The sequence below is a fragment of the Algoriphagus aurantiacus genome, from assembly GCF_035156405.1.
GTDB lineage: Bacteria > Bacteroidota > Bacteroidia > Cytophagales > Cyclobacteriaceae > Algoriphagus > Algoriphagus aurantiacus.
In genome coordinates, this window is record NZ_JAXRUT010000021.1 from 1 (window position 1) to 57,671 (window position 57,671).

A 57,671-nucleotide genomic window follows, 5' to 3' on the forward strand; every position below is an offset into this window, starting at 1 on the left:
TAGCCTGTAGATGGTTTTCCGAATATGATCCGTCAGGCTTTCATACGCCATGATCTTGGCAAGCTTGCTGCTGTTGATTGTCGAAAAAACCGGGTCAAAATCAAAGGAATAGTCCGGGATCAGAGATACAGGCTTGGAATTCCTCAAAAACAGTGTTTCATCCTGATCACTTTTTCCCAGCTGGTAATAGATGTAGAGTTGGTGATTCCTCGCGAAAAACTCCTGTATCTGATCCATCACATGGGGATAAAAACTTTTGATCTGTTCTTTTTGCCCAATCGGCTTTTTGGCTTCTATGTAAGTGAGTTCTGAATAAAAAATCAATTCCTTAAAGAGCATGGGCTTGTATTCTTTGAAGAACAGAATTTCCTCTTCAGTATCAGGGAATGTATATCCTGTCATAAATTCCTTCAACCGAATCAAAATCTCATTGATCACCTGGCAACATCTCTCAGCTTTTTGTAATCCGTTGGAAGTCTCCCTTGAAACAATTTTTAAAGATTGCTCCATCTCCACAAAAAGCGTTTCAACCCGGACTATGCATTAGGCTTAGTAGCAGCCTGTCCCGTCCGCCGCGGCGGATCGGGAAGGGTTCAAACTGCAAGGAAATCAGTCACTTTGGAGATCGAGTCGCCCCGTACGTACGGGACGGTGAGCCTGCCTGCCGGCAAAGGCAGGAGCGAAAAGTGAAGCATAGCGACTGATTTTGAGGCGGTTTGAAGCCGTAGTAGATTTGCTAATACATAATGCGGGTTCAACAAATGCTTCATCCATAAGATCCAGCAGGTCATCCAAGATGAAAAGGCAAAAGAATAATTTACCGATGATTTCAATCCTTTTCTTCTCCATTTGTGGAAAGAGGTAGCATTCAAACCAATTCAGTTTTTGAACTGAGCATCGCTATAAAATCACCCAATCTACTTCATTATCACTGTTGTTTCACCATGTCTCTGCCCAGCCTAATACCACCTCATCTATCATTTGCGAATCTGTATAAACAGCGACGGGAAAATCTGGAAGTTTCATCGTTTTTTATTTTTAAGATCATGCTTAAAACGCTCCACTGTTCGTCGGCTTACCCGGAAGAATGCTCCCAGATCATCATTGGTGATAGCTGGCTCCAGCCCGGGAAAAAGCATCATTAATTCTTCGTACCCTTTTTCAAGGCCTTTTTTACTTAATTCAAATACAATAGCATTCCGCTCATTTATGCGTAAGCTGATCTTGTGGGCCAATTCAACAAACCGGGGGTACCTTTCCAAAACATCCCGTTCTGAATCGAGACTGAACTCATAAAAAACGACATCCGAAATGCATTTGAGTATGGTGTCACTGGGAATCCCGGTACGGAAAGAACGATCATCAAAAACAGTGTCTGTAGGCCGGTAAATCACAGATAACAAATGTTGCGTTTCATTGAATCTGTAAGACCCGATAAATCCTTCGCAGAGATACCTGCTGACAGTATCGGAATCTCCCTGTGCTTTCAATATTTTACCTCTCTTTATACTCTTTAATTCCAGCTCGGAAAACACTAACCTGTAAGCTTCCTCAGGAAATGCCATAAGCCGGCCGATATCATCAATCAACAGTTTCTTGTACTTATCCTCCATGGCCAAAATCGATTAAATAAAACAATCTATCCGGATTAGGAAAAAAGTGAAGCAATTAAAATTCAATCACTTTTGAACCAAATCCTGACTATTAATCTAATTATCAGAGTGGTTTGAACCAAGGGATTAAGTCAGAGAATTAAATATTTAGCTGAAAAAACCGACATATGTCGGAGATATGGGCAACATTTCTCATTTCCGACATCCGTCGGAGGCACATGAGGTAATCATGGTTTAATTTTAACTAGGATACAATTACATCCTGTATCTGAAGACTAAAGCTAGAAGAAATGAAAGGTTATGTCAAAAAACTGAGAAACAAACCGATAGACTTAACTGCTCTAATGATCCATCTGTGCAGTTTTTTACTGATTGTAATTTTGGTCTATTCCGGTCTGGATAAACTCATCAGCTGGGATGAAAGCAGAAATGCTTTCCACAATCAGACTTTTCCAGATGAATTGGCAGAAGTACTGGCTTATGCGGTACCTATTGTAGAGTTGCTGATCGCCTCACTCCTTCTCTTTTCAGTCACCAGATGGTGGGGATTTCTCTCAAGTATCCTCCTCCTCACTGTCTTCACCACCTATGTGGGGTTGATCTGGGTGGGAGCTTTTCCCAGAGTTCCCTGTAATTGCGCTGGGATTATGGAAAGCCTAGGATGGGCAGAGCACTTCTGGATGAATCTGGGATTGATTGGATTAGCGGTGTGGGGGTTGCGGCACAGAGAGGCACTGAGAAAATGTGAGATACACGGAGAGTAGAGAGGTTATTGGTTAAAAGTTTAAAGGTTAACAGGTTATGGAGCAAAGAGGTGGTACGGAGAGATTGATGAGAATTTAAAGATTGAGGAATTACCCTGAAGGGGTAAAACTTTGAATGACTTGGCCGTGGCGGAGCCATGGGTGAAACCCATGGAAAAAAGATCAAAGGCCGTTTCCCTACTGCCTACAGGTTCTGTGGGACATGACAGTAACTACAGGAGGATGCCTGCCTACCGTGGCGAGGGAAAGGACAATATTTTAACCAAAACCCTCTTCAATTATATGATGAATGTTGAATTGTAGAGTTTGAATAATGAAGTTTGAAGGCAGTCCGGAGAATGCAATATTCACAGCACCAGTAAGGAGACTCTTGCGCTAAGTTAGGGCCGAAGGGTCAATTGTCGGAGTAGAAATCCTACAATAGCTATTCGAATAGCGGAGTTAAAGGTTAACCTCTAGTCCCGACAAAAAAGCCCGAGGAAAATACCTCAGGCTCTCAGGGTGTTAAGCTTTAATTAGCATAGAAGCGTACTGTCTCTATGAACCAAATTTAACTAATAAACTTGATAAAGTATTACATATTAATAAAAATCCCAGTGTAAAAACGGGGCAGGAAAAGGCATTATCCCACCCCAAAAAAATAGCTAAATGAGAATCTAACCAATAACCACATCACCTGTCTCCGAGTCTGGAAGTGGAGACTCCAAACTACACTGGGTGATGTATGAAGGGAGAAGCCGAAAACCCTTAATCAGAGTAGGCATTTTAACCACGTACCGAATGGAAAGAATAAGCTTCCACTCGATACCCAAACGGTTTCCCTGTTTTTGATCTGTTAAAAAACAGGACATAACGATGAATAAATTAATCAAATCGCTGCCTGCACTCGCTTTGGTGCTGGCGGCAACTTTTGCCTTTGCGTTTGGTCCAAAGGATTTAGCCATGAACCAATACGGTGAGGCTACGGGTCAATGGTACAATGTCACAGGAATAACTCCTGGACCCAGTACCTATACCTGTGATCAATTGACAGATGCAGAATGTCTTCATGATGCAGTGAATGGAAATCCCATCAACCCTGATGAAGACAAGGTGTTTGTAAAAAGAGGCACACTGCCTCCTGCTGACTAAGTAGTTTAACTTGTAAAGCCCGGGATTCATGAGCCCGGGCTTTTTTAGTTATTCTCCAGTTCCAATTCATAACTAGGTAGGATCAGATACAGTTTATCTGATCCTGTCAATTGATAATTCTGGTCTGCAATTTCTCTGGTAGGAACATCATCCAATTCCCCTAATGCATGCAGCCGCTTCATATCCATCCACCTAGTACCCCGAAATACCAACTCTTTTTGTCTTTCTTCCAGAACCAAATCCAAGGGATTTTTGGAGAGGTTCCCCTCCCAAAAATCCATGGACTGATATCTCTTCTCTGCCAAAATAGCCATCAAATCCAGGCCCTCCCGGACTCTATCCATTCGGACCAACGCTTCTGCACCACTCAGGTACATCTCCGGTAGGCTAATCCCTGTGAATAGATTATAATCTCCATTGTAGGAACCTTTGAAAAGGAATTTTTCTCCTGATTCCGTAAAGAAAAGCGATCTTCTCAAATCACCTTGCTCATACTTCCCCATCAAGTCCGGATTGATGTAGGTGGCCGAACTCGCTGTCACCGAAAAGCTACTGGTAATCCCATAATACATTACCTCTGAGTTAAACAAGCTAAAAGGATAAGCTGCCGTGCTGTCCATTTCATGGTAATCCAGTAAGGATACGGTTCCCTGCTCCAGTACATAGTTAGCTGCATTCAAGGCATCTTCCCACCGTTCTTCGTATAAATAGAGCCGAGCCAAAACTGCTTTTACCACCTGCTTATCGGGTCTGTTTTTAAATTGGGAACTTGAGCCCACTAACTCAAAAGCCTCTGCCAAATCCTGCTCTACTTGCATCACTACTTTTGAGACAGGCCACCATTGGGAAGGCTCGTTGACATTCGGATTGAGCTTGACCGGCAATTTAATCTCTTCTCCTCCAAGCATCGGAGAAGGCAAAAACAGCTGGGCCAATTGGAAATAAGCCAAAGCACGAATAAATAAAGCCTCTCCCCGTAAGTTTCTGACCTCGGTCCCTGTCCCCAAACCTTCCAAAACTTCCAGAGAAACATTGGCCGTAAAGATTTTACGATAGAGTTTGGTGTAATCTGTGGAGCGTTCCGAAGGTTCAAACACCTGCTGCTTCCAGAGGTAGGCATTTTGTTCCCATGGACTCAGGCTTTCCCAGTTTGCATCCTCGGTTACCCAATCATCTGCCATAATAAAATCGGCCAGGGCATTGTCATTCAAGTTGGTATAATAATCCAATAAGGCCCGTACATCTTCTACTGTCTGGGGAACCAAGATGGATTTTTCCGGTTTTTCATCCAGAAAACCCTCACAGGAAATCAACCCTAATGCGGCTATCAGTAGCAGGAATTTATTTTTTATTGCTTTCATATTCTTTAATTTTTAGGAATGAAAAAGGGTGGTCAGATATTCTGACCGGGAGGCATTTGGGTTTAATTCAACTAACCTTATTAAGAAAATTCATTTCCTCCTTTTACCCAGTATTGATTGTTAAAAGTCCAGTTTTAAACCAAGCGCAAAGGATCGTAAAGGCCTTGCCAGTTGGTAGTCGGGATCCAGCGCATCATTGGATGCCTTCCATATAATTCCCAAGTTATTGGCATAGGTATACAGTTGGGCAGTGCGGAAGGGCAACCAAGGCATATTCACCTTTGAAAATGAATAGGAAAACCTGACATCATTCAATCGGATATGATCCCCCTTTTCGACCAATGCACCCGAATTTGAATAGAAGGAATTTCTTCTGCTATCTGCAGAAGCTGGAAGTGAAGGGATTTGCGTAAATTCCTCATCACCTGGCTGCTGCCATCGATTATCAAAATCCCCATGGCCGATCTCGCCTCTTAACAAGGTGTAGTAATCGATAGATCTCCTTTTATAGTAATACCCCAGTCGATAGGATATATTGACAGAAAGGCTAAATCCCTTGAAGGAAAAATCATTCCGTATCGCTCCAAAAGCTGTAGGTCTGGCCGAACCATGATACTGTAAGTTCTCGATGGTAGCTGCTCTGCTGATGTTTCGGTAATCCTCACTGGCTTCTCCGTCCAGAAAACCTCTGGGATTTCCGGTATCAGGAGAAAGGCCTGCCCATTCATAGGTATAGATCCCATACAATGGTCTTCCCACCACAGGATATGGCGCTGCCAGGAAGGCAGATCCTAAGAGGTTATTCACAGTAGGCTCTTTCTCAAAATCCAGCACTTCTTCCTTCAAATGGCTGTACAATACATTGGTACTCCACTGAAAGGAATTCCGTAACCACTTTACCTGCATGCTGAGATCTACCCCACGGGTCTGGGTCTCGGCAAAATTCCCGGTAAAACTGCTCTTACCCGAAGAGGAAGGAACTGAATATTCCCCCAACAAATCGCTGGCATGTTTGGAATAATACTCCAGACTGCCTGCAAAAAAGCCATTCTGGGTTTCCCAGTCCAGGGCCAGATTGGTCATTTGAACCTTCTCCCATCTCAAATCAGGATTGGGTGGATTGACCAAGACCGCTGCACGCATCTGAGGAAGCACATCGTAAAACTGAAAATTGACAAATTGGGCGGTCACCTCAGAGGAAAGACTTTTGTCCACATTACCACTGTAGCCATAGGTAGCGCGTAATTTCAGGAAGGGCATGTTGGCTCCAGACGCAAACTTCTCCTCCGAAACAATCCATCCTCCTCCCACAGACCATAGAGGAACTCCCCGTTGGTTGCTCTCTACCCCGAAAATATTGGACTGATCCTTCCTGGCACTTAAGGACAGGAAATAGCGGTGAGCATAATCATACCCAATATTTGCATAATAAGATATAAACCTGTCAGTCAATCCCGAGTGGGACTGAGCAGAAAGAATACTCACCTGTGAACCAGGATTATAATACATGGGAAAGCGCGAGATCCAATCCACCGGCACACTGCTTCCCAGATCATCCCGATAGCCATAAAAGCGATCCGAAAACCCCAAGCCCTGACGGTCCTTTATTTCTGCTCCTGCCAGGACATTCAGAAAGTTAACTCCACTAAATACCTTAGCGTATGTCATTTGGGGTCTGAAAGTATGGGAAAAGGAGTTGTTTTCGCTGACATCCAACACATCTCCTATGGGAACCGGATAACTCAGGTTTCCTTGCTCATCTTTCTGTGTATATTTATTGATCAGGTCACGGGTGTAGAAGAGCTCCTGGCTGTTTCGGGTTCTCCCTGAAGCCTTATTGGACCAATATTGATAATAGACTCCCAGATTCAGGTCAGGGGTAATATTCCATTTCAGATAGGGAGATACCCTGAAGTCATAGGCTTCTGTGCTGTAGTCCAGCTTCCCGATTTCATTCAGCGGAACGTAGTTCCAATCCAACAAGCCTAGCCCCTCTACTGATTCGATGTAGCGGGTATTGTAATTCTGGATGATCGCAGTAGGATTACCCGCCTCATCAGTCAGGGATTCATAGGCATAGCCATTGGGAAGAGCCGTTCTGCTATTGGATTGCTGTCGGGCAAAATTCAGGTCCAGCCCTGCTTCCAATTTTCCTTCCAATAATTTCCATTGATTTCCTCCAGCCAAGGTCCAGCGGTTAGAAGGATTTACTACTATATCGGCATCAGACCGGTCATAGCCCAGGGATAAATGATAGCTATGGACCTTTCCTCCTCCCCTCAGCGATAGTGCGTATTGCTGTGCGACGGAAGGCCTGAGGTAATGGGATTCCATATCCCTGCGGATATCCGACTGTGCATAGCCATTCAGCCTTGCATCTGCTCCTGCTTGGGTGATCTTCCCATCTCTCAGTGCAATAAGCGTTTCCACGACGGGGGAAAGCTTGGGTTTGTTGGCATTGTTTTCAGTAGATCGGTAAAAATTCTTTTCAAACAATTGCTTTTCAATCCCTATAAAATCCGGAATGGACATCTGGGGCATATAAAACAAATCCCTTGCCTGGCTAATCGTGACATTGGAGTTGAAGCTTACCTGCAGAGGCTGGCTTTCACCTCCTCGATGGGTAGTGATTACAATCACACCGTTTCCGGCACGGGCACCCCAGATGGAAGCTGCAGCCGCATCTTTAAGTACTGTGATGCTTGCCACATCATTGGGGTTGATATTTTCCATAGGTCCATCGTAAGGAAGATTATCCACGATGATCAACGGTTGGGTATTGGAGAAAATGGTACTCCGCCCACGGATGGAAATGGGGTCATTGGCAGCCTGTGGACCTTGGTTGAAAATCAAACCGGAAGTCACATCCCCCAATCTTTCCAACACATTGGCTCCTACTTTTCTTTGCACCAGCTCTTCGTCCAAAAATGCAAAGGAACCTGTGGCCCTTTCCTTAGGGATCTGCTGATAACCGGTGGAAACTACTTCCACAGATGCAAGATCCAGTGATTGAGGGATCAGTTGGACATCCAAGCGTTCTTCCATGGGCAGGGTGATTTCAATTTCCTGGGATTCCATTCCGATGTAGGAAACCAGCAATGTGTAGGTACCTGCCGGAGCCTGTAAGGAGAATTCACCTGACTCATTACAGATGGCAGAATAGGTCGAATCTGCAAGCTTGACAAAGGCGCCTGGCAAGGGAATGTCGGCATCATCAGATACCCTGCCTTTCAGTTCGGTAGTCTGGGAAAATCCCGATTGGCAAATGCTGAACATCAGCAATAAATAGATTATATATCGTTTCATAAATTTACTGATTAGTTGATGAAAGGACGTCTGTTGTATACTCCGAAGCATGTTCCAGACGGTTGATCAGATCCTGCAATTCCATCCGCACAATGGACTGTAGCTGGATGGCACCGTCCTTGGAAATGATCATTTTTTGAGGGTAAGAATAAACTGAATAGGACTGTAAGATTCCGGTATTCAGGGGCACCCAGGTATTCAGGGAACTTTCCGAGGCATATTTTCCTGTGGCCAGGCTCCTTTTCCAATTTTCCTTATTGGCATCCCCGTTCACTGTCATGATCAGGACATCTTCAGATCCTTGGTATCGTTCGCTGAGATCAGCCATAACCCGTTGATGTTCTTCCAGGCAAAACTTACAACCGGAAATCCAGAAATGGATCAATACGGTCTTTCCCTGGATGATAGCAGGATCTAGCTGGCTTCCATCGGGTAAATAAATGCCCCCGGCAGAAAATGGATCCCTGACATTCGCCAATAGGTTTTCAAATCTGGATTTTATCCATTCGGATTGCAGCAAGGGAAGGTTTTTTGAAATGATTCCCGGCAACCTGTTTTCCATTCTGTTAAAATTATCCAGGACGTAAAAGGCAATTACTTCCTCCCTCAGAGGATTGGGTAACTCTCGGTAAACCTGCTCAATGGGCGTTTGGGTAGCCTGGGCTTCCATCAGAGAAAACTGGAAGACCGCCTGTGCCAGTAGCGGATGGGAATATTCCTGATCCTGTAAATAAAAGCCATCCACCCATTCCTTGAGTTTTGCCATTTTTTCGGAATCCTGTTGAATGGCAGGCCATGCCAGATCCGCTTTATTGATGGCCGTAAAAAGAAACTGTCCCTTGATAGCAGCTTCTACCAGATTTAAGCGTTCGGCAGAAAGCAGCGTGCTGTACCGATCCAGAATCCCAGTAGCCGGATGTTCCAGCCAGTTGGAGGAAATATACTTTTCCAATTCATCCCATCCCTCCTCGGCATTGCTGATCAGTTGCATCTGCACGTAGAGGTCTTCCCGTCTGGTTCGGGATTGCTGCCATAGTGTTTCAGACAGGGAATCCGAACGGTAAAACTCCCTGTTTGATGAAAACAGAATGGGATTGGCATTGAACTGATCTTCTTTGAACGCCCTGTCCACCTCATATTGAAGCCGATAAAAAGCAGCATCGGGACCTCCAAAGAGGAGCACTCCTGCTGCAAGGTCTGCCCGAATCCTTACCCTGTCTTCCGGGAAATAGATCCACTGCCTGATCAGCTTATCCCTACCGGAATTGACAGAAAAATACCCATGGGTATCTGTTTTGGGAAAGGGCGAAGTGAAGACCTGAAACTTCATACTTCCTTCAAACATATTCCCCTCGGCACCCGGAACCATTTTCTTGGTTCCCGGGGTCACGTTCATTCTTTCGCTGATCAGGTGATCCCAAAACCTCAGTGTGAGGGAATCCAGATCCTGACTTTTGGAAAGCTCAAAGTAAAGCGTTCCCTCTCCCAAGCGAGCAGAAGGACTCCCGTCCTCCTGCCCTGGGAAACCAGGCTGATAAACCAAATCAGTGCCTGGAGGTGACTCCGCAACTTTACTTTGTGCTTTTAGTGTGCTTCCGACAAGACATAGCTGTATCAGGAAGCATGTGAGTATTTGTTTTTTCATGCTTTTGATGTTTTGATGCTGGGTGTCCGGTGTCGGGTGACCGATGATTGTCATCCGCCGCGGCGGAAAGTCGAAGCGCAGTAGCTCCTTTACGCTATGGTGGAAGTCCGATGTCGGGTGTCGGGTGACCGATGAGAGCACCGTCATTGCGCCTGTCCGCCGAGGCGGGAGGACGAAGAGCCTGTCCCGATTCGTCGGGAACGAAGCAATCTCAACGTGCTTAGCACTATCTTCCATGAGATTATGAACCCCAATCTCTCTTCTCCAATCTCCAATCTCTTGCTTCTAGCTTCTACCCTCTTGCTACTTGATACCAGATACCTACCTACGGCAGGCAGGCACCCTACCGTCTACCGATAGTCCAGCAATAATGAATACTAAGAAATAAATGATGTCAGCTCTACCAGCTATCCATAGCTTGCTGACGTGAGTGTGTAGTAACCGATCTGCTCAGGGATGTGCACCTGCCCTTAATCGGCGATAAAAATCAGTCCCTTAGATTGGGTTTTTGGGCTTTCTTCTAAATAGAGTGTCAAAAGTAGAGAAGCCGATAAGGTTCGATTTCATTCCGGAAAGTATACAATCAACCAACTGCATTCTATCATGAATCCACCGAAACATGTAAATTTGAAACACTTCTGATGTTGGAATCCAGCAATTGGTCATGTCTCAAATTAAAGACTTATCAAATGGCAAGAAAAATAAATGAATTCCTATACAGGAAGTTAAACTTACTTTACTGGAAGTTTACTATATTTGAATTATAACAATAAAACAAAAGGAGAATGAATATTGGAAGCAATATCAAAGGATTAAGGATTCAAAAAGGAATATCAACAAAAGCTGTTTCCGAAGAAATTGGAATCAGTGAAGAAAAATATATTGAGATAGAAAATGGCGGAGACTTCCTCTTTAGTGTGCTAGATGCTATTGCAAATAGTTTCTCTATGAATATAATTGACCTGATTCTTCTTGATGAAGCTCCTAAGGGGATAAGAAATTACTTTAACAACAATAATGGAAACCAAGGTAAAATCATTAATGTTCAAGGCATTGATCAGGAAGAAATAAGAAGAGCTTACAAAGAGCTTTACTTTGAACAGTTTAAAAGAATCCCCAAGCTAGAGAAGCTATTACTTGAAAACAATATTCAATTTGATGTCTAATTTGTAAATTTTGAGAATAGGTGACAACATACGAGAAATTAGAGAGTTTGAAAAAAACTACAAGCGTAGCTATGTAGCGGAAAAATTAAATATCACTACCCGTGCCTATGCTAATATTGAGAATAACATCGCTGATATTACTCTAAGAAGATTAGAACAAATAGCTGAAATTTTAGAATGTAGTGCTTTGGATATATTGACTTATAAACAGAGAAAGAAGGATTTCTATAATACTATTCACAACAACGAGGGGAACTGGGGAACAATAAAGATTGATCAATCAAGCAGTGAATCAACATTAAAAATTATATGTGATTTGCAAAAAGAACTCATTACAAGTGAAAGAAAAAGGATTTCGTTGCTTGAAGCCCTATTAAAGGAAAACGACATCTATTTCTAACTAAACTATAGAAAAATGCTTAATGTAGGAGAAAATTTAAAAAAGATCAGAGAAGACAAAGCGGGATTAAGACAAGAAGATGTTGCTAAAGCATTGGGTATTTCCACAAAAGCCTACAGTAATATTGAAAACAATATTGCTGATATCACATTGACAAGACTTAAGGAATTATCAGATATTTTTGGAGTCACACCCGAATTCATTCTCAATTATCAGGACAAAGCCACATACAATAACACCTTTAACAATTATGAAGGTAACCATGGAGTTATAAATATGTATCAAGGAGCTTCTGACCAAGTCAAAAATTTAGAAAGTCAGCTAAAGGGAAGCCAAGAAAAACTGGAAGTTCTGAAGTCCTCTATCAAAGTAAAGAATAACTAAAAAAGAATAAGTATAGATATATAAAAATGAATTCCCTTACCAATGCAACAGCGTTAAAAGATGAACTGGATCAACTGCGCCCTATTCCTAAGGAGCGGGAAGAGCTTATCATGCAGAAATTCCGACTGGACTGGAACTATCACTCCAATAATCTGGAAGGAAATTCGCTGACCTTTGGAGAAACTAAGGCCTTGATTCTTTTCGGAATTACTGCTCAGGGCAAACCCCTAAAGGATCATTTCGAAATTACAGGCCATGATAAGGCCATCAAGTGGGTTATGGATGTGGTCAAAGGGGACTATCCTTTGACGGAAAGTTTTATCCGTGAACTCCACACCCTACTGCTCAAAGAACCCTATGAAGTGGATGCCATCACTCCCGATGGACAGCGTACCAAACGCTGGATTCAAGTAGGCCAGTATAAATCAGTTCCGAATCATGTATTGACTAAAACAGGAGAGGTATTCAGGTTTGCATCGCCTGAAGAGACACCCTCCCAAATGCATGACCTTATAGAATGGTACCGTGATGAAAGCACACAACCTAATGTCACTCCTATCCTTCTTGCGGCGGCATTCCATTATAGATTTATCCGTATCCATCCCTTTGATGATGGGAATGGCAGGCTTGCACGTATTCTAATGAATTTCATCTTGATTCATTTTGGCTACCCACCATTGATCATCAAAACCGAAGACAAGCTAAATTATTTTGCCACTTTGCGCCAAGCCGATGCAGGAATAATCGAACCCTTTTTCGAATACATTGCTTCCAACCTGATCTGCTCCCTAGACATCATGATCTCAGGAGCAAAAGGAGAAAGTATAGAAGAAGAGGATGATTTGGATAAGGAGATTGCATTGTTGAAGGCAAAGATGATTAGTGAATCTAATAGCAAAAAACCATTTGTTCGGTCAAAATCAATGATCTTGGAGTTCTATGACAATTCAGTCGTACCTCTATGGGAGGAATTTATTGCTACCTGTAGTGCATTCGATGATTTTTACTTTAGACATGAAAAGTGGCTTGGATCTTCAGATGATGAAGATAATCATGAAAATCAAATTGAGACTATTCGCCAAATCATTTCTGAAGACACTTCTTAATTCATGCTTGCATATTTATTTTCTGGGTTAAAAAAGGAAGGTGATGAGGAATTTAATTTTACATCCCGATATTCTATCGAATTAGGGCTAAATAATTCAATTAATTTCAAACTGGACAATAGCCATAAGAGTGTTCTGCAAAAGACGTATGGCTCGGTTCTCACTAAAGAGGAAATAAAACAGCTGTGTAAGGAAGTGAAGCTTCAGCATACAGCAGCGCTAGCGCAGAATCTTTAGGCAACTACTCTATAGAAGATCAAACTAGGGATTGCAGCATATAGGAATCACAGCCTCAATAGTACCGTCTGCATGAAGATAATGGTTGTGAATTGCTTTCAAATCAGTACTTTACTAGTAGAATCACAGCTCTATGATGTGGAGGGTGCAGAAGCTTACAGTTGTGAATTGCTTTCAAATCAGTACTTTACTAGTAGAATCACAGCAAGTTATTTTGCCTTCATCACCTCCCGTTAGTTGTGAATTGCTTTCAAATCAGTACTTTACTAGTAGAATCACAGCATTGCGAAGAGGTACGACGAAGCAATCTCAGTTGTGAATTGCTTTCAAATCAGTACTTTACTAGTAGAATCACAGCTCGTATCATATTCATGATCAATCTGTGAACGTTGTGAATTGCTTTCAAATCAGTACTTTACTAGTAGAATCACAGCTGACCTTGAACATAAAAGGACAAGGTGAGAGTTGTGAATTGCTTTCAAATCAGTACTTTACTAGTAGAATCACAGCCCTTCGGTCAAAAATTGAAAACAGTTCATCGTTGTGAATTGCTTTCAAATCAGTACTTTACTAGTAGAATCACAGCTCGATGGCGTGTACAGTCACCAGCGAGAGAGTTGTGAATTGCTTTCAAATCAGTACTTTACTAGTAGAATCACAGCTAAAGCAGAGAAAGTAGATTGGCGGTCACTGTTGTGAATTGCTTTCAAATCAGTACTTTACTAGTAGAATCACAGCCAATGATTTCAAAGATTGTTAAACTACTCAGTTGTGAATTGCTTTCAAATCAGTACTTTACTAGTAGAATCACAGCAGTATTAAAAGGGACTTCGCTATCTGGAAGTTGTGAATTGCTTTCAAATCAGTACTTTACTAGTAGAATCACAGCGGTTTTTAACTTGGTTACAACCAGTGGTTAGTTGTGAATTGCTTTCAAATCAGTACTTTACTAGTAGAATCACAGCTTTTTGTCGATGGAATGACTTTCTATCTACGTTGTGAATTGCTTTCAAATCAGTACTTTACTAGTAGAATCACAGCTAAGGATTCAGGTTATGTTCATCACTTATCGTTGTGAATTGCTTTCAAATCAGTACTTTACTAGTAGAATCACAGCTGATGCCTGATAACCCTGATACATATGTTAGTTGTGAATTGCTTTCAAATCAGTACTTTACTAGTAGAATCACAGCTATCCGAGTGTTTTACCAATTTCTTCGAGTGTTGTGAATTGCTTTCAAATCAGTACTTTACTAGTAGAATCACAGCGATCTTCTAGGCCGTTTGGAATCCGATTGGGTTGTGAATTGCTTTCAAATCAGTACTTTACTAGTAGAATCACAGCGAGGAATTTATCAGAAGCTTTCAGCAGCCCGTTGTGAATTGCTTTCAAATCAGTACTTTACTAGTAGAATCACAGCTTAACTTTTTCATGGTCGTTTAATTGGTGTGTTGTGAATTGCTTTCAAATCAGTACTTTACTAGTAGAATCACAGCGGTTAGCTGATGAGTTATCAGACTGGAGCTGTTGTGAATTGCTTTCAAATCAGTACTTTACTAGTAGAATCACAGCTGGTGGGTGATTTTAACCGTTTCATAATCAGTTGTGAATTGCTTTCAAATCAGTACTTTACTAGTAGAATCACAGCAAAGCCTTAAAAGTTGTAAAGTAGCGCCCTGTTGTGAATTGCTTTCAAATCAGTACTTTACTAGTAGAATCACAGCTTGTACGATATGATAGCCAGGGACAGCCTGGTTGTGAATTGCTTTCAAATCAGTACTTTACTAGTAGAATCACAGCAGCGGACTGCGTGCCTTTGTCAGCTGAGTGTTGTGAATTGCTTTCAAATCAGTACTTTACTAGTAGAATCACAGCTGCATGAGCAGTACAATGTGAACTGGCTGGTTGTGAATTGCTTTCAAATCAGTACTTTACTAGTAGAATCACAGCAGTTCATCGATACTCTAGACATCGATCGTAGTTGTGAATTGCTTTCAAATCAGTACTTTACTAGTAGAATCACAGCCTGGAGCAGAATATGTTAAAGTTCTGCAGCGTTGTGAATTGCTTTCAAATCAGTACTTTACTAGTAGAATCACAGCGCCTATTTGCGTTTGAATAAACGAAGTTATGTTGTGAATTGCTTTCAAATCAGTACTTTACTAGTAGAATCACAGCTAGGACTATAGTGGGAGGAACACCTGTTAAGTTGTGAATTGCTTTCAAATCAGTACTTTACTAGTAGAATCACAGCAATAAGAAGTTTCAGAGATAAGCCCTGCTTGTTGTGAATTGCTTTCAAATCAGTACTTTACTAGTAGAATCACAGCATACCCCACGTTAAGTGGTTGGTATGCTGTGATTTATGTGCAAAATTAGAAATTAAAAAATAGAGGGTTTTGGAGGCAAAAGAGAAAGACCTGACAGATTTTGAAAACCTACCTAGTCTTGTAAAATAACTTTTCCAATTTAAAATAATTCCAACTGCTGAGATGGTGCTTCTGTCTCTTGTGGTTTGGTTCCATAAAAAAGCTCCATCATCCCAAACTGCTTGTCTGTGATAGACATAATCCCTACTTTTCCTTTTGGCGGTAAATTTTTCTTGGTTCGTTTGATATGCACCTCGGCATTTTCCCGGCTAGCACAAAAACGCATATAAATCGAAAACTGAAACATGGCAAACCCATCGTCCAGCAGTTTTTTCCGGAAAGAAGTTGCAATCTTTCTATCCTTGCGGGTTTCGGTGGGTAGGTCAAAGAAAACTAAGACCCACAAACTCCTATATTGGTTAAGACGTGAGAAATATTTGTCATCCATATTCCGGATAAATGATTTTTCTGCTGATTCCGGCAAAGCATTCAAACAAAGAAGATGTCGTCCTGGATGCCGCCACCATCAAGGGGCTTTTTTGACCATCAATCTTCACATCCAATGCGGGAATATTGAGTAATTCCTTTTTCAAATCAGTACTGAGCTCTGCATATTCATCTTGGTTTTCCACTATATAGGACACCACCAAATCCACATAGGGTCGGTAGGGCTCCATAATGTCATCCGCCAGGCAAAAGGCATTGTACTTGTTCCTATGCCATATCCCCACTCCCGGCAACATTCCCGAAGAAACCAAGCACCTTGCAATAACCGCCCTCAAGATGGCATATCCATAATTGAGCAGATTATTGGGAGGGATCCCTGCTTGTCCCCTATTAAAATCAGCTATATCAAACAGGCTTTGCCAATAAATAGCCGCCGCCTGCGCCTCATGGTTACCCGTGTCCCCAGAGCTTACATTTTTGTAGAGGTATTCCATTCTTTTGGATTCCTTTCCCTTTTCCAGCAGCAGGGCATATTGGTTTTTGATTTTGGCGGTGATAGTCTGTTGCCAGAGGTTTTTCTTAAGCGGTTGGGAAGCTTCCAGTTGATACCTCACCCGCTCGGTTTGCTCCGTATGCCCCCGCATGGGAAGTAGCAATCCTTCAGGAAGATGCTGGGCATTACAGGATACGACAGCAACTTTGCTATCGGTTAGCTTCGCTAGCAAGCCATTGGTAATGGTTATCTGCTGGTTTTCCAGCACAATCATACCTAAATCCTCTATCGGAACTGTCCTATCTGCCTTGTCAGCCCCAGGGAAAGAGATATGCAGCTGCTCATTTTTGGTACTGAGGTAAGCTGGGTTGCCGAAGAAAAGGGTTCTTTTAATCATATTATTATGGATTAAATAGATCTGTCAGGTCTTTGTGTTTACTTATTCCAAATCTTTATTCATCAACCATTCTTTTTTAACCTTCATCATATTTTGCACATGCTCCCTACCGTCAAAGAAATTCAAATAGTATTCTCTCTCAAGGTTAGAATACTTAGTCATGTTTTGATAAGCATACCCACTAGACCATTTCCAGTTTATATGATCTTTGACAAAACCATGTTTGACTGGGTTGATATGGATATATAGAAAAGTTTCCTGCCATTGACGTTCATTGAGGATAGGCGTTCTTCTGAACGAGCGAATAAATAAATTGCCTTTTCTCTCAAATCTTTTATTGAATGCTTTAGTGTAAGAATTGAAAAAATCCGTAAAACCTTTGATAGCCGGATTTTTGGAAGGATGCTTGGTTAGACCTGTCAGGTTTTGAAAACCTGACAGGTCTAACTCTGATCTCACCCCCACCAACAAGTGGAAATGGTTAGGCATCAAACAACAGGCATAAGTATCCACTACCGACCCAAGATACTTGGAATATTGCTGCAAGAAAAACCGATAGTTCTCCTCCTCATGGAAAATATTTTCTATTCCGTTGGCATGATTAAAGATAGGATTGGGATTGTTTCATTTCTTAAAACTCTCCTATATATATTATTTTTCCTATATGGTTTATTCTAACTTTCTTGATATTTCTTAAAAGATCTTTACTATAAATATCTATAAATGAAACACCTTTTAATTCCTTTAAATTATTTAAAGTAGTTTCCAAATGATGCCTAAACCAAAATCCTGATTTTGATAACTCTCCAAACTTTTGTACTCTAAATAGATTCGGACTGATCAGTTGATAATTTTTTTCATCCAGAAGATCTATCTCATTTGGATCAAAATCAATAGAAGGGAATACAAAGAATTCATTTTGCTTGAGCGTATATAAAAATCTCCAGCCTAATGGATGGGTTTTATTAACAATCGGAAGGTTTTGATTTTTTCGAACTACTGCTTCAAAGAATGAAACAACTTGTTCTTGAAGATTGCCGTCCTGGTCTTCATAAATTGCAACATGGTGGTTATTACCTGTACTTACAAAATCAACTGGAATTTCCTTGCCACTTTTATCCAAAATTGGTTTGCCAAAATGGTCTCTTTTCACATGCAGTGAATCAGCATTACTTACGCCTGAGATTTTTACACGTTTAATGGATATTCCTTTTTCTTGGTTGAGCCATATAGGATTTTCTTCAAGATTAGAAAAAGCTAACTTGGCATTACCTCCAAATTCCTTTAGACGATTCTCCAGAATCCTTTTTACCCCAACATCTATCACTTTATCAATCTTTAGGTCCGGATCGATATTTTTCCTAATTGTAAAATTGTGTTCAAGGGAAACAGTTTTTAACTTATCCCCCAATTTGGTATTATTCTCCAAATCCAAATAGATTGGTGTTTTATTCAAGGCATTTTTCCCGGTAAATGCTTTTTTTGGATCGTTGTTGTTTTCTGCCAATCTTTTTAACAGAGCCTCTCTTTCTTGTCTTTTGGCAACAGTACTTATCTTCTCTTTATTAAACAAACCACCAACTTTTTCAAACTTTGTAGTGTAAGATTGAGATTTGCCATAAACTGTTTCTTTGTGTAGCTGCCCCCTCGGAGTCAGGACAATTTGTTCATTAAACCCCTTGTACTTTTTAGTCTTGTTTTTGTTGATAGTAACTACCTTATTTTTTGCCTTGTAGGAAACCAAAATCTTAGAAAGATATTTTTTTGCTTCAATCCTAACATTTTCAATAGGTGAAATAAATTGAATTCTACCATTTACCTTGGCAAGATATTTTTGTTCAATCGCATATATGTCAGTACTCTTTTTTCCAAATCGATCTCTTGCGTTCAGGTTATTTAAATATTGAATATATGCAGGCTTAGTTAAAGCTACTGTAAGTGCATCCATCGCATGATGCCTATGGTCATTTCGCTTTGTCCAATCTTTGATCTTGTTTAACCTCTCCCCATTCTTTCCTTCAATGGTATAAGTCAAACCCAATTTATCATATTTTTCCCAATTCAATTCTTTCATGACATCTACCAACCCCCAATCCTCTCTAAGCTTATCTGTAATTGATCCTGTAGTTACAGTAACCCTTCTCGTAACCTCAAGAAGTAACTCTTTCGATTTTTTGCTGATATATCGAGTTTCTTGAAGTTGCCTAGTAATAAAATCGTCAGGGATTTTATCATTCGCCATCAATAATTTCTGGATTTTAGCTTTACCTAATTTCCCAAATAAAGACTTTATCCGAGACTGATATTGATCAAAGTCCTCTGGAGAAAATTTATTTTGAAGGAAACTAAAAGCTGTTACATTGGCCTTATCAATGTTCAATTGCCTTTCACAAATTGTCTTATTCGAAAATGAATCATCAAATAATCGAGCTTTTGGAATAATATGTTCTATATCATATTCTTTAGAGAAAAGTTTACTGGCTTCAATCGGCTTCCCCGTATAAATTGAAATCCCATCAGTTTCTCTCCAAAGCTTATATCTAATAATGTCATTTTTTGTAACTCTCGGTAAACCAAATTCAGACTTCAAAACTGACCTTATTTTATCATGGTCTTGGGTTGCTTTTGAAATATTTGAAGTCATGCTTTTCCTTTGTTCGGCGTTAGCCTTAAGATTACGAGCTAATTCAACTCTAATTTCATCAGGTTGACCAAGTTCGGGGTCTTTAATTATGGCATTGACTACATTAATCATTTGATTAAGTATTTTCTCAACAACAGGATTTCTCAAAGAATTCTTCTTCAATAATTCAAGTTCAGATTTTAATTCCCGTTTATCATTATCCTCCTTAGTCAGGGATGAAGAATGGTTATACCCTGCATATGTACAAGCTTTATCATAGATTAATCCTGTCTGTAGGTGGGGTATAATCTTTTTGATAGCTTTACTACTTAAAGATGCGTGATCATCCTGAAGACTTATTCTGAGGAGAATTTTGGTATGCTCTGGTTTGAAACCATACTTTTTAATCAAATTTTTCTTTAGTTTCTGATCATCTTCAGAACTATATAGCAAATGCCAAAATTGTAGATAGGGCTGATTTTCATAATCATTTCCCTCAAGATCGTTATTGATACGGAGTAACCCAGGTTCTAATCCTAATCTTAAAAAAGCCTCTGAAAACTGATCTAATATATCATCAGCTTTCATTTTAGCTAGATCAATTGATTCTCCATCTTCTAATTCCAAAATCCTTGCAAAAGCTTCAAAAAAAGCGTTATTTGTTCTATTTCCTTCTAATTTTTGAAAATTCAGTTCCCATTCACTCGACTTAAGGTTCATCAATTTTAATGCATCGCTTATAGATAAATCGTTTTTAAACGCCAACTCTTCAGCCAAGAAATTCCTATCCTCAAAAGCCAATTCAAATTTTTCATTAGGATTGTCTTTCCTGATTAATACTAGGTTATTCAAATTTTGCCAAATTCTGAACTCTTGAAAGCACGGATACGATTTAGGTGTTACCTTATGCTGCTTTTCAAACTCACACTCACTTATTAAATGTTTTTGGGACTTAAGTCTCCGTTGATAAAAAATAATCACATCCCTTACTTGTTTCTTAAACTCTTCTTTAAACTCTGAGTGGAATTGTGTTTGGACACTCCACAATTTCTCAAATTCATCCAAGTAATCTTGTCTGTAGAATACTTGACCCTTTAATCGGGTGTGTGGATTTATTTGTACTTGATTATAGAGATATTGGCCGACTGTTAACCTATTAAAATACAATTCTTTACTTCTATCACTTATTGCACCTAGATAGCCACTTGAAGTACTTATTTGTGAATTAATTTGGGAGAGTATAAAGGCTAATTCAGAAAGTTCCAATTTGAAATTGAGTGCCGTTGACCTCCATTGATATTCTTGAAGCTTTCTTTCATCTCTTTTCCCCTTATTTTCTGCTAATTGGATTCCCTTATTATTAAAAAACTGTTTAGTTGGAGTTGCAGCCTGTCCCATCCAGTCCTCTACAAATACATTATTTAAAATTTCCGGGTAATACTCAGCTTGATGACTTACTATTCTTTTGAACTCATCCTGTAAATCAGATCGGTAAAAGTCTGGAATATTCTTTCTTCCTGATTTTAAAGCCTCGTAAACCCATTGCCCTGGAGTCAATTCATTTTCATAAAGCTCTTTAGCAATCCCCATACTATCAATTGCTTGCCCCTCATCTTCCTCTGACTTTACTTTTCTACTGCTTTTATATCCTCTCTTTTTATTCAATTGCAACAACACACGTAAAAAATCTTCTATCTCAATCTTTTCATTAGCAGCATCTGATCGTAGCTTCAATGTTGAAAAAGTAGATGATGTTCCATCTTCTGCATATTGAAAATTTGATGGTATTAATTTTTCACTTTTGAAGATTTCAATTAATGCATTTCTCCTTTGCTTATACCTTTGTAAATTCCTTCTAGCGCCTCTTTTTAAGGTTCGATCTGCATTGACTGAAATATTATTACCTTTTGAGAAATCGTTTTCTTCATCAGAGGTTAATGGAACAATTCTAACCCCCATATCTATGATCTGGCTTCCTTTGACTTCTTTCTCCGGCTCATGAATAAAAGCCCAACCAATTGAGGTGGTCCCCAAATCCAATCCTAAAATCTTTTTCATATATTTTCAAATTTGAGTTTATCTACTATCTTTGAAATACTGATTTGAAGCAATTCACAATAAGGATTATTCCGTTGTGAAAACATTCAAGAGGGCCTTGGTAAAGCAATTTATCGAGGTCGTCTTTTTTCACCTCCTATACCAATCTTCCACTTCATCCGCAGCAGTGTCACTGAGTTTGTTATCGTTGCCGGATCCCGAAGTGATCAATTCTGCCAATATGCCTATTCCCACTTCCTGAAGTGAGTGCTTAGAGGTAACCATCCTGCTTAGTCGCATTCCTACATCCAGCAAATTGGCCAAGACAATATTTTCATAAGTAGGCAAATAGCCCAGAAAACATCCCTGCCAGGTTACTCCTACTGCAAAGCGATCATACTCATGCTCCCATTGGCGTAGTCACTTCGCTCATGGCACTGGGTGAAGTTTGCTGACCCTACAATCTGGCCCTAGGCTAAAATCTTCCTCTGGAAGATTTCTTGACGACTTGTCCTGCCAAATATCCTAAGCAATTTGCAATTGGCCTCCTCCCTCACCCCAACCCTTTTCTGAAGAGAGAGGGTGCTTGTTTAGTACTATCACCAAGACTTCAGAATCAAAAGGTATTTGATGGTTTCCGGATTTAAGCCCGGATGGGTGTGATAAAAGTTGGCTGTTCTACCTCACCCCCTGCCCTCTCCTGAAGAGAGAGGGTGATCGGCTCTGGTAACTGATAGTTCTCAATAACTAAAAGACATCAGCAATAAAGGGAATAAAATGATAGGAAAACATACCATGTATAGGGTATATTTCATGAAAACGGGAGGGAATTGAGGGGAATTTGCGGTTTTTGAGGGTGGAAATGAAATTAAAATCTGACACAGCTTATCGTACCTCCTACTTGGTCATTTTCTTTTAGGCCCGAAACAGCAGATATTTGTCACCAAGTCATTCCCTTCACAACATGTACAACTGGGCAGAAATTTGCAGTGAGCTTAAGGATCTGGAGAAACGGGTAGATGCGAAAATAGATGCGATTATTTCTGAGAACGCTAATCCATTTCCCCATGCAAGGATTACTAAGGCTAGGCAAATCGAAACGCTTTCCCGGGCTCTACGGCAGTTTATTGAGATGGAACAGGAAAAGGATGCTACGGTGATCCTGCATATGCTGCGGGATATGGGAGTGAAGCTGAAGGCTATTAGATAGATGAAGACAAGCTATCATAAGTGGGATTGTACTACACTGGCATTTCCCCCACTCCATGCCGCACCTATCTTAAATACTTTGTGGCAGCCGCTCTCCAATCCTGATCGATGAGGCCCATTTATAATTCAGATGATATAATCAGTTTCTTTCCTCCTCCAATTTCTTTTTCAATTGGTTGATTTTGGTTTGATAGTCAGTTGATTCTTCCACACTCCATTCTGATGATATTTCAGTCGCCTTTGCCAATGCAGAGATAGCTTTGGTAAACTCATTACTGCTTTCATATGCTTTGGCCAGTTCGCTTAGAGCTAATGTTGATTTAGGCCGATATTCTACCCAACGTTCAATGACTTCAATTGCTTCTGCCGTTTTGCCTTCTCTTAGTAAATAGGGGCCTATTCTGCTTAGACTATTCCCGCTATTCCAGCGCTCCGCCTTTGGCAATATTTTAAATCCATATTCCATTGAGAGCCCGTCAAAATAATCGTCTATGTTCCTCATTGCATTTCCTGACTCTTCAATGATTTCACTATATTTTGCAAACCATTTTTCTTTAGGGAATAGTAGTCCAAGCGCTTCTTCCAAAGCAGGAAGGGCAACATCGTAGTGTCCTTCATTGGGAAATATCTTCGAAATAAAGTGAAAATCATCCGAACGGTAGGGAGAGAGCCGTTTTTCTAATTCTTCCAAATTTTCTTTTATCATTGGTGAATTGCCATTACCATCTGAGTCAGCGGAAGTAACATATAACCATCCTGTTTTTTTTTGATTATTCCCAAAATCATTAATAATGACATCAATCAGACTTTCGCCTTCACTATATCCCATTCCCAGGATGTCACCGGAGGCGATAGCAATATGCGCATCAAATAGGCCCGGTTCCTTAGTAAAGGCATGTAAAGCATAGGTGGATGTCCCCGAAAGTCCCATTACAATTTTAAAATCATTTGCCCTAAAGTTGTTTTTTAAATAGGGAAAGAGTTCTTGCTTTAAGTGCGCCGTGAATGGGTCTGGATTTTCACCAAACGGTAGTTGTTTCCAATCTTTTGGCCAGAAGTCGCTACCGTTGGTATAAAGCTTTGGGACTTTTGGGCCATCAACTAAACTTACCAAGATGGTTTCGGGCATTCTTTCAACTGAACTTAAATGTTTAATGACTCCTGAAGTCATCAGAAAAAACTCATCCTCAAGGAGTAGAAGCACCGGGTAAGTGTGCTGGGTTGAAGTTTCGTAAAAGCTCTCGGGAAGGAATACATTTATCCTTCTATCTTCATTCAGAAATTTCGAGTGAATTACATCCTGTCGGGCAAAAGTCAATGGGATTGATTCGGCTTTAGTGCTATTCTGTTGGGCTTGAGTAAGGTTACAACTGAAAAGCACTAGTATGATGTAAAAGACGGGGTTCAGTTTCATAGTTTTTGTAATGGGTTACAGCACTGCTGCTGCCCTATTGCGTCTATATTGCGTAGTCAACAGATCTTCGGTGTCTACTGAGAGCAAGTTAATAAATTACCTCACCACTTTCTTAAAGAAAAAGCCCGCACATCTAGCACACTCATTTTGCTATCAGAATCAAAAGGTGCTTGGTGGTTTCCGGGAGTATGTCCAGAAGGGATCATCCCGCAGATCAGACCAGAAATCTCATCTAATTAAGCGACTGCTTATATAGCTTCGGGGTGAAATTCCCCACCTATTGCGATTATACCTTGTTTGCCACCAGTTATTTTTTGCTTTTCGGATATTCTCTCCAAGTATAGCTTTTATGAACTATTTTCCATACTCCTTCGTATTTTAAAAGCAGGAAGTAATCGGTAAAAATTCGCCAGTTAGGAATTATTATTTCTGCCTTTGCAATTGCTGCATTATTTTCATAGTCAATCGAAATTATTCGACCAATTCGATTAGATTTTTCTCCTTTTTTCACATTTGCTATGTATTCCTTACCTGAACGAATCCACAAACTATCACTTGTTATTGTGTATAAATTAAAATCTGGATGAAAAGCCTTTTTTAGTTTATCAGGTTCACCATTTGCCGTACCATTTATATAAAGCATTATGGTTTCTGAAATTTGTTGTATTTCAGATTGATTTTTTTCTTGACAATATGTAGATACAATTACGAAGAAGAAAATTGTTGATAAGATTGATTTTTTCATTTTAAGCGTTTTTATTAATTTTTTAAATTTTCTACAACTTTTTGTGCTACAGATATGGTTGCGGACGGGTCTTGTCCTGTAATAAAGTTTCCATCTATTACATAAAAGTTGTCTCGTTGCTTTTGGGAATACAAAAAGTTACCCCCCGCTTGGCGTAGTCACATTGTTCGTGGTAACTGGGTGGGATTTTTAATTCCACCTGGATATTCTTACCAATTTGCTTTCCTACCTCCTCCCATCCTTCTTCCCGATACGCTTCTGCTCCCGAATCACTTTGTTCTCGGGATTGAAATATCGGGACAGGCTCCCCGCAATACTGCGGGGCAGGCATTTAGGAGAAGGCGATTGGCTCTGCTCCAGATGGGTGTGAAGGATAAGAAGTAGTTTGGTCGTCCTCAGTAACTAAAAGGCTGTGTGCAAGAAAATGAAAAAAATGATACGGGAACATACCATGTATAGGGTATTTTTACTACCTCACCCCTCCCTCTCCTTAAAGAGAGGGCGATCGGCACTACTAAAATGAAACGCATGTTTTACACATAAGGTAAGATGGTATTGTAGAAACAACCGAATCCGTACCAGGCAATCAGTATTCTGATTTAATACTTGATATACAGGTTCGTACACATTCCAGTACCTTAGGTAACTCGGTCAATATCTCTTCATTCTTGAATCTCAGAATGTGGATCGCGTACTCCTTTATGACTGCATCTCTGTTGATGTCATGCTCACGCTGTTCATCGTCATTATGAACTTCACCATCGAGTTCTATCACCAGCCGCAGCTCATGGCAGTAGAAATCGGCTATGTATCTGAAGAACTTGTGCGCCGTGGCGTATCAGATGCTGTCGACGGAATTTGTACCCATCTAACTGTTTGTTTTGGAGATCTTGCCAAAGTATTTCTTCGGCTGGAGTAAGATTTTTCCGAAGCTCTCTAGCTTTTTGATGCGTGGATATTGAAGCTCCGTAAAAGAGGTTGGATGAGTAGGTCATTTACTAGTCAATATAACCGGAAAACTGATTTGAAGTAAATGCTTTATTACTAGCAGAGCTGTGTGCCCTCCCTTAAAGGGGAGGGATAGGGTTGGGTGATTTAAGCCCGGATGGGTGATAAAAGTTGGTGAAGTCTACCTCACCCCTTCCCTCTCCTACAGAGAGAGGGCGATCGGCTGCAGTAACTGATAGTTCTCAATAACTAAAAGATATCAGCAATAAAGGGAATAAAATGATAGGAAACCAGCCCGCAGCCTGGCCTCCCGATACGCTTCGCTATACGGGACAGGCTCTTCGCTAAAAATGTCCACCGGACATTTTCTTTACGTTCGGTCCTCCTGTACAGGGTGTTTTTTGGGGAAATGGGAGGAAATGTGAAGGAAATTGCGGTGTTTTTCGGTTGGTCATCAGAATTACTTGCATCCCATTGTGCCATTTACAGACTAATACAGAAAGTGAGTGACATGATCCTGGTCCAGATCTGCAATGTAGATGATTGGTTTGGCTCCCCTTATCTATCTGTGAAATAGTGTCGTTTGCTTAATCTGGATCATTGATTTAGGGTTTTGAGTTAAGGGATTATAGTTAGCGGGTATCGAGAATATCCGCTAACTATAATCCCATCGATCAAAGGGGGCTATTCATGGCTCGGGACAGGCGATGTCGCTGCTGCCGTTTTTCTCAGTTCATGGTGTTACAATTGGTGCTTTCTTCTAAATTTCTCAAATTTCTTACGTAGCATTTCAACGGCATTTTGCCCTCCTTTACTCTGACCAAATATATTTAGGTTCAGGTATGGTTTCTTGTCGTTCGGTTTGGCGACTAAGATAAAGGCACTTGACGCTCTTTGATCTCCACATCTTTTGTCTCCCCCTGATGTTGAACCTGCTTCTAATGCACTCATTAAAATTTCAGCAATGTTCAATGATTCATTTTGACCCTTTTCCACGGCTTCCATAATTGTTTTCAATGCGCTATCAGAAGTCAAAGTATTACCTTGTACAGAAACGCCACTCTTAGTCAAAGTGCCATTATATTGGTCTGTGGAATTCCCTGTGTATGTACCCGGACTATCAATATATTTAACAGTTACCACCGCATATTGCTGTCTTTCAGGGTCAAAGTCAGGATTTCTTAATGCGAGAATAATTTGCTCAGGTGTTGTTTCGGCGAGAATCATTTCGGCACCCTTTTCCCTTGCCTCAATGTTACTCATTGCCTGAACTATAATTGCTCCCATATTAGGGATAATCTTTCCGATTCCATAACAATTGTAAGTACAGGATGCTCCTGCAATGCCTATTTCATTTGTTTTTGGGTCAATCATGATAATAGACCAAGTTGCAAAAACCTTGGTAGAAAAGAATACAAAACTGATTACCGTAAAAATGGATTTTTTCATTTTTTTGCTTTATAATTTTATTGTCTGACGGCTAACGGTGTTATTTTGTACGGTTGCAGCCAATCGGATCAGGCAAGGGAATTGCCTGGGATAAGGATGGTCGGCGACTTATTTATCCTAGTAGCACAAATCATCCTCAAGAATCTCCTCTGGGTGTAGTCACATCGCTCGTGGTGACTGGGTGGGATTTGTAATTCCACCCTAATGTTTTTTCCAATTTACAATTGGCTTCTACTACCTCACCCCAATCCTTCTTCCCGATACGCTGCGCGATCGGGACAGGCACTTTAGGAGAAGGCGATCGGCTCTGCTCCAGATGGGACTAGGAATAAAGAAGTTGGCTGGTCGTTCCCGAATCGCTTCGCTTCTCGGGATCTTCGATTTCAATAACTAAAAGGCTGTGTGCAAGAAAAAGAATAAAACGATAGGAAACCAGCCCGCAGCCTGGCCCCTTCGCTAAAAATGTCCACCGGACATTTTCTTTACGTTCGGTCCTCCTGTACAGGGTGTTTTTTGGGGAAATGTGGAGAAATGTGAATGAAGTGCGGTGTCAATCATTTTTATATTCAATTCCAAAATGTTGTAAATATTCCTCTATTGGTTGTAATCCAATTTCAGCTCGCCTTTTATTCACATTTTCCGGGTCTAGTATTGGGTACAGTGTCCATGTGTTACTTCCACTCTTCATTATGACTTGGGAGCCAAACTTCTGTTTTTCCCCTCTATCCATCAACATCCTGTCCTCCATTAAAGCGACTAAGCTCCACTGTAAATCGCCCTGATCAGCACTTTCTTTAATTTGAGGAAAATATTTCTCTCTTAAGCTTTTTCCTGCATGCTGTATTACTAGAAATACAGCCTCTACACTTTTATATCCATGTTCTTCAACGGTTGGGAATCCACAATTTTCAATTGTACTCACTACGATTTGCTGATTTTTATAATCAATTTCAAGATTACCCACCGAACCTCCTTGCCGATTTTCCTGATCTGCTTCATAGACAGTTTCCAAAGATTCCTTTATATCAGAACAATCTATACCAATAATGGTGATAGGCTCTTGTTCTTCTATTCCTACTTTTATTTTTTTAATTAATTCCTTATCCTGTTTGGTAGCTTTTCTTATTACTACTTCAATTAACTCATTATTTGAACTTACATAATAGTCTCCAAACAAATCATCAGGATCTATTTTTTGAAGTTCAGTTCTTGAAAGTACATTACCTAAACTATCCTTGAATACTGTGTTTTCAGCTATGAAATTTGATCTGAATCCTTCTAAAATTTCCTCATCAGTTAACTTTCGTAATCCTTCAGGTATATACACACTGCTTTTATAGCAGGAAATCAGAGAGAAGAGGGATAGAATTAAAATTAGACCTGATTTTTTCATTGGTATTTGCTTGAATGGTGGCTAATCGGGCCAGGCGAGGGGATTTTACCCTCACCTTCCCACAGAACTCTCGTAAAACGGGACAGGTATGTAAATCGCTTTCTACTAAAAGTACTTAGGTTGAACCAATTTACAATGGTCGAATAAGATAGATAGAAGCTCAAGATAGTTTGATAGTTATTCCGGCAAGCCGCCATCGGAGGGCCCACCTATTGATTCCCCAATAGTCCTCCATCCATTTCAAAGCATTCGACCTACTTTTAAGGTCGATTCAAGTCACACACGGTTCTCAGCTATACGCAGGCAGGGCATCTTACCTCTGAACTTCATTCGAAGAACTGAACTTTAAATATTCCACCTACCTGTCCTACGAAGCCAGTGCTTTGCTTTCTTTCGGAGTGTGTATGCCAGTTATCGCCTAGCATTGTACTTGATATTGATTTCATTTGTCCAGAGTTCAAATACTTTCGATTAACTGTTCTAATTTCGATAAGACAACAATTTATATTTACCTCATACTTGAGTGTGGAAATTCTATATATCGCAAAAATCCATACGCAACTTAACTTTCTCAAGTTTATTCCAAATATTAACTCCAAATTCCTGAGGTGAAAATCTAAAAACAATAAATGCTTTTTTATTTTTCTCGCAATTAAAATATTCAGCAGTAACATTTAATGTCATACTCGTTTTTGTGACAAGAGCATCAAATGTTTTCAGCTTACCAATATACTTAGTGACATTACTAGAGGTTTCCTTTTTGAAAAACAAAGCCACTGAACTTTGATAATTCATTAAACCATTAAAATACATTTCAATGTTGCTTTCCAAAGTACCTGTAGTTAAATCCATTGGATTATTTATGCTCCAAACAAAAACATACGACCAAAAATCACTGCTGTCTTTATAAGCCCAAAACTCTGGAAATCGGGCATCTTCAAAACCCTCGAATTTAATTTCAGGAGCAAAGGGAATTGGAAAATGAAAAATTTCTTGATTCCAAGTGCTATCAGTCTCCAACAAATTGAAATTACCTTTGTCTTGTCCAAATAGCACCATCGACTGCATTATGAACGCTATAACTAAAATACTATTTTTCATTTTTACTAATCAGTTTGAACGTATGTTCCTTCACAGCATCTATCCTTTTCAAATAATCGTCCACACTTTGTGTTACATAAATATCAGGTAGTATTCCAGTTTCGTCAGGAAGAGAGGTTGCCATTGATTCGTGTGTGTTATCGGCAACAGTATAGATCAACTTAGTATGTGAAAGTCTAAATGTTTTTCCACCAGCAGAACAAAATTGATTAGATCCCAATTCTTCTCCGATAATTGTCCCAAGATTAAGCACCTTTACAATGGACATAAAATGTCCTGTGGTGGAGTTACCTACCCCGTCTATTAAAAAATAAAGGTTCCCATCATACCTGCTTTTATAAGGACCAACACTTTCTTCTCCTTCTATTTTTTCCTTTTTACCCTCGAACTGAGCATTTGAATAATAGATAAACGGCTTATCAACTAAATACCTTAACAAGTGAATACTAGCCGATTGAGAGCCACCACCATTATTTCGAACATCAATAATAAGGTTCTTACTTTTTCTTGAGTTGATTTCTACAAAGCTGCTGTCAATGAAATCCTTAAAATACTCATAACTATTTCTGACTTTATAATAATTGAATGAACCAATTGTTAACAAGGCAGTTTTGCCATTTTCTAAAAATTCCAAACATAAATCCTTCTCGCAGTTCTGAATTGATGGGTCTTTAGGTAGTATTCTTTTTTCCTGAGCTTTGTTCAATACGATTGGCTTTGAACTTCCACTTAGAGTGATGGTATAGGAATCAGGGAAATCCATTGCATAAGGAATAAAACAGGTTGACCATACATTGAACAAGTGCCTTTTAGTTGTTTCTATGTATCCCTGTGAAGGTAAATGCTTATATATTTCTGTTAATACATCAATTGTTGGCTCTCCGTTTATACTTGTGATTTCGGCTTTCATTTTTACTTTACTTCCATTGTTCATCGGATCAATGACAAATAATTGGTCGTTGATCCAGCGAGTTTGCATTGGAAAACTTAATTCTACAGGCAACATTTCCAGTTCTTGATAAAAGCCGCTTACTGATGTGTGCGAACAGTTAACGCTGGCAATTATTTCATCGCAATGCCACATGAATTCAGCGTAAGTTGTTCCTTCTGTAATTACCTTTTTCTTTTCTTCAATAAGATTTCGGAAGTTTTTTTCAGAAATGAATTTGAAAACATTTGGATGAGTGGCTGTTATTTTGGTTGCCAGTTGATCTAAATCCTCTCGATACGCTTCTGTTTCATACACTTTTGAAAACTTCTCCGCTGGATTTTCAGGTTTTTGTTTCGGGTCAAGTATGTACGCTATTTGATCCTCGGCATTGAAGTTATCGGGGTTTAGTTCAAGTGACTTTTTGTAATTTATCAAAGCCTGATTTTTGTCGCCCATTTTAAGACATATTTCTCCGTAACTATCATACGCATTTGATGAATTAGGGAATTCTGAAACTATCATTTTAAAGATCAAAAAGGCATCCTGCTCTTCATTATTCCAAAGCAATTGGTAGCCATAAAAATTTAATGCATCTTCATTTTCAAAATCATAAGTAGTTGGACTTTCTCTTTTTAGTTTATAGAATAGGCCAATTCTTTCGTTCATTGACAGATGTTCATTTTCCTTAAATACTTGAACGATTGACAACTTTTCGTTTTGATTTGAAATTGTGTCAAATTCTACAGCAGGAATTTGCCTTTCGGTTTTGACACCACACGCAATAAGCGTCATGAATGTTAAAATGATACTCGCTAATTGGATGTTAAATTTCATGTTGTATGTGTTTTTTTTGAGGAACATCCAAATGTACCTTTTCTTCATACTGTCAATTCAATTTCATAACAACAGAAGAAGTCAGATAAGGATTATCAAAATCAACAATGTCGCCAGCATTTTTTTCCGGAATTGGAAATAATCTTGCCGATAACGCTTTGTTGAAATATTTAATCGATAAAGATGCTACATCTCTGTATATTCCTTCAATCGTTTCTTTCGTGATATCTCCCGCAACAGGAATAACATCTAAACCCGTTCCTGAAACAGACGAGAACAACAACAATTCCTCAACAGTATAGTTATCTTCCATTGCTCTTTTCGCCAAAACCATATCCTCAATTATAGGAAGCATCAGTCCTGAATAACCACAAGATTTTACGTCTAAACTTTTGATGACCTTTGTAATTATTGAGCAAGCACTCAAAGTAGTCGGACTGCCAAATGGTTTGCCTGTTAAAGTCTCAATTGCTTGTCCAATACTTGCATCTAATCCAGGTGCAGGTGATGTATCAATTCCGTCATAGTTCCAATCAGAAGTTTGTAGAGTTTGACTTAAAATTTGAATCGGGTTAAATTGTTTGTTCAATTCGTTTTTTAGATTGGCTTCTGCATTCTCCCAATCAGATTTTTCAAATACTTTAGTGATGAGATTGGGATATTCCAATCCAATAGCAAAACTGTTTTTTCCTTTATGATATGCGGCGGGAAAAAAGGGTATTCCGTCTGGACAATTTGCGGAAGCAGTAAATCTAAAATTCGCTTCGCCACCCTTACTGTTCTTGGATAGTGCAAGACAAATTTCAGATGCTGTTTTTATTGTTTTATGATGTATTCCGAGACTTTCTGAAGAAATAGGAACACTAAAATTTATGTTAGAAGTCTCTTTAATCAATTCAACTGTCCAGTCAGCAAGGTTTTCATCATATTGATTACCAGATATAAGTTCGCCAATAGCTAAATCAATACTGTTTTCAATCAATACTTTATCAATCTTTTTCAGTTTTTGTAAGGTTTGTTTTGTTGGGCTTCCTGAAATTAACTCGTGCAAATTTTGAGTTGAAATCCTTACTGATTGAACTTCATAACCATTATCTGTAAATACTTTTTTGGATTTTTCTAAAAATGCAATTGCCTTTTCTATTGAATTTAAATCATCAAGATTTTCTAAAGTTATACCTGCTGTTATTGTCCTAATTCTAAAATCAAAAGTTTGATTTGGCTTATCAGCACTAATAAATAAAAGTGAAATAATTGAAAGGAATAATAATTTAGTTATGTTCATAATTTTGGTTTTTCAGCTTGGTGCCAATTTTGCGCTATGAAATGTTGGGGTTTTCGGAGCCACTCCTGTATCCGCCGAGCCAAACCAAACAGGAAGCACTGGTCTTGCATAACCACTTTACCCCCCAATATTTTATAGCGTGTTGTTGCAACTGCCTTTATTTGTTTAGCTGAAGGAATAAAACCTTACTTGCCTTACTCCATTTCGTCAATAATCTTTTGTAAGGCTTTTTTATAGTAATCAAGATTTGGGTCATTGTTTTTGATTGCTACATCTACAGCTTTTTGATAACTCAATAACGAAGCATTCAAATCTCCGCTTATTTTCAAAGCTTCTCCATAGCTATCAAATACATTTGGTGAGTTGGGAAAAAGTATTGTATTTGATTCTAGAATACATAAAGCAATTTTCGGCTTATTAAAGTCCATTAAATATTGGTAACCTAAGTTATTGATATCCCATTCACCGAAAAGACTTGCATTCACCAATTTTGTTATACTGCTTCTTATATTAGTCTCTGATGTTCCTTTCTCGTATTGATCAAGATACGTGTTTAGTTCTTTATGTAACCTGATATAGTTTTCTAGTTTACTTTTTCTTCGATCTTCTGCTGCCTTTTTAGCTAGTGCATTTACTTTTTCAAATGTTTCTTCTTTTGTTGTCTTGATTTCTGGTACAACACCTGTATTTTCCCAGCTTGTATTCGTAATTGGGTTAATAGCCCGACCTGTAGGTATAAAAACACCAAGATCTTTATTAATCATTCTTGTTCCTCCTGGATTCGCAGCACCTGCAGACGTTTGTCCAATTAAAATTGCTCTTTTCTGAGTTTGCATATTATATGAGAATTCTTCTGCACCAGAGAATGTTTCTTCACCTATGACAATAAATAAAGGCACATCAGCCATTTTTCTCCCACCAACTTCCTCTAAAGTCCAATATTCTTCTGTTCTATCTCCTTCTCTATAATACAGACTATTTAAATGTAACTTTTGATCAAAGAAATAGCTGCATAGATATTGAACCATATGAGGGCTGCCGCCACCATTTTTACTTAAATCAATAATAACCGCATCTGCTTGGGACATTAATTTCATATAGGCATCTGCAATCTCTTTAGCTCTGTCCATCTCTGCAAATCCTCTAATATCTAAATATGCTACATTCCCTTCCAATAATTTCAATTCTCGAAAACCATGATTATAGGTTCGGTAATTATTGATCTGATCCATCCGCATTTCTGCCTTTCTTTCTAGAGAGTTTTCTGGAACTTCAAAAGGTTTGTTTGCCATTATGCGCATATGTTTATCCTTGTTGACACTTTGGACTTCCTTTGTGAGCGCTTCTGCAAATGATTGATTGTCTTTATATTGATTAAAAAACCCAGCTTCAACTTGAGTATTTAGATGAATACTAGTTTTTTTGGCCACATCAGGATAGATATAAAAATCGTTTATCAAAATCGATAGTTTTTCAATCACTTCTTTTTTATACTCATTGGTCAAAATCATTTCTTGACCAATTAAAGTTTGAGTTAACATTACAAACAAGATTATTAAAGAGCACTTACTGTATATATTTTTCATAAAAAGGCTAAATTTTGATTCAAAATAATTAATGGTTCTTTTCTTTGGTTGTTGCTAACGTAAAGAGTTTTAAACGCATTCCGGCAAAAAAACACCCATTATCCAATAACCTCACCCGGATTGCGGTTAAAACTGTGTTGGACAAAGCCGTTTTCACCTATGGACTTTTAATGGGTCTATAATTTTTTACTTTCATGGAATACCTGCAGTTCTTTCCGACCTATCTGCCAGGAATAGGTTCATTTCCCCACAACACCTGCCCGGAGTAGACATAGATATCCACGGAATTCCCTGCATCCCAAGATAATAGATTGAAGCTTTTCAAAGCACCGTAATTATTGTTCGTTAAAATCGATTTTATGTTGCTTCAAGAATTCTTTAATTATATCTACGTGTATACATTGTCCCAAATTTTTTGATTATTAATGTTATCAAATCCGTGTAAAATGAAAGCAATCAACCTTCCGTTTTCAAAAGCACCAGCCGATAAATTAAGATCAATTTTGTCAACTATCATCTTTGAGGTTAATTGTTCCTCTGTTAGTTTAAAAGGGAGGAAATAGTCGTAAAATGACTCGTTAAAAGCGTTTAAAATGCTTTTTTTATCTATTCTCTCTAAAGTTTTTAGTTTCATTTAACATTTCTTAATTAAAACAATGGCTACGACTCAAATGTCGATGTCATTTGTTAGGTACTAAAACGTATATCTGTTTTTCCGAATCATCATCAAATGCTTCTTCCTCAAAGCTTCCAAACTTATGAACGATATTAAATCCAGTCCACTCTAGATATGAATCCAATTCTTTTGGAAAAAACAATCTCATATCCATATTTTGAATTGAATGGAATTTACCATTTATAAAATAATGCCATTCTATACGATTAATCTGGGTTGAGCTTTCATAGCGCATTGCTTGCTTAATCAATACTTCCCTTCCATCGTCTGTTGTATATTCTGCAATTACATTCTGTTCTTTTTCGCTTTCAACAACAAATTGAATGTTTGGATTAAAGCAATCTAACACAAATGAACCTCCGTCTTTAAGATGACTTTTAACACCCTTAAAGACCTTAAATAAATCTTCATTTCTGTATAAATGATGAATTGAATTAAACGGAATGAGAATAAGGTCAAATTTTTCTTGCAAGTTTAATGTTCTAATGTCTGCTTCAATGAAATTAATATCTAATCCAACTTCTGATGCTTTTACCTTTGCTCGTTCAAGCATTGATGAAGTGTAATCTACACCACAAATGTTGTATCCATCCTTTGCAATTGGCAGTGTTAGTCTGCCTGTTCCACAGCAAAGTTCAAGTATTTTAGCATCGTTATTTTTTGGAAGCCACTTTTTGTAAAATTGCAAATCAGATAGGAAGGTATTTAACCCATCATAAATAGTTGCGTCATAAATCAAATCGCCTACCTTGTAATCGCTATTCATCTTGCTATTCAAATTCTATTTTATTGTAAAATCTTATTTAAGTGTGCTTTAATTACAGCTAACGCTTGGGCTAAAAACTGTGGCGAATTAATAATTCTTTACTTTCCGCCCTTGCTAAAGATAGCAAAAAGCGAGAATATTTCAATTTTCTGCAAACTCGCCATTGTTCATAGACTCGTGTTGTGCCCCGTTTTCTTCAGTCTCCTGCTTTAAACTTCTCAGTTTGTTAATAGCGAAAATGACAAACATTACGACCAGAATCTGAATCGTCATAGGCGGCAGATTAAGGCCCGTGAAATGTTCAAATAAGTTCATAGCCCTGAGTTTGACAGAAATTAGTAAAATGAGGCAGATGAAAATCACACTACCAATGAAAGCATAGAGGTGCCACACTGGAATACGAGCAGGTCGCGGTTTTTCTATGCGCTCCATCAGTTGATCCGAAAAGTCATCGGAAGTTTTCGCGATGCTTTCCATTATTAATTTTCGTGTTACTTCATCGTTGTTACTCATACAGATGTTTTTTTTCCGCGCCCAAAATTTGATCTATGTTCGAATGAAACGAAGTGCGTGCTCTATGCAGAAGCACTTTCACATTTGATACACTCAATTCTGTGATATCCGCTATTTCATTGGTATTCTGTTCTCCTAAGTAGAATAGACGAAGCACCAATGCTTCATTTGGCTTTAAGGTATTTAAAACTCTATTGATGAAATCCTTTCGTTCATTAGATTTTGTCAAATCGAAACTATCTTCATTAGAAGTAATATTAAGGTCATTTTTCTCAAAAGTGTTCTTAAAGTTATTCTTGTTGCGCTTAAGGGCTGTATAACATGTGTTAACTACAATGCGATAAAGCCAGGTGGAAAATGATGACTTAAAATCAAATTTGTGCAAATTTTTGAACACCCTGATAAATGCATCCTGAAGCACATCCTGAGCCTCATCGTGGTTTTTCAAAATAGAATAGGCAAGAGACAAAGATTTATCTTTATACGCATCTGCGAGAACTTTGAATCTTGAAGTATCTCCTGCGACTATCTGTTTTACTATCTCAAATTCTTGATCGTCATTATTTTTTTTCAAAACGAGCACGAATAAAATGAGCTGCCATCAAACCAATGCCTCCACATGAAAATAGCGTGGCATACACTAAAAAATAAAATGTATCCTCGGGCAACATCATGGTGGTGAAAATGGAAGAAATCCCAAACCCTATTCCCAGACTCAATACAATACAGCCGATCTCCATAAAGGTGTACTTCTTCTTTCTTTCATTTGGGTTGAATCCCCTCTCAATCGCAGCTTTTTTTATCCCATAGTTGTACTTGGCCAGAATGAATATGATGAGCGTGACCGAGCTTCCAATTATCAGCAACTGCATAATGATCTCTAAATCGTTCATGATTTTTATTTTAGTATGTTACTATTTCTAGATGTGTGTAAATCTGATCCCTATTTTACTTTTTCAAGCCACAGTTCTCGTACAAGACCCGATGTTACTTTAATCCCTGCTATGTTTTGTGAAGGATCACGGACAACTTCAATATCCCTAAACGGGTCTTCTCCCTTCAGGAAATCCGGTGAAATTATCTTTAAGGTGATGTCACTCTTTCTTTGATGCTTTGCCAGGAGTACCCCACTGTCTAAAACAAATGAGTAGTAGACGTTCAGCTCATCGCTATAGTAAGTGCCGGCATATTCTTTCAGGTCCGCTTGTTTCGAATTGACCAAACTCGTTTTGGGTGCTTCCATAGTTTTACCGTCTTTTTTGAGTATCAACCGGTAAACCTGACCAAGAGAATCACTTTCAAAGGAGATTCTCGAATTCAGTGTTGGAATCTCGAATTCAGATACTGTTATCGGAATTAAATCATGGTTCTCTTTTTTGCCAGTAATAGTGGCCTTCAAAAAATTGCCCTGCAAGTTAATCATGATTGCTAGAGCCTTTTTTATTTCATAGGTGCCAATATATTCACGCATATTGGCTTCAGGGGTGACAATAGTTTCCTGTTCATACTGTGTCTCAGCCTTAACAAGTTTCGGAGCGATCATCTCAACCCCATCCTTTTTTATAGTTAATTGATCTATTTGCCCAGAGGCGTTTCGATTAAATATTATGATGCTTTCCAGAGAAGGAATTTCAAAAATCGAATCTTCCATCGGGTTCACATCGTGAACATCGTTTTTGCCAAAAATTTGTGCTTTTAGTTGGTTCTCGGATGTCCAAATATTTAATACAAAGCCTTTTTTTATTTCATAGCGACCTTCAAATTCTTCCAAATTGAGTTGAAGATCATCGGTGCTACTGAGATAAATATCAGCAATTTGCATGGCGGTTTTTTCCGGATTAAATGATCCCAAATTACTCAATACAATAACGCTTAGGTTGTCATTGGGAAAGCGCCCAATATACGATTTATAACCTCCGTCAGATCCTGGGTGATAGATCAATACCCTGCCTTTATAAGTAGATATTCCAAGCCCGAAAGCATAATCTGTTTTCTTACCACTATTTAGAATTCCTGCTTTATGAATATTGTTAATTATCGATTGGTTTCCGACTTCAATTGTTTCAAAGTTTTTAACCCAAAGTGCAAGGTCCTCTGCTGTCGTCAGGAGATTCGTGGCGCCTACGGTGGAGTTGCTCAATATTTCCTTTTGATATCCTTCTTTTTGTGTAGCGTAGGACAAAGCCTTATTTTTAACGATCATTTTATAATCATCGCAGAAGAAAGTATTGTTCATTCCAAGAGGAGAAAAGATGTTTTCAGATGTCCATTTGGTGAATTTCTTTTTTGTAATTACTTCTACAATCTTTGCCAGCAATGTGTAGTTGGTATTGCTATATTGAAATTCCGAGCCTGGCTCAAAATTGAGAGCTTTTTGACTATATATAATCGTTAAGAGTTGATCTTCCGTGATTACATCATCAGGTCTCCATCCTGCCAGCTTCAATAATTCCCACTGGTCTCTCAAGCCACTTGTATGATGGATGAGGTGGCCGATCGAAATCTTATAGCCCAAATCCGGAAATTCAGGAAGGTATTGCCTGATGTCATCTTCGAATGACAGTTGTTCCCGGCTCTCTAACAATGCAATTGAAAAAGCTGTGAATTGCTTGGAAATCGAAGCCACATTAAATTTTGTATTTGCGGAAATAGGTATGTCATATTCCAGGTTTGCCAATCCATATCCTTTTGAAAATACAACTTTCTGTTCCTTTACGACTACTACGGAAGCGCCTGGCGACACTTGAAGATTCATTTGCTCGAAAAGTTGGTCGATTTTTTTTTCTTCATCGGAACTTTTGGAATTTTGATCAATAGGTCCTTTAATAGGCGCAGTGGTCCAGCCCGATAAAAGGTTAGAGGTAAGAATAATAAAACCTAATACTAAATACCTATTGCGTTTTTTATTTAGCTTTTTCATCTTGTTTTATTTATACCTTTTGAAGTTCTTTTTTGTGAATCACAGGCATTAGACTCACCATCATCATCAAAAGGTTACAAAATGATTCAACTATTGCAGTTTGAATTTTGAATTAACTCAGTAGGTTATTCTCAATGTGGCACAACGGTTGGGTGTATGAGCAGTAGCCGAACACAGAACTTAATTAGAAGTAAAAACTTAAATATTAACAACTGCAATAGTTTGAAACGCCTAACGGCTATTGCTTATACACTTTGTGTGTGCCTTGAATGGTGAATATAGGTCAAAGCGATGACTGAGAGACCTAATCTAATCCCCTAATAAAGCATCAGAAAACGAAAGATTGAAATTAAAGACAAACTCATTTAGCACCTAGCATACTAGAAGTTCGGCCTTAATATTAGGATCATCAAACTAAATTTTTCAATCCAAATTCAGCCAATTTATCTATTATCGGCAAAGTCTTCAATCCTAATTCAGTCAGACTATACTCGACTTTCGGTGGAATTTCGGGATAGACTTTTTTGCTTACTAATTTATTTTTAACTAGCATATTTAATTCTTGTATTAGCATTTTTTCGCTGATTCCCACGACTGCTCTTTTCAGTTCGCCATATCGCATCACATTTTCGTTGATTTGAAACAAAATCATCAGTGTCCATTTACCACTTAGCAGGGTCAAAGATGCTCTTACGGGACATCTTTCGTCACAAGCTGGATTTATTTTTACTTTTTTTCCCATTGATAATCAATTATTCTAACCATTTGGTAAGTACTTTACTAACAGGTAAGTACTTGTACAAAAGTAAGTAAGGCTATACTTTTGTGTAAATAGTTTTAAAATAAATAAGAAATATGTTACAAGTAGAAAGTAACAAGCAAATAGCTCTAACGGCTATCAAAGAATTTTCGGTGATTTAGATGTCACTGGTGTTGATGAATTTATAGGTAAAGATTTCATACAGCACAATCCAACACTTCCAGACGGTCCAGAGGGTGTTAAAGCTGTTGTCCAGATGCGAAAAAATGTCAATGCAAAAAATTACTTTATGACTTTTGAACCTTTATTCAGTGATTTGAACGAACTCGACTTAACCAATATAAACTAGATAGTTATTGGAACAGAAACAGGAAACCGCAAAGGAAAGATAAGCGCTCAAAAGAATGGGTTCTTAATATCGTAAATCAAGCCAAAGCAAGAAATATTCCTGTTTTTATGAAAGACACTTTACTTGATATAGTAGGGGAAATAAATATGCTTCAAGAATTACCTTTTAATAATTGAAAATCAAAATAATAGAAAAATGAAAATTTTACTATTCCATCCTATAGGCTTTCAGTCCTATAACAATAATGTCAATCTATTGAAGAGTTTTTTTAACCAGAGCATCTTGCGATTTTTACTTTACGGCATTTTTTTCTTTTTATCATCGGGATTTTTAAAGGCACAAGTACTTCCCAAACCTGATTCTCCATTTCATGGAAAGATTGATATAGATCCAAAACAATCTACTCCCGATTGGCCTGAGTTGATTAAGGCTCCCGAAGGTGCCCCTAACATAGTACTCATCATGCTTGACGATGTGGGGTTTTCTGCCACTTCGACTTTCGGGGGGGTGACTTCTACACCTGTCTTTGATCAATTGGCTTCAGAGGGTTTACGCTACAACCGCTTCCATGGAACACCCATGTGTTCGCCCACCAGGGCAGCGCTCCTCTCAGGGCGAAATAGTCATCAGATGGGGTTCGGTAGAATACCTGAACTGGCAGCAGGCTATCCAGGATATAATTCTATCTGGCCAAAGTCAGCGGCAAGTATGGCCGAAATCCTGAAATTGAACGGTTACGGTACTGCGGCATTTGGGAAATGGCATAACACCCCGGTATGGGAAGCGACGCCTTCTGGACCGTTTGATCGTTGGCCCATTGGATTAGGATTCGAGTACTTTTATGGCTTTATCGGTTACGGATCAAGTCAATGGGAGCCTAACCTCTTTCGCAATACTATTCCGGTATCTGCGTCGGGGAGTCCAAAAGAGGGCTATAATCTTACCACTGATTTGATTGATGATGCAATTGTGTGGGTTGACCGTTTAAGTGCTACTTCACCGGCCAAACCATTCTTCTTGTATTTTGCTGCCCCGGCAACACATTCTCCGTTTCATGCCCCCCAGGAGTGGGTAGAGAAATATAAAGGTAAGTTTGACGAAGGTTGGGATAAATTACGTGATGAAACTTTCCAACGTCAGAAGAAACTCGGGATTATTCCCCAAAATGCAGTACTAAACCCACGCCCCGAAGAACTTGCAGCATGGGAGTCGCTTAGTGCTGAGCAGAAAAAGCTTCTCGCCAGGCAAATGGAAGTGTATGCTGCCTACATTGCACAAACGGACTTTGAAATAGGCAGACTTCTGGATGCCCTCAAGGATGCCGGCAAAATGGAAAATACGATCGTCATTTATATTGCGGACGACAATGGCCCTACCACTGAAGGCGGAGTTGATGGCAGGGATGCCTTAACGGTACAAGGACAAAATCAGTCTCTTGAAGATCGTTTGAGTCAACTTGACGCAATGGGTAGCGAAGCATTTGACAATGCACCCGCTGCGGCATGGGCATGGGCAAGCAACTCGCCATTTAAAGGTGCAAAAACAGTTGCATCAGACTTGGGTGGGGTCCGCCTTCCAATGGTCGTTTCTTGGCCCGGTCAAATCAGCCGTGCGGGAGAAGTGAGCTCTGAATTTATCCATATCTCGGATATTGCCCCAACTATATTTGAGATTGCTGGCATTCAGGCACCCAGTGTCGTTCATGGGGTTGAGCAGATGCCGCTTGAAGGAAAGAGTTTTTCTTATACTTTTCAGCGCTCGGAGGAGCGCCCTCGAATCCAATACTTCGAGATATTTGGCAGTCGTGGTATCTATAAGGACGGATGGTGGGCCGGTTCACCAAAAGGTTCCATATGGAATCAGGGACCTGCTGCCCCGATTCTTCCAGCGGAAGAGCGCACCTGGGAATTATACAATCTCGATAAAGACTACAGCCAGGCTTATGACGTGTCAAAGCAATATCCGGAAAAACTCCAGGAATTGAAGGCGCTTTTTGACTCAGAAGCGAAACGCAACAACGTCTACCCACTGGAACCGGAATTTTTCGGTTCTCAACCCTCCCTTAAAACAGGACGTAACCAATTTGTTTATCACGAAGGCAGCCAGCGAATTCCACCCGCAGCAGCTCCTTCACTGGCGGGAAAATCACACAATATCACTGCAGAGGTTATAATCCCAGATTCAGGTGCGGAAGGCGTTATTGTTGCACAAGGTGGGCGGCATGGCGGATTCACTTTATACATTAAGAATGACCGCTTAGTGTACGAAACCAGTGCCTACGGGCAATTGTCCGGTAGCCTTGAATCATCCATGACCTTATCTCCGGGCAAACTACAAGTGGTGGTTGAAGTCACACCTATTCCGAATGATGAAACCCCCAATGGTTTTCGGAGATCTCATCCTATGAAGGCACGCTTGATCATCAACGGTAAAATAGACCGTGAAATTTCAATAAGGACGGCTTCGGATAATGACACATTAGATATTGGCAGTGACTTGGTTTCTCCAGTAAGCCCAAAATATGATTCTCCGTTTGAGTTTACCGGGAAAATCGAATCTGTAACCATAGACTTGCTTTAAACACTTATCATTTTAATAAAAATTTAAGAGAGTCTGAATTAATTAATAATAAAATATGAAAATTTTAGTATTCGGAGCCACAGGCTCACAACAATTCAATGTAATAGGAGAGGCAACAAAAAAAGGTGCAGAAGTAATTGCTGCTACAAGTTCTGAAAAAAGTTTTGAGAAATTAGAACAAGCAGGCGCAACACCTATTTTAGCAAATTTAAGTGACGCAGACAAAATGTTGGAGATTACCAAAGGTATTGATGCTATTGCTTTTATGATTCCCGTTTCTTTGCCTAATCCTTTAGACGGTTTGCAGTATTCCAAAAATGTGATTGATGCAGCCAAAGCAAACGGAGTAAAAAAAATAGTTTGGAATACCAGTGCTTGGATAGAATCACAGAAGATAGGTTCACTTATAGATGATGTAAGAATAGACGTTAAAGATTATTTGAAAAATAGCGGAGTGGATTATGTAATCATAGAACCTACTATTTATATGGAAAATATGATGGGGGCTTTTTGCGCACCGTTTATTACAAATGAAAAAAAATTGGCCTACCCTACACCAGAAGCAATGCCGATAGGCTGGATAGCTTCCAGAGATGTAAGTGCATTTGTGGTGGAAGCTATTTACAATCCAGAGTTAAAATCTGATACTTTCAAAATCAGTGGTCTGGACAATCTCAAAGGAAATGATTTGGCTGAACAGTTTTCAAAAGGTGTAGAAGAAGAAATAGTGTATTATCCACAGCAACCGAAAGAATTGGGTGATATATTAAAACCATTTGTAGGAGAAGCTGGAGCAACAAGCGTTGCATCCTATTACGAAAGTTTTCAGAATGCAACTGAATACCCATCAAAATTCAATCCTGACATGAGTGAAGTATTAGAAAAACTTCCTGTCAAAATGACTTCTTTATCAGAATGGGCAAAAAATAACAAAGCCTATTTTATTAAATAACCCCTTATTTATGGAAGCAAAAGAAATTGTAGCGGCTTACTTTGAAGCCTTATCAAAAGGGGAACTGGAAAAAGCATTTACAAACTTTACACCAGGAACTAAATGGTTTCAGCCAGGAAATAATAAATTTTCTGGATTGAAAAACAATCTTGCTGAAATCTACAAAATGCTGGAAGGCATCATGGCCGACACAGCTGGTAATATGGTTGCAAAACCAAATGGAGCAATGTTGGAAAGCGGGAATATGATTGCAGTTCCTATTTGGTTTACTGCCAAAAAAGAAACAAAAACAATGGATCTTGGGGGAATGGATTTGTTTGAAGTGAAAGATGGAAAGATCGTTCACGTTTGGACATTTTCAGATGACCAATCCGTTGATGATGAATTCTTTGGAAAGTAATAAAGTATTTAAACGAAGAGTATCAGCAAAAGCAATTGAAACTATATTATTCGTTTTCTCTTTATATTCAATACATATTTATCGGTCAGATTCCATATAAATAATTGTTCGAGATTAAAACAAATAACTTAAATTCAAAAAGACATGACACCACTAGAAGTAGTAGATGCGTATAATATAGCCCTTTCAAAAGAAGACATTCCTACAGTATTCTCCTATTTTAGCCCTGATGCAAATTGGCATCAGCCTGGAAACAATCAGTTTTATGGAACAAAAAAAGGTTTAGATGCAATTGGTACAATGCTTTCTGATATGATGGGAGCAACTCAAGGTACTTTAGTAATTAAACCCACTGGAGCGATGATGGCAAATGGCAACTTAGTATCTTTTCCTGTACGATTTAGCGGAAAAAGTGGCGACAAAACAGTTGACATGAACGGTGTTGATTTGTTTGAAGTTGTCGATGGTAAAATAACCAATGTATGGTTATTTTCAGAAGATCAACCGGAAGAAGATAAGTTTTGGAGTTAATTTGATCACGCCAATATAAGACGATTAGTTAGGTCACTAAAAGCGAAAATATAAATCTGGAAACCAAGTGGCACCTAATCCTAAAGGAGTATTCAATGCCCCTTTAACGGTTTGTATTCTTCCGCCGAGTCTATATGAAGCTTCTAAAATAATACAATTTACACCTCTTTTGAGAAAAAAAACGCTAGAGTAAGACCACTTAAACCATCGCCAACTATAATTATATTTTCATTCTTTTTCATTAGGATAAACTACTATTTTAACAAAAAAAAAGACAGGTTGATGCTATATAACCTGTCTTTTTTTATTAAGATGAAAACTTTATGCTTTTAGAAATTCTTCTGTACTTTTAATTTCAGCATAGAAAAATTCAAGTGCAGCTAAAAAGGCATGATGTACATCATCCGCTTTAACTGTTTTTCCGTTGATTTCTAAATCCCTTGATGCACAAGTATCTCCGATAACCGTACATTTATAACCAAAATCGAATGCTGCTCTTGTCGTTGCATCTACACACATATGCGTCATCATTCCAGTAATCACTACTTCTGTGATATCATTTTCTTTCAAATAATCCAAAAGTCCAGTTTCTCTAAAACTATTTGGATAATTTTTTTGAAAAACTTTTTCTCCGTCAAGCGGTTTTACATTTTCATGAATTTCAATACCTTTTGTTCCTTCCACAAAAATTGGCATTGCTTCAGGATTAGCTGATACGTGTTGGATATGGGCAATCGGTAAATTTTTGGCTCTAAAATGCTCCAATACCTTACCTGCATTTACACTTGCTTCTACAGGATTTACTAATGGAATGTTTCCACCTTCAAAATAATCGTTTTGGATATCGATGATAATTAATGCTTTCTTGCTCATAATTTTTTATTTAGATATTAATATTCAAAGCTACTCTTTCACTAAAAATAAAAGGCTACCAAATCCTAGTGAATAAATACCATTTTGATAACTTAACAAAAGTCGGATAGTTTTAATCTTAATTATTAGGCATATTATAGGCATCTGCAATCAATTTCGCAGAATGCAACATCCCTTCGGGGGAATATCCCAAGTTGGCTATCATCATTTCATCTGCTCCTGAAGCCTTTTGAAATTGATTCAATCGACTTACTAATCGATCAGCCGTACCTTGTATTATTTTTTCGTTCCAGCTTTCCAATACATAGCTATCATAATCACTGTAAACATAATTTTTCAAATCTTCCGGAGATGGAATAACGTAGGACTGACTGCTCATCATACGCAACATACTATGGGAGAAAGAAAGAGTTTGTGTCTTAGCTTCTTGTTCACTATCTGCTGCAAATACAGAAAAACAGGCTATAGTATGTGGTTTAGAAAGAACTTCAGACGGTTTAAAATTTTTCCTGTAATGATCAAATGCCACCAACAAATTTTCTGGAGCTAATTGTGCTGCGAAAGCAAACGGCAATCCAAGTTTGCCAGCCAATTGTGCAGAATACCCTGAAGAACCCAATAGCCATAAAGACGGACTATCAAAAGATCTCGGTATTCCATTTTCACGATCTTGTCCCGGTCCAGGAACCGCAAATACTTTATCTTTATAAGGATGTCCTATTGGAAAATCATCATCCAAAAAATGCATCAATTCCGCTACCTGGGCAGGGAAGTCTTCAGTTCCCACAAGGTTACGACGTAGTGCTTGTGCTGTGAGCCCACTTGTACCTGGAGCTCGTCCTATTCCTAAATCTATTCGCCCAGGAGCCATTGCCTGAAGCATACCAAATTGTTCGGCAATTACCAAAGGAGGAAAATTAGACAGCATCATTCCACCAGAACCCAATCGTATCTGTTTGGTTTCACTAATAAGTCTAGAAAGCAACATAGCAGGTGACGAAGTGGAAACACCTGGCATAGCGTGGTGTTCGGCCACCCAGTATCGGGCAAACCCTCGTTGATCTGACAATTTTGCTATCTCAATACTGTTGTTGATGCCTTCAGTTGCAGAATACCCTTTTCCAGTGGTTGCAACATCCAGAATCGATAAAGGTACTGGAGCATTTCCTTGTTTAAAAACAGACGGAAAAGAGCTTGGTTTATTTTTTGAACTATTTGTGCTGATATCTTTCATAATTTCTACTTTAATTATGGCACAAAATTATTTTATAAAAAAAGAGGATAGCCTACCAAAGAACAGTTAATAACTACCGTTTTGATAATCAATTAAAAATTCACTTGTTGTTACACTTGTTTGTGTTTTAAAAAAACGCATCAAATGATTGGGTTCAGAAAAATTCAATTCGTGAGCAATTTCGGCAACGGTAAATTCTGAATGGATAAGATAATTTTTGATTTCAAAAAGTAAACGTTGCTTAAGCAAATGAGTTGCAGTGACATTAAAATGCTTTTTGACTGCTTTATTTAGCGTAATTCTACTGACATGCAATATATCAGTATAGAATTCAATTCGTTGTTGCGTTGTAATGTGTTTTTCTAAAAGTTGTTTAAATTGAAAAGCATAATTGCCTTCGGTTTTATCTAATGAAAGTTGGTATTCTTGTGCATATTGTCGATTTATTTTTTGTAATAAATAATAAACCAAAGAACGAATAATATGTACACTATCCGATTTAGTAATTACCAATTCTGTTTTAATTTCTTTGAGCAACTCACAATATCTTGTAATCATTTCCATTGAAGCAGAAAAACACAATGGGTATTCCAACTGATAAAAATACAGCAAACGATAGGTAAATAATTTATCTTCGAAAAAGTCGTTCAAAAATTCTTCTTGAAATACGAGAACGGTAAAATTAAGATTATTGGGTTCTAATTTCCATTGTCGCTTTTGGAATGGCGAAATAAAAACGATGATATTATCCGAAATTTCAATTATCTGCTGGTTTAAAACTAAAGTTCCTCTACCCTTTTTGAATACAATAATTTCAAAATAATCTGTACTATATGCTTCTGAATCAATATAACTATCTTTAACTTCTTCAGATGGCAATACGTTTAAAAGAAAGTCAACTCCGCAGTCTGTTTTATGGAATTTAAGTATTTTCATAACTATTTCTTGTCCGGAAGTTATTTTTTGCCAATTGAAATAAGCAACGTTCTAAAATCAACCAAAGTTTAGATTTAAAGGCAGAAACCGACATTTGCTTTAATAGCTTCAGCATAGAACAGCTTTACATCCACTACGGTCCCAGCAGTTTCTCCCGAGCTAATGGTCACTATTCCCAGCACCTGTTTGCCCTTGACAGTAGCATCACCTTGAAATTCTCAACAAACTCAATCCTTGTTGATTCCAGTCTTGGGCAAACACTGTCATTCCCTTGAACTCTCTAGCCTCGGACGCAGGGTTGACTTTACTTTACCTTGGCACTGTAGCTTAGCTTGATCTCAACTACTTCAATTAAATTTTCTTTCTTGCGTCTCCTTAATCTTTTTCGTTTTATAGAACAATGAATTATGAAGCACCATCAGGCCTTGGGCGACAAAGACCGGAAGGAAAAGGAATAAAAAGCGAAGCGTAGCAAGCGGCTTTATGACGGAAGCTTACGGTCGCACAGAGCCCAGAGGACTAACTTGGTGAGGAATTCAGGGGTAAGAAAAATCATCAGACTAGATAGAAAGATTTTTTCAATGGTAGAATAAGAAAAGAACAGACTCAAACGAATATCCACAGGTATTCGACGTAAATCAATTGAGCTCCACCGTATATTGATTGCTGCAGGCATTTTTGTGAGAAAATAGCAACTTTATCACTAAAAATGAATTTATCCCTGTATTTTGAACAAGCATAGCTTCTTTGAATTCTATTGCAAAATCAATCTCAAATTAATTTAAGTCTTTCATTCCCTCATTTAACTGTAAAGCATTCCCCTTTCATTGATTGGAAAACTGCTTATACTAATCTTTGGAAAAAGATGCGTTCAACCTTCAAGCTTACCCTTATTTTTTTATTTTCTCTAGCAATCTGGACTGATATCCACGCCCAAAATGAGTACATAGACAGCCTGAAAACAGAACTGAAAAACCATCAGAAAAAAGATTCTACGCTCGCACTACTTTATTATAAGCTGGCTTTTTCTCACTTTCAAAGCGATCAGGAAACCACCCTCACCTACTTAATAAAAGCTGAAAAGCTAAGCGATAGTTTAGCTTATGCTGGAGGTAAAGCCAGAACCTTATACCTCAGAGGAATCCTGGAAAGCATTAAATCCAATTATCCTGAAAGTTTAGAATACTTTGAACGCTCCATGAAACACTATGAGCAGATCAATGACCAGGACGGGATTGCGAGCATTTTAACTGCTTTTGGAATTACCCACATGTCGCTTTCCCAATATGATCAGGCTATAAACGCCTATAAAAAAGCTGCTGAAATCTATCAGAAAACAGGAAATGAACGGGAATTGATCACCACCTTAATAAATAGTGCTAATGTTTACTCTGAAACTGGCCGATATAAGGAAGCTATCGCAAACTTCGAGGAGGCCCTCTATCGAAGCAAGGCAAGCCAGGATCATTCCGGTGTAGCATCCGTCCACGCAAATATGGGGGTGATCCATCAGACTCAGGGCAACTACCCTTTGGCTTTGGAAAATTTCAACAAAGGGCTGGAATACCAAAGAGAAACCAAGGACTCCCTAGGAATGGCATTTATGCTTTTTAACCTGGGGGATACCTATGAGCTGTTAAAGAAAAATGACAAAGCAATAGAGTACTTCCAACAGTCTATGGCATTTGCCCAGCAAATGGAGATTAAAAATCTCATCGCGCTCAATAATAGCAGTTTGGGTAATATTTATGTGAGGAAAAATGAATTTGAGAAAGCGCTCATCTATTATCGAATAGCCCAGAAAACCAATCAGGAAACAGGCAATATCAAGCAAATGGCCATGAATCTGGTTTACCTTGGAGAAGTTTACTTGTCGCTCAACAACCCTATTCAAGCCCGTGAGAATTTTTTAAAAGCAAAGGAAATAGCAGAGGAAACAAGCCTGAAAAGTATTATGGCTACCAGCCTCTCGGGATTGGCAGAAACATTCTTAAAGGAAAATGATTACCAGAAAGCTCTGACTTACTCAGAAAAGGCAAAGGTCATTGCCGATGAACTTGGCCTGTTAGAAGCCCAAAGGACATCCTCCGAACAACTTTCTGAGATTTTTGAAAACACCGGTCAGTACCAAAAAGCGTTGGAATACCATAAACAATTCAAAGCCTTCAATGACAGCTTATTCAACAAGGAAAATATTGAGAAAATAACCCAATTGGAATACGAGTATAAGTACAAACAAGCGTTGGATTCTGCCAATATCAGAGAGCTCAAACTCACCAAAACAGTATTGGACACCTCTCAGGATCTGGCAAAAACAAGGCAAAACTACCTCTGGGCTGTTATTGGTATTTTATTGGTATCCCTTGGGTTGGGGATTGTAATTTTCTATCAAAAACTTAAAAACGAAAAAACGAAAACAGCCACAATCATTGTAGAACAAAAGCTTCTGCGATCTCAAATGACTCCCCATTTTATCTTCAATTCCTTATCGGTTTTGCAGGGAATGATTTTAAATAAAGAAGAGCAAAAATCAATCAGCTACCTTTCTAAATTTTCAAGATTATTGCGCATAATCCTGGAAAACTCCAGGGATAAAATGGTATTGCTCTCCAATGAAATTATTGCGGTAGAAAATTACCTGGCGCTACATAACCTTGAAGACCATCAGTTCCAATATTCCATCACAGTGGATGAGCAAATAGACCAATCCTCCATTGGAATTCCTCCTATGCTAATCCAACCCTTTGTCGAGAATGCCATAGAACACGCCTTCACGGAACTACACGAGGAACGTAAAATAGAAATTCATTTGGGTTTTATGAATGAAAAGCTCATCTGCACTATCGCTGACAATGGAATAGGGATTGATTCCCAAAAGAAACCTAATGAAAACGGCAAAAAATCATTGGCTACCACCATTACCAGAGAGAGACTTAAGATATTATCAAAAGACTTTAACATGAAGGGACAAGTCAGCATTGAAGACCGTTCCAAATATCAGGAAGAAGGAACCATCGTGACATTGACGATTCCCTATAAACAAAATCAAGAAGCATGAATGCACTGGTGATCGAAGACAAGGCTTACATCAGAAAAGCTCTGATCAATTTACTCCAATCCACAAGTCCGGAAGTAAACATTATTGGGGAATGTGAATCGGTCAAAGAAGCAGTGGTGGTTGCCAAAGCCTGCAAGCCGGATCTGGTTTTTCTGGACATCAATCTCTCTGATGGTACAGGCTTTGATTTTTTGGACCAAACCGAGCATCTGGAATTCAAAGTAATTTTCACCACTGCCTATGAGGAATTTGCGCTTCAGGCATTGAAGATCGGGGCAGTGGATTACCTTATGAAGCCAATAGATCCTGAGGAACTTCAGATTGCATTGAACAAAGTCACTAACAAATCAGCTGTCGAGCAAAAAGAACAGATCAACTGGGTAAAAAAAGTATGGAATCAGGATGAAGCTACTTTGGTACTTTCTCTGAGTGATAGCTTTCAGGTAATTAATCTACATGAATTGCTGTACTGCGAATCAGACAAAGGCTACACCACTTTTCACCTGTCTAATGGCAAAAAGTACATGGCTTCCAAACCCATCAAGGCCTTCGAAGACCAACTTGAAAAAGTGAACTTCACCAGAGCCCACCAATCTTTTATGGTCAACTTGAAGTTTATCGACAAGTATGATAAATCCGGCACGATTTACCTGATTAATGGAAAGCAAATCCCGGTTTCCTTCCGCAAAAAAGAGACCTTTTTAACCAGGTTTCTGGAATTCAACAATCACTAATCCTCCCCATTTTTTTCTAAAAACCTACAAATCTAGCAACTTCACAAAAACGGAATTAGCCCCTCGAATGACTTTTATGAATTAGGGGTTGACGAATATATACTCCCTATTTTTTCGTCCATTCCTTCTTCGCACTTTGATTAAAAGAAAACAATTCTTTCACCGCCCGCCCATAAAAGGCAGAAGCGCTTCATTTTAAGAATTGACCTGAAAAACTATTAATCAACGAAAAACAACATGGAACAAATCAAATCAAGACTGGGGCAAGGTGGACTACTACTTGCTGCAATGGGCATCTTATCTATGGTGCTTGCAATATTCAACTACAATTTCAGGCTGCTCTCCTGGGTAGACATTTGGGGAAATGGAATGGGCTGGGTAATCCGAATCTTTTTGATCGGTATAGGTGGAGCATTGTTTTTTCTCTACGGTAGAGAAAGTGAAGAGTAAGGTTCTTATCCCTCGCATCTCAAATTGAACCTACCTGGCCAGAGTGGCCTAACCCGGCGTCACACCTTAGAATAATTAAACAGCACCTGTGCGGAAGGCCGTCAACTGCGAGATGTTCCTGATGCAACCCCATAACGATCATAGGGAAGGAACAGGCAATCCTGCTCCCCTAGTCACAGGAAAGGTTATCACTAGTAAAAAACAACTAATCAACAGATGAAAAATCATATCGTATTATTCGCACTTGTACTGATTGTACTAGTTTCCGGCTGTGGTGGAAATCCCAGCGACCAAAAGGCAACAGAAGAAGGGTTTCTTAAAATTCAGGATGCGCTAAAGGAAAAATTCGGAAATAAAGCTTTTTACACCGAATTAAACATAAGCTACTACGAGGATATAGGAATGGTTATCGGGGTTACAGTTACAAATGAACCCGAATCACTTAAAATGGGCCAATGGAGCCTTTCTCAGAATTCATGGACCCAAACCTCGGAAATCTCATTGGAAGTCCCTGAAGGCATGCAAGCCTCAGACTATATGTTTCAATTGGGGGACCCCATCGATCTAGGCCTGCTGGGAAGACTGATTGAGGAATCGAAGGATAACCTCGAATCAGAAAAGGATATTCCAAAACCTGCCTTCCAGCTTGCCTGGGTAAAAATCCCCAAAGACGGAGTTCGATCCAAAATAGAATACCTGGTCAAGTTACAACCGGAAAATGGCGGAACCACTTTTACCTATAACTACAACTTAAACGGAGAACTGATAGACCTGTTCTATTAGGATTTTCACAGTCTTTTCAATACTAAAAGGCATTTCATTTTAGCCTCCAAGAAAAGGAAACCACCTCTTTTTCAACTAATTAAAACTGAAAATTCATCTGTAAAAATAAAGAGCAGACTTTTAAATGAACTAAAGTCAAAACATAAATCATGAATACTAACCTACCATATTATCCTCCAATCCATCCTAAAAAGTCCTCAAAAAAGCGGGATGAAAAATGGGATGATGCAATGGCATTTTTCAGGATAGGTAACTTTAAACAAGTAATACCTACCCTTCTGGACTATGTAGACGGCGACTTAGACAGCAAAAAAATCGAAAACAGTTATGAGATTCCCCATGGATCTGTGGTGGTTTGTATTACGCAAACCGAGGATGAGATCGTAATAAAATGTCCTTTTTTAGCTATTGAGAATGCCAAAAAAGTCCCTTTAATGCGACGTTTGGCAGAGCTGAGGATGCACCCCCTTAATTTGGCCACTATAGTAATCGAGAACAACCTGGTCTTTTTTACTTTTTCCTGTCCCCTACAACTATGTGAACCTTATAAAATCTATGCAGTCCTTCGCGAGATATGTCTTTATGCCGACAGTTACGACGATGAACTGATCGAGAAATTTGGAGCTGAGCATTTAAAAGCCCCTTTGATCCACCCATATCCGGGAGATCAAAAAGAGGAAGCTTTTTCCACTATAAAAATAATAGTAGACGAAGGTATCCATCGATTTGACTACTACATGGAAAAACGCCAAAGTTCCAATGCATGGTACAGCCTGAATAGTACGCTCAAAAAAATTGAGTTCTACGCCGAACCCCAAGGCTATCTGAGAACCCTGCTCGAAAAGGCTGTGAATGGCATCCAAGACAGCGCTGAACCCTTCCAATCAAGATTACTCCAAGGCAGAGCCAGCCTTGAAAAGCTGAAAAACTACCCGAAGGAAAAGTTTTTTGAAGATCTCTATCAAATTGAAACTTTCATTCCCTACAAATTCAGTGGCAAAAAAGAGAACATCAGAGAAAACTGGGAAGACAGCTATTTGCAGGGGAAAGAAATGATTTCCAACTATCAGTTTGAGGAAGGCTGCAACCTGATGCAATCCTGTTTCTATAGCCTTTTCTATTACAATTTAGTCGATGAAACCATCAGCAAACCACTTACAGATGCCCTTGCTCAGTCCAGTGGATTGGACTGGAACCAGGCAGCTCCGATTTTAATGAACGGGATGGAATCCATCATGGAGGATTCCTTATTCGGTGATGAATTCGGTATGGATTTATCCAAAATCATGGGCTCCCAAATGCAGCAATCCATGGCAGCAATTCAACAGATGATGGCAAATTTCAAGACCAATTAAAGCATGGACATTTTACAAAACATCAGCAATTCGGTATATAAGATCAACACGGCATTTGGTTCGGGCACGGGCTTTTATAGCGCTCAGGATGGAGTGATTGTTACCAATTACCACGTTGTATCAGGAAGTTTAACCGTCTGTGTGGAAGATGGCAAAAAAAACAGGTACTTGGCCAAAGTAATCTTTGCCAATCCTGGAAAGGATATTGCATTTTTAAAGGCTGAGGCCCTTCCTGTACCTATACAATCAGTCCTCACAAAACACACTACAGGCGTATCTACCAGAGACAACCTTTTGGTATTAGGCTTCCCCTACGGCATGCCTTTCACTGTCACCGAGGGTACCGTTTCAAATCCCCGTCAAACCATTGGAGGAAGGGATTTTATCCAAACCGATGCAGCGATCAATCCAGGAAACAGCGGTGGACCCGTAGTGAATGAAAAAGGAGAGTTGTTGGGAATCGTCACAGCTAAATTTGCCCAAGCTGACAACATGGGATTTGCCATTCCTATGGAGACCCTACGCGAAGAACTCGAGATCATTGATCAACTATCCAGTGATTTTTCATTAGGATGTACCAGCTGTAATTCACTGATCATGGAAAAAGCCGGGTATTGCCCCAACTGCGGGGTTGATATGGATGAAAGTTTGTTTGATGAAAGTCCCCTGTCAGACTTCAGTGTCAAGGTGGAAAAAGCTATTCATAAATTAGGAATCAACCCTGTGTTGGCTCGGACCGGAAATGAATATTGGAAATTCCATCTCGGCAGTGCAGAGATCAGAATGTTTGTCTATGATAACAATTACCTCTTTGCCACCTCTTCTTTAAATGAGCTTCCACGAAAAAATCTGGGGGAGATTTACGAATACATCATGGCAGCCGATACAGGAGAGCATAGGCTGTCCATTTCTGACAATCAGATCTTCCTTTCTTACCGGATTCATATCAGCGATCTGTATTCCCAATACGCCGGACAGGTATTGGATAACCTGTCTCAGTTAGCTGCCAAAGCAGACGAAATGGACAATATGTTTGTCAACGATTTTGGGGCAGAAATGACAAAATATAGCCGATAAAAAATATGTAAAAAGTTGCGTAATTTTTATGCACCTGTTGTAACCATTCTGCATATAACAGAACATAAATCAAAGATTCTACCATGAAAAATAAATTCGCCTTCAGTCTGATATTACTTGCATTCATTAATTGTGCTAATGCACAGGAAAAATCAAAGAATGAACAATTATTAGACAGAATTATATTTTTAGCTCAAGAAAATTCTGTGAATACAGAAAAAGTTGATTGGAACATGGTATCTAAAATAATCAAAGAAAATCTAGATATAAAAGATTCATCATCAAATGCACTTGCAATACCAGTACGGTTATTACTTACAGAATTAAATGACTTTCATGGAGCATTGATAATCAATGGTGAAAGATATATGGGTGATGTCAAAAAAAATGATTTTCAACTTCCTTATGAATTGAATCAAGAAATTCCTTCTACATTATATAAAGAATCGTTGGAAGGATATAAAATTAAAGCCGAAATTCTAAGTAAGAATATTGGTTATATAGCAATTCCTGCCATAAATATTGGCAGCGACCAAAATGCTATAGTTTTAGCTACAAACACCATAAGAGATAGTATCTGTAATCTGCTTTCAAAAAAACCCACAAAACTTATCATCGATCTGCGTACCAACATAGGTGGCAATATGTATCCAATGCTATCGGGCTTAGGTTTATTGTTTCCCAATATGCAATTAGGAGGAGACTCAAAAGATGGAAAATCATTTTACTCAGAATGGGAACTAAAAGAGGGAAATCTTTATATGGGAGGAAGTCAGATGACTTCACTTCCAATTAATTGTAAGTGTACTAATAAAATCAAAAAATATGTTGTATTGACAAGTAGATATACTACAAGTTCCGGCGAAGCGGTAGCTTCATCATTAAAAGGTCAGCAAAATATTACGCTATTAGGTGAGCAAACCGCTGGCTATTCATCTACAAATAGTTGGTATCAACTAAGTGATGAAATATTATTTAGTCCAGCAATAGCATACTACATGAGCATGGATAAAACGTTTCATATAAATGGAATATTTCCTGACATTCAAATTGAAGAAGTCTTTGATTTGGACAATTTAAAAGAAGGAAAAACAATAGATAAAGCCATTGAAATTCTAAAATAGGACTGGCTAGAGCAGCTTGTATTGGGAATAACTGATTTAGTGATAAATCAATGAGTCAAGCTTTAGTAAATAATCAATACCATATTTCCTTTTAATAGTCAACTTATTTTAAACTCAAACGGGACTTCAGCCGCATCATTAAACCTATCCCATTAACCCAAGCAAAACTATGCAATGGAAAAATGTAAGTCTTCCTTTCTTGATCCTAATTCTTTTTGGAGCCTGTAAGAGTATGAAACCTAGTGCAGATGACAAATTGGTTTATGCCAGTTTGAAGGAAATAAACTTCCCTTTCAAGAAGGTGAAGTCTGCAGATGGAGCGCATTTTATCACAGAATTTTTGGATGAAAAACAACTTGAGACACTTGCAAGCTGGAAAGGATCCAAGCCTCCGATAAAAAGTCTGCTTCAGTCTGAATGCCTAGGTTGCCCCGACCCTGTGAGCAAGCTATCCCCTATGTACCGCTTCAAAAAAGGAAAATTCATTCATTATGGGTTCAAAAATAGCCTGGGTGTCCAAAATTGGGTTTTCCGCAAAAACGGGGCTTTTATCAGGCAGTTTTATATGTATCAAGGCGATAATCCCAATCAAATCATAGCCGCAATGAGCAATAAGAATCTTGAAGAGTATTCAGTTATTGAAGGCATTTATCCGATTGAAGTCACCAAAAAAGAGGTTTATCAGGAAGTAGTGGAGTACAACAATTCCCAAGCTCTGGAGAATTGGTACTCATCCCCCTTCCCTACCAAACTAGCGATTCTTCAACCCTTTCAAACTAGCAAAGTTGAAGTCCAATATAAATTCAACAGCGGTTTGTATTCCCATCAAGAGACCGATCTTACGGGAAAATTCAAGATCATCAACTTTGTTGAACCTGTTTTTATAGCCAATGCTGTCTCTCAAAATCAACATCCAAGCTACATTTCAAGCACAGACGGTTATTATGCCAATGCCACTTTTTACCTGATCACACTTGACGAGGATGCAGCGCTAAGCATAGAAGTGAATTCAAAAATAAAAGCACAACAATTCAAATTCTCGGTCTTTGAAAATAACGCATATCGCTCCCTAGAGGAATATAGAACACTTCCAGCAGAACTGTTGGAAAGCTATCAGGGCAACTTGAAAAAAGGGGGGTATTTGATTCGCATCATTCACGAAGGGCCCGAATACAGAGAAGAACCCTTATTCAAAATAAAAATCAAAAAAGTCATCCAATGAGCT

General features: G+C 38.9%; 52 protein-coding genes, 1 pseudogene and 1 CRISPR repeat array. Of the genes and pseudogenes, 21 read left to right on the plus strand and 32 right to left on the minus strand.

Features of this window, described 5'->3' with window-relative positions; translation table 11 throughout:
* The 3 genes from SYJ56_RS18540 to SYJ56_RS18550 form a co-directional block, all read right to left on the minus strand.
* A partial coding sequence (locus SYJ56_RS18540) for an RteC domain-containing protein (RefSeq protein ID WP_323836727.1) occupies positions 1 to 510 on the minus strand: 510 nt, incomplete at its 3' end.
* Between the two features lie 99 nt (positions 511 to 609).
* A complete protein-coding gene (locus tag SYJ56_RS18545) occupies positions 610 to 849 on the minus strand; it encodes a hypothetical protein (RefSeq protein ID WP_323836729.1) in 240 nt (79 codons plus the stop codon).
* 173 nt (positions 850 to 1,022) lie between these two features.
* The gene (locus SYJ56_RS18550; protein WP_323836731.1) at positions 1,023 to 1,613 is read right to left on the minus strand and encodes a Crp/Fnr family transcriptional regulator; all 591 of its coding nucleotides are present in this window, start codon (positions 1,611 to 1,613) and stop codon (positions 1,023 to 1,025) included.
* A 290-nt stretch (positions 1,614 to 1,903) separates the two neighbouring features.
* Here SYJ56_RS18550 and SYJ56_RS18555 point away from each other — a divergent pair, with 290 nt between their 5' ends.
* From SYJ56_RS18555 to SYJ56_RS18565, 3 genes are all read left to right on the plus strand, one after another.
* Positions 1,904 to 2,377, plus strand: coding sequence for a MauE/DoxX family redox-associated membrane protein (locus SYJ56_RS18555; protein ID WP_323836733.1), 474 nt, complete (start codon positions 1,904 to 1,906; stop codon positions 2,375 to 2,377).
* Between the two features lie 150 nt (positions 2,378 to 2,527).
* Entirely contained in the window at positions 2,528 to 2,680 is a 153-nt protein-coding gene (locus tag SYJ56_RS18560; protein ID WP_323836735.1) for a hypothetical protein, read from the plus strand.
* A 552-nt stretch (positions 2,681 to 3,232) separates the two neighbouring features.
* Complete coding sequence (locus SYJ56_RS18565) at positions 3,233 to 3,508, plus strand: DUF6520 family protein (protein ID WP_323836737.1); 276 nt, start codon at positions 3,233 to 3,235, stop codon at positions 3,506 to 3,508.
* Between the two features lie 44 nt (positions 3,509 to 3,552).
* Here SYJ56_RS18565 and SYJ56_RS18570 read toward each other — a convergent pair whose 3' ends face one another.
* The 3 genes from SYJ56_RS18570 to SYJ56_RS18580 form a co-directional block, all read right to left on the minus strand.
* Positions 3,553 to 4,869 carry a RagB/SusD family nutrient uptake outer membrane protein gene (locus tag SYJ56_RS18570; protein ID WP_323836739.1) on the minus strand — a complete coding sequence of 439 codons (1,317 nt, stop codon included), beginning with the start codon at positions 4,867 to 4,869 and terminating at the stop codon, positions 3,553 to 3,555.
* A 120-nt stretch (positions 4,870 to 4,989) separates the two neighbouring features.
* Complete coding sequence (locus SYJ56_RS18575) at positions 4,990 to 8,175, minus strand: SusC/RagA family TonB-linked outer membrane protein (protein WP_323836741.1); 3,186 nt, start codon at positions 8,173 to 8,175, stop codon at positions 4,990 to 4,992.
* 4 nt (positions 8,176 to 8,179) lie between these two features.
* Complete coding sequence (locus SYJ56_RS18580; protein ID WP_323836743.1) at positions 8,180 to 9,820, minus strand: TlpA family protein disulfide reductase; 1,641 nt, start codon at positions 9,818 to 9,820, stop codon at positions 8,180 to 8,182.
* Between the two features lie 785 nt (positions 9,821 to 10,605).
* Here SYJ56_RS18580 and SYJ56_RS18585 point away from each other — a divergent pair.
* The 5 genes from SYJ56_RS18585 to SYJ56_RS18605 are packed head-to-tail and all read left to right on the plus strand — an operon-like array spanning position 10,606 to position 13,113.
* Positions 10,606 to 10,986: a helix-turn-helix transcriptional regulator gene (locus tag SYJ56_RS18585; protein WP_323836745.1), complete on the plus strand. Its 381-nt coding sequence runs from the start codon at positions 10,606 to 10,608 to the stop codon at positions 10,984 to 10,986.
* 10 nt (positions 10,987 to 10,996) lie between these two features.
* Positions 10,997 to 11,386, plus strand: coding sequence for a helix-turn-helix domain-containing protein (locus SYJ56_RS18590; RefSeq protein ID WP_323836747.1), 390 nt, complete (start codon positions 10,997 to 10,999; stop codon positions 11,384 to 11,386).
* A 15-nt stretch (positions 11,387 to 11,401) separates the two neighbouring features.
* Complete coding sequence (locus SYJ56_RS18595) at positions 11,402 to 11,770, plus strand: helix-turn-helix domain-containing protein (RefSeq protein ID WP_323836749.1); 369 nt, start codon at positions 11,402 to 11,404, stop codon at positions 11,768 to 11,770.
* 26 nt (positions 11,771 to 11,796) lie between these two features.
* Positions 11,797 to 12,876 (plus strand): Fic family protein, encoded by a 1,080-nt coding sequence (locus SYJ56_RS18600; RefSeq protein ID WP_323836751.1) that lies wholly within the window; start codon positions 11,797 to 11,799, stop codon positions 12,874 to 12,876.
* 3 nt (positions 12,877 to 12,879) lie between these two features.
* The gene (locus SYJ56_RS18605) at positions 12,880 to 13,113 is read left to right on the plus strand and encodes a hypothetical protein (RefSeq protein ID WP_323836753.1); all 234 of its coding nucleotides are present in this window, start codon (positions 12,880 to 12,882) and stop codon (positions 13,111 to 13,113) included.
* Between the two features lie 84 nt (positions 13,114 to 13,197).
* Positions 13,198 to 15,444: a CRISPR direct-repeat array (repeat unit 46 nt; unit sequence GTTGTGAATTGCTTTCAAATCAGTACTTTACTAGTAGAATCACAGC).
* 139 nt (positions 15,445 to 15,583) lie between these two features.
* On the opposite strand, the gene cas2 is transcribed toward SYJ56_RS18605, so the two are convergent.
* From cas2 to SYJ56_RS18630, 5 genes and pseudogenes are all read right to left on the minus strand, one after another.
* On the minus strand, positions 15,584 to 15,931 hold the full coding sequence (cas2, locus tag SYJ56_RS18610; protein WP_323836755.1) for a CRISPR-associated endonuclease Cas2: 348 nt from the start codon (positions 15,929 to 15,931) through the stop codon (positions 15,584 to 15,586).
* Positions 15,924 to 16,820: a type II CRISPR-associated endonuclease Cas1 gene (gene cas1, locus SYJ56_RS18615; protein WP_323836757.1), complete on the minus strand. Its 897-nt coding sequence runs from the start codon at positions 16,818 to 16,820 to the stop codon at positions 15,924 to 15,926. The genes cas2 and cas1 overlap by 8 nt, the downstream gene beginning before the upstream one ends.
* A gap of 42 nt (positions 16,821 to 16,862) precedes the next feature.
* On the minus strand, positions 16,863 to 17,309 hold the full coding sequence (locus SYJ56_RS18620; RefSeq protein ID WP_323836758.1) for a transposase: 447 nt from the start codon (positions 17,307 to 17,309) through the stop codon (positions 16,863 to 16,865).
* Between the two features lie 142 nt (positions 17,310 to 17,451).
* Positions 17,452 to 21,501, minus strand: a complete 4,050-nt coding sequence (cas9, locus tag SYJ56_RS18625) for a type II CRISPR RNA-guided endonuclease Cas9 (protein ID WP_323836760.1) — start codon at positions 21,499 to 21,501, stop codon at positions 17,452 to 17,454.
* A gap of 129 nt (positions 21,502 to 21,630) precedes the next feature.
* A pseudogene (locus tag SYJ56_RS18630) lies at positions 21,631 to 21,876 on the minus strand (hypothetical protein); the annotation flags it as partial.
* Between the two features lie 568 nt (positions 21,877 to 22,444).
* On the opposite strand from SYJ56_RS18630, the gene SYJ56_RS18635 reads away from it, so the two are divergent.
* Positions 22,445 to 22,690 carry a hypothetical protein gene (locus SYJ56_RS18635; RefSeq protein ID WP_323836763.1) on the plus strand — a complete coding sequence of 82 codons (246 nt, stop codon included), beginning with the start codon at positions 22,445 to 22,447 and terminating at the stop codon, positions 22,688 to 22,690.
* A 138-nt stretch (positions 22,691 to 22,828) separates the two neighbouring features.
* On the opposite strand, the gene SYJ56_RS18640 is transcribed toward SYJ56_RS18635, so the two are convergent.
* The 17 genes from SYJ56_RS18640 to SYJ56_RS18715 form a co-directional block, all read right to left on the minus strand.
* On the minus strand, positions 22,829 to 24,103 hold the full coding sequence (locus SYJ56_RS18640; RefSeq protein ID WP_323836765.1) for an alpha/beta hydrolase-fold protein: 1,275 nt from the start codon (positions 24,101 to 24,103) through the stop codon (positions 22,829 to 22,831).
* A gap of 307 nt (positions 24,104 to 24,410) precedes the next feature.
* Positions 24,411 to 24,848 carry a nuclear transport factor 2 family protein gene (locus tag SYJ56_RS18645; protein ID WP_323836767.1) on the minus strand — a complete coding sequence of 146 codons (438 nt, stop codon included), beginning with the start codon at positions 24,846 to 24,848 and terminating at the stop codon, positions 24,411 to 24,413.
* A gap of 586 nt (positions 24,849 to 25,434) precedes the next feature.
* A complete protein-coding gene (locus SYJ56_RS25945; RefSeq protein ID WP_416377813.1) occupies positions 25,435 to 25,623 on the minus strand; it encodes an endonuclease domain-containing protein in 189 nt (62 codons plus the stop codon).
* Between the two features lie 10 nt (positions 25,624 to 25,633).
* Positions 25,634 to 25,843, minus strand: coding sequence for a DUF559 domain-containing protein (locus tag SYJ56_RS25950; RefSeq protein ID WP_416377814.1), 210 nt, complete (start codon positions 25,841 to 25,843; stop codon positions 25,634 to 25,636).
* A gap of 694 nt (positions 25,844 to 26,537) precedes the next feature.
* Positions 26,538 to 27,245, minus strand: coding sequence for a DUF1028 domain-containing protein (locus tag SYJ56_RS18655; RefSeq protein WP_323836770.1), 708 nt, complete (start codon positions 27,243 to 27,245; stop codon positions 26,538 to 26,540).
* Positions 27,246 to 27,795: 550 nt separating this feature from the next.
* Positions 27,796 to 28,638 (minus strand): DUF6624 domain-containing protein, encoded by an 843-nt coding sequence (locus SYJ56_RS18660; protein ID WP_323836772.1) that lies wholly within the window; start codon positions 28,636 to 28,638, stop codon positions 27,796 to 27,798.
* A 534-nt stretch (positions 28,639 to 29,172) separates the two neighbouring features.
* On the minus strand, positions 29,173 to 29,739 hold the full coding sequence (locus tag SYJ56_RS18665; protein ID WP_323836774.1) for a hypothetical protein: 567 nt from the start codon (positions 29,737 to 29,739) through the stop codon (positions 29,173 to 29,175).
* The gene (locus SYJ56_RS18670) at positions 29,729 to 31,504 is read right to left on the minus strand and encodes a S41 family peptidase (RefSeq protein ID WP_323836776.1); all 1,776 of its coding nucleotides are present in this window, start codon (positions 31,502 to 31,504) and stop codon (positions 29,729 to 29,731) included. The genes SYJ56_RS18665 and SYJ56_RS18670 overlap by 11 nt, the downstream gene beginning before the upstream one ends.
* Positions 31,505 to 31,556: 52 nt before the next feature.
* Complete coding sequence (locus SYJ56_RS18675) at positions 31,557 to 32,789, minus strand: DUF711 family protein (protein ID WP_323836778.1); 1,233 nt, start codon at positions 32,787 to 32,789, stop codon at positions 31,557 to 31,559.
* A gap of 194 nt (positions 32,790 to 32,983) precedes the next feature.
* Entirely contained in the window at positions 32,984 to 34,330 is a 1,347-nt protein-coding gene (locus tag SYJ56_RS18680) for a S41 family peptidase (protein WP_323836780.1), read from the minus strand.
* A 433-nt stretch (positions 34,331 to 34,763) separates the two neighbouring features.
* A complete protein-coding gene (locus SYJ56_RS18685; protein WP_323836782.1) occupies positions 34,764 to 35,009 on the minus strand; it encodes a hypothetical protein in 246 nt (81 codons plus the stop codon).
* Between the two features lie 46 nt (positions 35,010 to 35,055).
* A complete protein-coding gene (locus SYJ56_RS18690; protein WP_323836783.1) occupies positions 35,056 to 35,817 on the minus strand; it encodes a class I SAM-dependent methyltransferase in 762 nt (253 codons plus the stop codon).
* A 141-nt stretch (positions 35,818 to 35,958) separates the two neighbouring features.
* The gene (locus SYJ56_RS18695) at positions 35,959 to 36,330 is read right to left on the minus strand and encodes a hypothetical protein (RefSeq protein ID WP_323836784.1); all 372 of its coding nucleotides are present in this window, start codon (positions 36,328 to 36,330) and stop codon (positions 35,959 to 35,961) included.
* A complete protein-coding gene (locus SYJ56_RS18700; protein ID WP_323836786.1) occupies positions 36,323 to 36,904 on the minus strand; it encodes an RNA polymerase sigma factor in 582 nt (193 codons plus the stop codon). Before SYJ56_RS18700 ends, SYJ56_RS18695 begins: the two co-directional genes overlap by 8 nt.
* Positions 36,891 to 37,223, minus strand: a complete 333-nt coding sequence (locus tag SYJ56_RS18705; RefSeq protein ID WP_323836789.1) for a hypothetical protein — start codon at positions 37,221 to 37,223, stop codon at positions 36,891 to 36,893. The genes SYJ56_RS18700 and SYJ56_RS18705 overlap by 14 nt, the downstream gene beginning before the upstream one ends.
* A gap of 50 nt (positions 37,224 to 37,273) precedes the next feature.
* Complete coding sequence (locus tag SYJ56_RS18710; RefSeq protein ID WP_323836791.1) at positions 37,274 to 39,250, minus strand: serine hydrolase domain-containing protein; 1,977 nt, start codon at positions 39,248 to 39,250, stop codon at positions 37,274 to 37,276.
* A gap of 409 nt (positions 39,251 to 39,659) precedes the next feature.
* A complete protein-coding gene (locus tag SYJ56_RS18715) occupies positions 39,660 to 39,992 on the minus strand; it encodes a winged helix-turn-helix transcriptional regulator (protein ID WP_323836793.1) in 333 nt (110 codons plus the stop codon).
* A gap of 562 nt (positions 39,993 to 40,554) precedes the next feature.
* Between SYJ56_RS18715 and SYJ56_RS18720 the strand changes: the two genes are divergently transcribed.
* The 4 genes from SYJ56_RS18720 (at position 40,555) to SYJ56_RS18735 (ending at position 44,822) form a co-directional block, all read left to right on the plus strand.
* Positions 40,555 to 42,939, plus strand: a complete 2,385-nt coding sequence (locus SYJ56_RS18720) for an arylsulfatase (RefSeq protein ID WP_323836795.1) — start codon at positions 40,555 to 40,557, stop codon at positions 42,937 to 42,939.
* A gap of 55 nt (positions 42,940 to 42,994) precedes the next feature.
* Positions 42,995 to 43,891, plus strand: coding sequence for an SDR family oxidoreductase (locus SYJ56_RS18725; protein WP_323836797.1), 897 nt, complete (start codon positions 42,995 to 42,997; stop codon positions 43,889 to 43,891).
* 10 nt (positions 43,892 to 43,901) lie between these two features.
* Positions 43,902 to 44,291 (plus strand): nuclear transport factor 2 family protein, encoded by a 390-nt coding sequence (locus SYJ56_RS18730; protein WP_323836799.1) that lies wholly within the window; start codon positions 43,902 to 43,904, stop codon positions 44,289 to 44,291.
* A gap of 144 nt (positions 44,292 to 44,435) precedes the next feature.
* Positions 44,436 to 44,822: a nuclear transport factor 2 family protein gene (locus SYJ56_RS18735; RefSeq protein WP_323836801.1), complete on the plus strand. Its 387-nt coding sequence runs from the start codon at positions 44,436 to 44,438 to the stop codon at positions 44,820 to 44,822.
* 36 nt (positions 44,823 to 44,858) lie between these two features.
* Here SYJ56_RS18735 and SYJ56_RS18740 read toward each other — a convergent pair whose 3' ends face one another.
* The 4 genes from SYJ56_RS18740 to SYJ56_RS18755 form a co-directional block, all read right to left on the minus strand.
* Positions 44,859 to 44,975 carry an FAD-dependent oxidoreductase gene (locus tag SYJ56_RS18740; RefSeq protein WP_323836884.1) on the minus strand — a complete coding sequence of 39 codons (117 nt, stop codon included), beginning with the start codon at positions 44,973 to 44,975 and terminating at the stop codon, positions 44,859 to 44,861.
* Between the two features lie 168 nt (positions 44,976 to 45,143).
* A complete protein-coding gene (locus SYJ56_RS18745; protein ID WP_323836803.1) occupies positions 45,144 to 45,695 on the minus strand; it encodes a cysteine hydrolase family protein in 552 nt (183 codons plus the stop codon).
* A gap of 118 nt (positions 45,696 to 45,813) precedes the next feature.
* Positions 45,814 to 46,929, minus strand: a complete 1,116-nt coding sequence (locus tag SYJ56_RS18750) for an LLM class flavin-dependent oxidoreductase (protein ID WP_323836805.1) — start codon at positions 46,927 to 46,929, stop codon at positions 45,814 to 45,816.
* Between the two features lie 66 nt (positions 46,930 to 46,995).
* Positions 46,996 to 47,865, minus strand: coding sequence for an AraC family transcriptional regulator (locus tag SYJ56_RS18755; RefSeq protein WP_323836807.1), 870 nt, complete (start codon positions 47,863 to 47,865; stop codon positions 46,996 to 46,998).
* An 865-nt stretch (positions 47,866 to 48,730) separates the two neighbouring features.
* On the opposite strand from SYJ56_RS18755, the gene SYJ56_RS18760 reads away from it, so the two are divergent.
* From SYJ56_RS18760 to SYJ56_RS18795, 8 genes are all read left to right on the plus strand, one after another.
* Positions 48,731 to 50,923 carry a tetratricopeptide repeat protein gene (locus SYJ56_RS18760; protein WP_323836809.1) on the plus strand — a complete coding sequence of 731 codons (2,193 nt, stop codon included), beginning with the start codon at positions 48,731 to 48,733 and terminating at the stop codon, positions 50,921 to 50,923.
* Positions 50,920 to 51,657: a LytR/AlgR family response regulator transcription factor gene (locus SYJ56_RS18765; protein ID WP_323836810.1), complete on the plus strand. Its 738-nt coding sequence runs from the start codon at positions 50,920 to 50,922 to the stop codon at positions 51,655 to 51,657. The genes SYJ56_RS18760 and SYJ56_RS18765 overlap by 4 nt, the downstream gene beginning before the upstream one ends.
* A 237-nt stretch (positions 51,658 to 51,894) precedes the next feature.
* Complete coding sequence (locus SYJ56_RS18770; RefSeq protein WP_323836812.1) at positions 51,895 to 52,107, plus strand: hypothetical protein; 213 nt, start codon at positions 51,895 to 51,897, stop codon at positions 52,105 to 52,107.
* Between the two features lie 216 nt (positions 52,108 to 52,323).
* Entirely contained in the window at positions 52,324 to 52,890 is a 567-nt protein-coding gene (locus tag SYJ56_RS18775) for a hypothetical protein (protein WP_323836814.1), read from the plus strand.
* Positions 52,891 to 53,039: 149 nt separating this feature from the next.
* The gene (locus tag SYJ56_RS18780; RefSeq protein ID WP_323836816.1) at positions 53,040 to 54,245 is read left to right on the plus strand and encodes a type III secretion system chaperone family protein; all 1,206 of its coding nucleotides are present in this window, start codon (positions 53,040 to 53,042) and stop codon (positions 54,243 to 54,245) included.
* A 3-nt stretch (positions 54,246 to 54,248) separates the two neighbouring features.
* Positions 54,249 to 55,322 carry a trypsin-like peptidase domain-containing protein gene (locus SYJ56_RS18785; protein ID WP_323836818.1) on the plus strand — a complete coding sequence of 358 codons (1,074 nt, stop codon included), beginning with the start codon at positions 54,249 to 54,251 and terminating at the stop codon, positions 55,320 to 55,322.
* 83 nt (positions 55,323 to 55,405) lie between these two features.
* Positions 55,406 to 56,446, plus strand: coding sequence for a S41 family peptidase (locus SYJ56_RS18790; RefSeq protein WP_323836820.1), 1,041 nt, complete (start codon positions 55,406 to 55,408; stop codon positions 56,444 to 56,446).
* Positions 56,447 to 56,615: 169 nt separating this feature from the next.
* On the plus strand, positions 56,616 to 57,668 hold the full coding sequence (locus tag SYJ56_RS18795; RefSeq protein ID WP_323836822.1) for a hypothetical protein: 1,053 nt from the start codon (positions 56,616 to 56,618) through the stop codon (positions 57,666 to 57,668).
* Positions 57,669 to 57,671: the final 3 nt, after the last annotated feature.

Bases quoted from the DNA above. Each gene is read 5' to 3' on its own strand.
- SYJ56_RS18545 (WP_323836729.1), bottom strand. From the start codon at position 849: ATGGAGAAGAAAAGGATTGAAATCATCGGTAAATTATTCTTTTGCCTT.
- SYJ56_RS18550 (WP_323836731.1), bottom strand. From the start codon at position 1,613: ATGGAGGATAAGTACAAGAAACTGTTGATTGATGATATCGGCCGGCTT.
- SYJ56_RS18555 (WP_323836733.1), top strand. From the start codon at position 1,904: ATGAAAGGTTATGTCAAAAAACTGAGAAACAAACCGATAGACTTAACT.
- SYJ56_RS18560 (WP_323836735.1), top strand. From the start codon at position 2,528: ATGGAAAAAAGATCAAAGGCCGTTTCCCTACTGCCTACAGGTTCTGTG.
- SYJ56_RS18565 (WP_323836737.1), top strand. From the start codon at position 3,233: ATGAATAAATTAATCAAATCGCTGCCTGCACTCGCTTTGGTGCTGGCG.
- SYJ56_RS18570 (WP_323836739.1), bottom strand. From the start codon at position 4,869: ATGAAAGCAATAAAAAATAAATTCCTGCTACTGATAGCCGCATTAGGG.
- SYJ56_RS18575 (WP_323836741.1), bottom strand. From the start codon at position 8,175: ATGAAACGATATATAATCTATTTATTGCTGATGTTCAGCATTTGCCAA.
- SYJ56_RS18580 (WP_323836743.1), bottom strand. From the start codon at position 9,820: ATGAAAAAACAAATACTCACATGCTTCCTGATACAGCTATGTCTTGTC.
- SYJ56_RS18585 (WP_323836745.1), top strand. From the start codon at position 10,606: ATGAATATTGGAAGCAATATCAAAGGATTAAGGATTCAAAAAGGAATA.
- SYJ56_RS18595 (WP_323836749.1), top strand. From the start codon at position 11,402: ATGCTTAATGTAGGAGAAAATTTAAAAAAGATCAGAGAAGACAAAGCG.
- SYJ56_RS18600 (WP_323836751.1), top strand. From the start codon at position 11,797: ATGAATTCCCTTACCAATGCAACAGCGTTAAAAGATGAACTGGATCAA.
- SYJ56_RS18605 (WP_323836753.1), top strand. From the start codon at position 12,880: ATGCTTGCATATTTATTTTCTGGGTTAAAAAAGGAAGGTGATGAGGAA.
- cas2 (WP_323836755.1), bottom strand. From the start codon at position 15,931: ATGGATGACAAATATTTCTCACGTCTTAACCAATATAGGAGTTTGTGG.
- cas1 (WP_323836757.1), bottom strand. From the start codon at position 16,820: ATGATTAAAAGAACCCTTTTCTTCGGCAACCCAGCTTACCTCAGTACC.
- SYJ56_RS18620 (WP_323836758.1), bottom strand. From the start codon at position 17,309: ATGCCTAACCATTTCCACTTGTTGGTGGGGGTGAGATCAGAGTTAGAC.
- cas9 (WP_323836760.1), bottom strand. From the start codon at position 21,501: ATGAAAAAGATTTTAGGATTGGATTTGGGGACCACCTCAATTGGTTGG.
- SYJ56_RS18635 (WP_323836763.1), top strand. From the start codon at position 22,445: ATGTACAACTGGGCAGAAATTTGCAGTGAGCTTAAGGATCTGGAGAAA.
- SYJ56_RS18640 (WP_323836765.1), bottom strand. From the start codon at position 24,103: ATGAAACTGAACCCCGTCTTTTACATCATACTAGTGCTTTTCAGTTGT.
- SYJ56_RS18645 (WP_323836767.1), bottom strand. From the start codon at position 24,848: ATGAAAAAATCAATCTTATCAACAATTTTCTTCTTCGTAATTGTATCT.
- SYJ56_RS25950 (WP_416377814.1), bottom strand. From the start codon at position 25,843: ATGACCTACTCATCCAACCTCTTTTACGGAGCTTCAATATCCACGCAT.
- SYJ56_RS18655 (WP_323836770.1), bottom strand. From the start codon at position 27,245: ATGAAAAAATCCATTTTTACGGTAATCAGTTTTGTATTCTTTTCTACC.
- SYJ56_RS18660 (WP_323836772.1), bottom strand. From the start codon at position 28,638: ATGAAAAAATCAGGTCTAATTTTAATTCTATCCCTCTTCTCTCTGATT.
- SYJ56_RS18665 (WP_323836774.1), bottom strand. From the start codon at position 29,739: ATGAAAAATAGTATTTTAGTTATAGCGTTCATAATGCAGTCGATGGTG.
- SYJ56_RS18670 (WP_323836776.1), bottom strand. From the start codon at position 31,504: ATGAAATTTAACATCCAATTAGCGAGTATCATTTTAACATTCATGACG.
- SYJ56_RS18675 (WP_323836778.1), bottom strand. From the start codon at position 32,789: ATGAACATAACTAAATTATTATTCCTTTCAATTATTTCACTTTTATTT.
- SYJ56_RS18680 (WP_323836780.1), bottom strand. From the start codon at position 34,330: ATGTTAACTCAAACTTTAATTGGTCAAGAAATGATTTTGACCAATGAG.
- SYJ56_RS18685 (WP_323836782.1), bottom strand. From the start codon at position 35,009: ATGAAACTAAAAACTTTAGAGAGAATAGATAAAAAAAGCATTTTAAAC.
- SYJ56_RS18690 (WP_323836783.1), bottom strand. From the start codon at position 35,817: ATGAATAGCGATTACAAGGTAGGCGATTTGATTTATGACGCAACTATT.
- SYJ56_RS18695 (WP_323836784.1), bottom strand. From the start codon at position 36,330: ATGAGTAACAACGATGAAGTAACACGAAAATTAATAATGGAAAGCATC.
- SYJ56_RS18705 (WP_323836789.1), bottom strand. From the start codon at position 37,223: ATGAACGATTTAGAGATCATTATGCAGTTGCTGATAATTGGAAGCTCG.
- SYJ56_RS18710 (WP_323836791.1), bottom strand. From the start codon at position 39,250: ATGAAAAAGCTAAATAAAAAACGCAATAGGTATTTAGTATTAGGTTTT.
- SYJ56_RS18715 (WP_323836793.1), bottom strand. From the start codon at position 39,992: ATGGGAAAAAAAGTAAAAATAAATCCAGCTTGTGACGAAAGATGTCCC.
- SYJ56_RS18720 (WP_323836795.1), top strand. From the start codon at position 40,555: ATGAAAATTTTACTATTCCATCCTATAGGCTTTCAGTCCTATAACAAT.
- SYJ56_RS18725 (WP_323836797.1), top strand. From the start codon at position 42,995: ATGAAAATTTTAGTATTCGGAGCCACAGGCTCACAACAATTCAATGTA.
- SYJ56_RS18730 (WP_323836799.1), top strand. From the start codon at position 43,902: ATGGAAGCAAAAGAAATTGTAGCGGCTTACTTTGAAGCCTTATCAAAA.
- SYJ56_RS18735 (WP_323836801.1), top strand. From the start codon at position 44,436: ATGACACCACTAGAAGTAGTAGATGCGTATAATATAGCCCTTTCAAAA.
- SYJ56_RS18745 (WP_323836803.1), bottom strand. From the start codon at position 45,695: ATGAGCAAGAAAGCATTAATTATCATCGATATCCAAAACGATTATTTT.
- SYJ56_RS18750 (WP_323836805.1), bottom strand. From the start codon at position 46,929: ATGAAAGATATCAGCACAAATAGTTCAAAAAATAAACCAAGCTCTTTT.
- SYJ56_RS18755 (WP_323836807.1), bottom strand. From the start codon at position 47,865: ATGAAAATACTTAAATTCCATAAAACAGACTGCGGAGTTGACTTTCTT.
- SYJ56_RS18760 (WP_323836809.1), top strand. From the start codon at position 48,731: ATGCGTTCAACCTTCAAGCTTACCCTTATTTTTTTATTTTCTCTAGCA.
- SYJ56_RS18765 (WP_323836810.1), top strand. From the start codon at position 50,920: ATGAATGCACTGGTGATCGAAGACAAGGCTTACATCAGAAAAGCTCTG.
- SYJ56_RS18770 (WP_323836812.1), top strand. From the start codon at position 51,895: ATGGAACAAATCAAATCAAGACTGGGGCAAGGTGGACTACTACTTGCT.
- SYJ56_RS18775 (WP_323836814.1), top strand. From the start codon at position 52,324: ATGAAAAATCATATCGTATTATTCGCACTTGTACTGATTGTACTAGTT.
- SYJ56_RS18780 (WP_323836816.1), top strand. From the start codon at position 53,040: ATGAATACTAACCTACCATATTATCCTCCAATCCATCCTAAAAAGTCC.
- SYJ56_RS18785 (WP_323836818.1), top strand. From the start codon at position 54,249: ATGGACATTTTACAAAACATCAGCAATTCGGTATATAAGATCAACACG.
- SYJ56_RS18790 (WP_323836820.1), top strand. From the start codon at position 55,406: ATGAAAAATAAATTCGCCTTCAGTCTGATATTACTTGCATTCATTAAT.
- SYJ56_RS18795 (WP_323836822.1), top strand. From the start codon at position 56,616: ATGCAATGGAAAAATGTAAGTCTTCCTTTCTTGATCCTAATTCTTTTT.